Genomic DNA, 54,610 nt, shown 5'->3' with positions numbered 1-54,610 from the left:
GCCCATCACGAAGACGTGGCCCGCGGGCACCGTGACCTCGCGGCCGTCGTGGAAGTAGGCCCCGGGGTTGCTCGGATCGGGCATCAGGTAGTCGGGGGCCTCCTTGATGTAGGCCTCGGTGAGCTCGATCCCGTTGCGGAACACCTTGCCGTCGTGGACCGAGAGGCGATCCCCCGGCACCCCGATCACCCGCTTGATGAAGGCGTTGTTCTCGCTGAAGCCCGCGCTCGCCGGCGGGTTGAAGACGACGATGTCGCCGTGAGCGGGGGATTCGAAGCGGTAGGAGACCTTCTCGACGATCAGGCGATCGCCCACCTCGAGGGTCGGCAGCATGGACTCGGACGGGATGAAGCGGGCCTCAGCCACGGTCGCGCGCACCGTCAGGGCAAGGACCAGGGCGACCACGAAGGTCTCGATCGTCTCGCGGGTCCGCGACTTGGGGGGCTTGCCAGAGGGGCGCTTGGCACCGAAGGGGAACAGGGTCATGCATGGGCCTCCGAGGACGGGTCGCAGGTTATTCTACCACAACGGGGCGCGACCTCACCCGCGCTCAGCACGGGGCCAGCAGGCGCATGGCGGCGAGCGACGCCCCCCCCAGCAGCAAGAGCAGCCATGGCCTGTACCCGAACCCGAAGCCGGCGCGGCGGCACCAGACCGCGTAGAGCACCGCAAGAAAGGTCGCAAGGCCCATGAGCCCGACCGGAAGGGGCGCGACCTGCCGCTCGTACAGCCCGATCAGGGCCGAGGCCAGGCTCGCGAGCTGAACGGGCAGGGCCCAGGCGATGGTCCGGTAGGCCGTCTCGGCGATCGTAGAGGGCCCCAGCGCGAAGAATCGGCTGGTCTTGCGCGCGGTGAGGGCACCGCCCGTGTGGTGCAACAGCGACGGCAACGCGGTCGTCGCCGCGAACGCGAGCAGCCCCGCGCTCGCGCTCGCACCGCTGGCCGTCAGGAAGAGCCAGGGCAGCGAACCGAAATAGAGAGGCAGGCAGGTCGCCATGAAGATGGCACCCAGGGCGAGCACCAGCGCCGCGCAAAGGCCCAGCAGGCGCGTGCCGAACTCCAGCTCGAGCACCCAGAAGACGAGCAGCGCGCTCAGAGAGAAGGCGGCCCACGGCACCACGGCCCGCAGGACGACGAGGCCCAGAACCAGGCCCGCCACGGTCCCCGTGGTGGCGACCGCAAGGGCCAAAAAGCCGATGCGGTCGATCTCGTGGCTGGGGCGCAGCAGCTTATACAGGTAGACCAGGATGGTCGCGAGCGCCGAGACCCCCACCAGGTCCCTGACGAAGCCGATCCACTCGAGCGAGAGCAAGGCGGCGTGCGGCGTCACCGAGCCCCCTTTTCGTCCCATGCGACCAGAGCGAAGGCCCGGACCGGCTCGCGACGCCCCTTGATCGTCACCATCCCGAGGTCGCGCGCCCTCAGGCGATCCCCGGCCAGCTCGCGGGTCGCGCCCGACAGGATGGAGTCGGTGTGAAAGTCCTTGTTGAGGGCCTCGAGCCGCGAGGCGGTGTTGACCGCGTCCCCGATCACGGTCGTCTCGCGGCGCTGGGGCGCCCCGATCTCGCCGATGACCGCCCGGCCCGACGAGATCCCGATGCGGACCTTGACCGGGCGGCGCCCCTCGCCGAGCGCTCGGGCCTGGAGCAGGGCCGCCTCGGCCTGCATGGCGATCGCGGCCTGGACCGCGAGCGCGGCCGAGCGGCACGGATCGGCCTCGGACCAGACGACCAGCATGGCGTCGCCCATGAACTTGTCCACCCGCCCCCCGAAGCGGTCCACCGCATCCGTCAGAGCCGAGAAGGTCTCGTTGAGGCGCACGACCACCTCGGGCGCGGGAAGCTGCTCGGTCATGGCGGTGAAGCCCTCGAGGTCGGCAAAGAGCACCGTGACGTCGCAGAACGCGCCGACCGGGATCGCGCCGAAGCCCCCCGCCGCTTGCGCGCGGGGGGCCGGTTCAGAAGCGGGGGTTCGACGAAAGAGCCGCATCGAAAACTGAAGGGGCGAGGGGCAGGTAGTGCCCCTCGCCGCCGAGCTAGAAGCCGAAGCCGGTCGAGACGGCGATGGTGCCGGACTTGAAGTCCTGGCTCACGCCGCCCGAGAGGTCCAGCTTGGTGACGAACAGGTTGAGGCCGAGCCCCGCGCCGTACAGCGGGTTCTTGCCGCCGAAGCGCGCGCCGGTGCGGGCGTAGAGGAGGTTGAAGATGTTCCACTCCAGGCCGCCCTGCAGGCTCGGCCCGTACAGCAGCTGATCGGAGAAGAGATCCCGCTCGAACGACTGGCGCAGGTCGGCCATGGCGGTGAAGCCGAGGGGCAGGCGGTAGGCGGCGCCGAAGCTCAGGGACATGGGCTCGGTGTCGGTGAAGTTGATGCTCTTGTCCGAAGCCGTCGAGGTGAGGCTGAACTTGGAGCCGTCGAACTTGCCGTTGAACTGGCTCTCGGTGCCGGGCCAGAAGACCACGGGGTTGACGAGGGTGGCACCGACCGAGAGGCGATCGTCAAGGTTCACCACCGCGCCCAGGTCGACGCCCGAGCCGATGCTGTTGGCGGTACGGCTCTTGAGCTCGGTGCTGACGGCCTTGGCGTAGTCGATCTTGGCGAAGTTGGCGAGCTCCTGGCTCAGGCCCTGCATCTTGGAGAAGTCGGTGGAGATGGTCCCGAGGGCCGCGTCGAGGCCGGCGAGCGGCTCCGACAGGTTGACGGTCGTCTTGGCCCCGACGGAGCCGACCGGGCCGATGGAGAAGTTGCCTGCGCCGTTCTCGGTCTGGATGGGGGTCGCGAGGGACTGACCCGTCACGAACAGCTTGAAGGAGCCGCCCACCGAGGCCTTCGCATTGGGGAAGAAGGGCAGACCCGGGAAGGGGATGGGCTGCGAGAGCGAGACCGCGGTGGTGGCGTAGGCGCGGTTGGTCTCGGTGATGGTGAGGGCGCGGTCGCCGGTGTCGCTGGCGTCCTTCTTCATGAAGGGCTTGAAGCCGGTCTCGCTCGCAAGCTCCGCGCGGACCTTGGCCACGTCGCCGAGCACCGCCTGCGGGTCGGCCTCGTTGGAGTTGAGGCGGGCCACCAGGCCCGCGACGGCCCCCTTGAGGTTCTGGTCGAGGGTCGGGTAGTTGGTGACGAAGCCCAGAAGCTCGGGCGACGAGATGGCCAGATCGAGGCCGCCGTCGAGCCAGGTGCGGGCGCCGAGCGCGCCCCAGGCAAGCTGGCTCTTGCCGTTCGCGCCCTGGGTCTTGACGCCCAGAAGCGAGGGAACGGGCAGCTTGAAGCCGAGCAGGCCCGAGCGCAGGCCCAGGTCGATGGTCAGCTTGTCGCTGACGACCGCCTTGAGGCTCGCCGGCATCGCGACCGCGTCGGGCACGGGCTGGGGCTCGTTGCCCGCGAGCGACGGCGAGTAGCCGAAGAAGTAGTTGCCCAGGTACCCGGCGTAGTTCGCGGTCTCCTGGAAGTCCGAGACCCCGATCAGGTTGGTGCCCATCCCGAAGCCCAGGTTGGGACCGAGGTACAACCAGCCGCGCTGCTCGTGGAGGAGGGCCGGGTTGCTCAGGGTGCCGTTCACGTCGCTGTTGGCGAAGGCCGAGTAGTGGCCGCCCAGCGAGAGCGCCCGGGGGTCGAGGGGTTCTGCGGCGAAGGCGGGCAGGGTCATGAGGGGAAGGGTCGCCGCCGTCAGGGCGATCGCCCAAAGCTTTTTCTTCACGGGATGAGATCCTCTCTTGATGCGCTCGGGCTAGGGGGCGACTTGGAAGGCGGCCGCGGACTGATCACCGATGGCAAAGCTGGCCTTCTCCTTGTCCACCGCGATGGGCGCGACCAGCCAGACGTACTTGGCACCCTTCTCGAGGTCGGGGACGTCGCCGTCCTTCTTGGCGTACTTGGAGTCGGCCGAAGCCAGCGCGTCGAGCAGCTCCTTGGTGATGGCGCTCATGTCCGAAGGGGTGCCGTAGGCCACGCCGGCCGAGTGCGACGCCGCGTCGAGGAAGGCGGTGTAGACCGGAGCCAGGCCCGCGGTGCTGTTCACGTTGTCGGCCTTGACCACCGAGACCAGGAAGCCGCTGGCCTTCCCGTCTGACTGGTCCAGCGTCCAGCTGAAGGTGGGCCGCGCCGCGGCCGCTACGCCCGCCTGGGGGTCACGGAGGACATCGGGAGCCGTGGCGGTGACCTTGCCGGCGTCCTCCTTGGCGAGGACCTTGATCGAGCGGGTGAGGGTCTTCTCGCCGAAGGTGGCCGCGTAGACGTAGGTGCCGCCCGGGGTGATCCCCTGGTCGTCGTGGAAGGAGGTGTTGGTGTCGATGTTGACCGTGTCGGCCGGCGTGGCGCCCACCCCGGAGCCGCGCTTCATGGCGGTGATCTTGTCGCCGGTGCTCGCCCAGATGAGGAAGGCGTGCTTGTCCTCGCCGCCGCCCGCGGGCTTCGCGACGACCAGCGAGCGCACGAAGAAGGTCTGGAGGCCGGACTGGAGGGGCTGGAACTCCTTGATCGCCGCGCAGCCCGCCAGGAGGCCGCAGAGGGCGAGGGGAAGGATTTTCTTGATCACGCTTGTCGCTCCTAAATCGGTGAGGAAGACCCCCGGGGGAAGCACCGGTCGCTTCGGCCCGAGGGATTATACACCAAACAAGCGGTTTCTACCCCTGACGCTATAAGGTTTCGCGGGTTTCTGGAATCGCGGGGTCAGCCGGTGGACATGGCCTGGCCGCTTTGCTAGGATCGGACCGACCGTCCCGCCTCGAGCCAAGGAGCAGACCCCGCGTGAGCACCTACCTCCCCAACCTTCTCGAATCGATCGACCACACCCTCATCTCGACCGAAGAGCTGCAGGCGCGCATCAACGAACTCGGCAAGACCATCTCCGAGGACTACGCCGGCAAGGACCTGGTGGTCATCGGCGTGCTCAAGGGCGTCGCCATGTTCCTGGGCGACCTCTACAAGCAGATCACCATCCCCTGCGAGCTCGACTTCATGGCCGTCTCCAGCTACGGGGCCTCGACCCGCTCGAGCGGCGTCGTGCGCATCCTCAAGGACCTGGACGAGAGCATCACCGGCCGCCACGTCCTGATCCTCGAGGACATCATCGACACGGGGCTGACGCTCAGCTACCTGGTGCGAACCCTCATGGAGCGCCGCCCCGCCTCGCTCGAGATCTGCACCCTTCTCGACAAGCCCGCGCGCCGCATCGAGACGGTCCCGGTCCGCTACACCGGCTTCACCATCCCCGACAAGTTCGTGGTCGGCTACGGCCTCGACTACCGGCAGAAGTTCCGCAACGTTCCCTTCATCGGGGTACTCAAGCCCGAGGTCTACACGAAGTAGGGGGGCCATCGGGGCGCCAACAACCGTTCTTGAAGTATGGTATACTGAATCTCAGCCACGGCCTTCGGGCCGATAAATCCAGTGCGCACGCCGACCCCGACGGGTTCGCATGGAGCGCATGCTTTGGAGAGTGGGCCTCGGCCCGCTCTCTTGTGTCTAGGGGGATCCCGTGTCACGCATCGCCGAGCAGGTCACCGAACTGGCCCGCCCCATCGCCGAGAGCGCCGGCGTCGAGCTTTTCGACGTCGAGTACCTCAAGGAGGGCGGCAACTGGATCCTGCGCATCACCATCGACTCCGAGGCGGGCATCTCGCACGCCGAGTGCGAGACCGTCAGCCGGGCGCTGGACGAGGCGCTCGACGCGCAGCCGGACCTGGTCCCCAGCGCCTACATGCTCGAGGTCTCGAGCCCGGGCGCCGAGCGCCCGCTGCGCTCGCAGCGCGACTTCGACCGCTTCAAGGGGCGCAAGGTCCTCATCAAGACCTACGCCCCCGTCGGCGGCAAGAAGGAGTGGACGGGCGAGCTCCTCGGCGCCACCGAGGCGATGATCCGGATCAAGAGCCCAGAGGGCGAACAGGAATTTTCCAAGGAGCAGGTCTCCTTGGTGCGGTTGACGATCGATTGAGGTAGACGACCATGAAGATTGACAAGGAACTCTTCAAAGAGATGCAGCGCGAGCGCGGCGTGAGCACCGAGGTGCTCCAGGAGGCGCTCGAGGCCGGCATGCTTTCGGCCTACAAGAAGACGGCCCACCCGCACCCCAACACCATCGCGCGCCTCGACCTCGAGACCGGCGAGTTCCACGTCCTGGACCTGCGCGAGGTGGTCGAGGAGATCGAGGATCCCGACAGCCAGATGCTGCTGTCCGAGGCCAAGGAGCTCCTCGACGAGGCCGAGGTCGGCCAGGTCCTCGAGATCGACGTCACCCCCGACCCGAGCGAGCTGGGCCGCCTGGCCGCCCAGATGATGAAGCAGGTGCTCAACCAGCGCCTGCGCGAGGCCGAGCGCAAGCAGGTCCTCGACCAGTTCAAGGGCAAGGAGGGCGAGACGATCATCGGCACCGTCCAGCGCTTCGAGGGCCGCAACATCATCGTCAACTTCGGCAAGGTCGAGGGCATCGTCCCCGGCTCCGAGCAGGTGCCCGGCGAGAGCTACCGCCCCGGCGACCGCATCAAGATCTTCCTGTGCGAGGTCCGCGAGACCACCCGCGGCATGCAGCTGCTGGTCAGCCGCGGCCACGCCGGGCTCGTCCGCGAGCTGTTCGAGCTCGAGATCCCCGAGATCATGGACGGCACCGTGACCATCGAGGCCATCGCCCGCGAGGCCGGCTTCCGCACCAAGCTCGCCGTGCGGTCCAAGGACCAGTCGGTCGACCCCGTCGGCGCCTGCGTCGGCGCCCGCGGCGGCCGCATCCAGGGCATCGTCAACGAGCTGCGCAACGAGAAGATCGACATCATCCGCTGGTCGGAGGATCCCACCACCTTCATCGCGAACGCCCTCTCGCCCGCCAAGGTCGTCTCGGTCTCGGTCAACTCGCTGGAGCGCACCGCCAAGGTGGTCGTGCCGGACGCGATGCTGTCCCTGGCCATCGGCCGCGAGGGGCAGAACGTCCGCCTGGCCGCTCGCCTGACCGGCTACAAGATCGACATCAAGAGCGAGTCGCAGCAGCGCGAGCTCAACGCCGCGGCGCTCGAGAGCGCCATGGGCGAGATCGAGAACTACCCGGTCGACGAGGAGTTCGTCGAGGAGGCCGCGACCGAGGTCTCCGAGACGCAGAGCGTCGAGACGGCGGCCGAAGAGGCCGTCGCGGCCGAAGAGGCCATCGCGACCGAAGAGGCCGTCGCAGAGGCCTCCGAGGAGACTCCGGCAGTCGCCGAAGAGGGCGAAGGCGTCTAGGTAAGCCATGGGTGCCGAGCCGCTTCGTCGCTGCGTGAGTTGTCGCCAATTGGGATCAAAGTTAGAATTGATCCGGTTGGTTCGGACACCCGAGGGAGACATCCTCCTGGACCTCAGCGGCAAGGCGCAAGGGCGCGGAGCCTACGTCCACCGCCGCGGGCGGTGCGTCGAGGACGCGCTCAAGCGACGGCAACTCGATCGGGCATTGCGGTGCCATGTTCCAGCTGAGCTGGCTAAGAACATCGCCGCCCTCGGCCAAGAGCACGAAGGCGGGGGGCGGTCCGACGGATCATCCGTCGGCTAGGAGGAAGGAAACACATGCGGGTACATGAACTGGCCAAGAAGCTCAACGTCCCAAGCAAGGACATGATCACGGTGCTGCACGACCTGGGCTTCATGGAAATCAAGAACAACTTCAACGTCCTGACGACGGCCATGGAGAAGGCGGCGCTGGAGAAGGTCCTGGGCCCCACTCAGCCCTCGACGCCCTCCAAGCCCAAGGTCGCGATCCACCGCCCTGCCCAGCCGGTGCAGCCGCCGCAGCCCAAGCCCGCCGAGGTCGCGGCCCCCGTCGAGGCCCCCGAGCCCGTCGAGGCCGCCGAGCCGAGCGTCGCCGCCGAGGCCAAGCCCGTCGAGGCCGCTGCCCCCGGCGCGCCTCTGCAGGCCCCGGCCCGCCCCGCTGCCCCCAGCGCACCCGGCGCACCCCAGCCCCCTCAGGCCCCCGCCCCCCAGGCGCCGGCCCCGCTGCGCCCGGCTCAGGCGGCCGCTCAGGCGCACCGCTCGGTGACCCCCACCTCGCGCCCGACGCCGCCCTCGCGGCCGGCCGTCACCCCGCCCCTGCCCCCCGCGGCCCACGAGCGCGGGCCGGTGCCGCAGTTCCGCTCGACGCGGCCTGCCCAGCAAGCGCAGGCTCAGCCCGCTCCCCAGGCCCCTCACGCGCCCCAGGCGCCGGCGGCCCACGGCGCTCCGGGCGCTGCGGCGCCCATGCGCCCCGGCGTGCCAGGGGCCCCTCAGCCCCCGCGTCCCTCGGCGCCCCAGGCGCGCCCCACCGCTCCCGGCCGGCCCGGCCCGGGCGGCCCCGGCCGGCCGGCAAGCGCCGGCGGCCCCGCCCGCCCCGCGGGCGGCGCCCCTGCCCCCGCGGCCCCCGGCACCGGCGGTCCTCGGCCCGGCCATGGCGGCCCCGGCCGGCGTGACGCCTGGAAGGACAAGGACCGGGAGAACACCCAGAAGGTCATGGAGTCCGGCGGCAAGCGCGGCAAGCGCGGCCGTGGACGCGATCGCCACGAGGCAGAAACGGCAGGCAACTTGGCCACGTTGACCAAGCACATCAAGCTCTCGGGCTCCATCACGGTCAAGGAGCTCGCCGACAAGATGGGCGTCAAGGAGACCGAGATCATCAAGCGCCTCTTCATGAAGGGGATCATGGCGACCATCAACCAGACGCTCGAGCTCGAGACCGCCGAGATGATCGTCACCGAGCTGGAGTACACCTTCGAGCTGGTCAACCCCAACGAGGAAGAGGCCGTCGTCGAGGTCGAGGTCGAGGACGAGGCCGATCTGGTCCACCGTCCGCCGGTCGTCACCATCATGGGCCACGTCGACCACGGCAAGACCTCCCTGCTTGACGCCATCCGCAAGACCAACGTCACGGCGGGCGAGGCGGGCGGCATCACCCAGCACATCGGCGCCTACCAGGTCAAGATCAACGACCAGATCATCACCTTCCTCGACACCCCGGGCCACGAGGCGTTCACCGCCATGCGCGCCCGCGGCGCCAAGGCGACCGACATCGCGGTCCTGGTGGTGGCGGCCGACGACGGCGTCAAGCCCCAGACCATCGAGGCCATCAGCCACGCCAAGGAAGCCGGCGTCCAGCTCCTGGTCGCCATCAACAAGATCGACAAGCCCGGCGCCAACCCCGACCAGGTCAAGCAGCAGCTGACCGAGTACGAGCTGGTCGCCGAGGAGTGGGGCGGTCAGACCGTCATGGTCCCGGTCTCGGCCAAGCAGAAGATCGGCCTCGAGAACCTGCTCGAGATGATCCTGCTGGTGTCCGAGGTGCTCGAGCTCAAGGCCAACCCCAAGAAGATGGCCAAGGGCATCATCATCGAGGCGCAGCTCGACAAGGGCATGGGCCCCGTGGCCACCGTGCTCGTCCAGAACGGCACCCTCAAGGTCGGCGACAACTTCGTGGTCGGCTCGATCGCGGGCAAGGTCCGCGCCATGATCAACGACAAGGGCCGCCGGGTGAAGGAGGCGGGCCCCGCGATGCCCGTCGAGGTGCTCGGCATGCCCGCCGTGCCCGCCGCCGGCGACGTGTTCCAGGTGGTCGAGGACGAGAAGACCGCCAAGAACATCGCCTCCCAGCGCGCCGAGTACGATCGCCACCAGCGCCTGAACGCCACCCGCCACATCTCGCTGACCGACGTCTACAGCCGCATCCAGGAAGGCAAGATCAAGGACCTCAAGGTCATCCTGAAGTCCGACGTGAAGGGCTCGGCCGAGGCGCTCGAGAGCAGCCTCTCCAAGATCACCGCCAAGGACGGCGACGTCCAGGTCCGGGTCATCCACTCGGGCACCGGCGACATCTCGGAAGCCGACGTCATGCTCGCCGCGGCCTCGGACGCCATCGTCATCGGCTTCAACGTCAAGGCCAACGACGCGGCCCGCGCCAAGGCCAGCGCCGACGGCGTCGACATCCGCGAGTACAACATCATCTACAAGGCCATCGAGGACATGGAGGCCGCGATCAAGGGCATGCTCGAGCCCGAGTACGAGGAGGTCTTCCTCGGCCGCTCCGAGGTCCGGGCCATCTTCAAGGTGGGCAAGCAGGACGTCATCGCGGGCTGCATGGTCAAGGAAGGCAAGATGCAGCGCGGGGCGATCGCCAAGGTCATGCGCGGCACCGAGGAGCTCTACAAGGGCAAGCTCGACAACCTCAAGCGCTTCAAGGACGACGTCAAGGAAGTCGCGACGGGCTACGAGTGCGGCATCTCCTTCGATGGCTTCAACAACCTGCAGGAGGGCGACGTGATCGAAGCCTACCTGATGCAGGTCAAGCAGTAGCCAGGCTCCCTGGCCCCGGGCGGCGCCAAGGCCCGCCCGGGGCTCACTTTCCGAAAGCAGGCCATCATGGGCAACCAGCGAGCCGAACGAGTTTCCGAGGTCATCAAGGATGTGGTCGCGGATGCCATCCGGCGCCTCAAGGACTCCCGCATCACCGGCATGGTCTCGATCACCGACGTCGAGGTCTCGGGCGATCTTCGCCACGCCAAGATCTTCGTCTCCATCTACGGCGACGAGCCCACCCAGGCCCTGACCATGGAGGGCCTCAGCTCGGCGGTCGGCTTCATCCGCTCCGAGGTCGGCAAGGCCGTCAAGCTGCGGGTGGTGCCCGAGCTCCACTTCAAGCAGGACCGCTCCATCGAGCACGGCGCCCACATCCACGACCTCCTGGCGCGCATCAAGCGCGAAGGCGGCGAGCCGGAAGGCCATGGCGAGTAGCCTTCCTTCCGAGATCGCGGTCCTGCGAGAGGGGGGGCCCACCGCCTGGGTGGTGGCCTCCCACATGAACCCGGACTGCGACACCCTGGGCTCGGCGATCGCCATGAAGCGCCTGCTGCGCGCCTTCGGCCACCGGGTGATCCACGTGTGCCCGGACCCGGTGCCCGATGCCTACCGCTTCCTGCCGGGGACCGACGAGGTCGTCACCGAGCTGCCCGCCGACCTGCCTTCGGACGCCGGCCTGGTCACCCTGGACGCGGCGGACATGGGCCGGTTCGGCAGCCTGCGGGCGCGCCTCGAGGCCTTCGGCCTCATCGTCGACGTGGACCACCACGTCTCGAACCCCCGCTTCGGCCACGTCAACGTGGTGCTCGAGGACGCGGCGGCCACGGGGGAGGTGGTCTATCGCCTCTACGGTCACTTCGGCGTCCCCATCGACTCCGAGGCCGCCATCGGCATGTACGTGGCGCTGGTGACCGACACCGGCAGCTTCGCCTACGAGGCGACCAACGCCACCTCCCACGAGATGGCGGCAAGCCTGATCCGCGCGGGCGTCCAGCCCGGTGCCATCTCGCGCGCCCTCTTCGAGCAGGTGCCCCTGGCCGAGCTCAAGATCAAGGCCATGGGCCTCGCGAGCGCGACCATCACGAGCGGCGGCCGCGTCGCCTACACCACCATCACCCGCGCCATGCTCGACGAGGCGGGCGCCAAGGAAGAGCACACCGAGGGCCTCGCCGAGCGGCTGCGCGCCGTCAAGGGGGTCGAGGTCTCCTTCTTCCTGCGCGAGACCGCCAGCGGCGATCTCAAGGCCAGCATGCGCTCCAAGGAGACCGTGGACGTCTCGCGCCTCGCCGCCAAGTTCGGCGGCGGCGGTCACCGCCGGGCCGCCGGCTGCACCCTCGCCCTGCCCATGGACCGGGCGGTCCAGACCCTGCTGGAAGCGATCGACCTTGAACTCAAAGCCCGCCGTTAAGTCCGGCCTCCTCAACGTCCTCAAGCCCCCGGGCATGACCGCGCACGACGTGGTCGCGGCCCTCAGGCGCCGCCTGGGCACCAAGAAGGTCGGCCACGCCGGCACCCTGGATCCCGTCGCGACCGGCGTGCTGCCCGTGGCGGTGGGCACGGCCACCCGTCTCTTGCCCTACCTGCGCTCCGGCAAGGAGTACCTGGCCGAGATCCAGTTCGGGGTCTCGACCTCCACGGGGGACTGCGAGGGGGAGATCCTGGCCGAGGAGGACTGCGCCTTCGATCGCGCGGCCCTTACGGCGGTCCTGCCGCGCTTCAGGGGTCCCATCCAGCAGCGCCCCCCTATGGTCTCGGCCGTTCACTACCAGGGAAGGCGCCTGTACGAGCTCGCCCGCGAGGGAATCGTCATCGAGGACCTGCCCCTGCGCGACGTGACGATCGAGGCGCTGGAGCTGGTGGAGTTCACCCCCGGCGCGCGCCCGAAGGCGCTCTTGCGGGTCGCGTGCTCGGCGGGCACCTACATCCGCTCGCTGGCCATCGACCTGGGCGCGGCGCTCAGCTGTCCGGCCTCCTTGGCCTTCCTGCTGAGGACCCGGGCGGGCGACTTCGACCTCGACGGCGCCTTCGCCCTGGACGAGGACATCCGCTACGCCGCCGAGGACGACTACCTCGCGCACCTGACTCGTCGGGACGCCTCGAGCGAGGACGCGCAGGCCATCGGCTACGGCCGGACCCTGCCGGTGCAGGGCGAGCCCGAGGGCGCCCTGGTGCGGGTGCACGCCCCCGATCGGTTGCTTGCCGTCTACGAGCGCCGGGGCGAGCTGCTGCACCCCCGCACGGTCTTCCCGGCCACTTAATCCCGCTTCGAGAAGACCGACTTGCGCCACAGGTCGCCGACCAGCTTGCCTATCTTCGTGACGGGCTCGGCGGGGGCCGGCTCGGGCTGCGCGGCAGGCGGGACGCTCGGCAGGGGCACGGTCCGGGAGAGCGGCTGGGTCTGAGCCGGCAGCCTCATGTGAGGGAAGAGGCTCTCCAGGATCGGAATGCCCGGGAAGACCGTGGCGAAGAAGTAGAGGGGGTAGAGACAGCCCTTGAACTTGGTGAGGCTGAAGCCCTCCACCCGGCCGACCGCGAGGTTTGCGGCCGCGAACTGGGCCTCGGCGGCCTTGGCCTCGACGAGCGCCTGCTCGGCGAGCCGGAACTGGGTGACGAGCACCTGGGCCTGCCGCAGCCGCTCGGGGGTTGCGGCGACCTGGTTGGCGAGGCGCATGGTGTACTCTCGCTCGCTCTCGACCACCCCGATGAATACCTCGTCGAGAGCCTCACTCGGCGCGATGTGGGCGGCGATCGCCCGGTCCAGGGCCTTGATCCGGGGCCGCATGGTCGAGACCACCTTTTCGCCCTGGGCGATCTCGCGCGCAAGGTCCTCGCGCCGGAGGACCTGGTCCAGGGCCCCGGTGCCCTGCGCGGAGGGCTGGGAAGGCACGTAGCCGTCGAGCGGCGCGGTGCCCCGCGCGCGCGGCGGGCCGTTCTGAGGGAACTGCGACATGGGCGCCTCCTTGCGGTCCCTCATGTACCCCGCCGGACGAGCAATCGAACGTTATTCCGCGAAGACCGCCAGCGCCAGCGGGATCTTGCCCAAGGGCGCGCTGACCTGGACGCCCTGCACCAGACCCCGGACCTCTTCGAGCATCTCGCGGGCGATCGCCACCCCCTCCTGGGCCGCCTGCCCCCGCGCCTCGGCCGCGTGCATGCGCTCCAGGACCGAGGGGGGGATCACCACCCCCGGCACCTCGTTGCTCATGAACTCGGCGTTGCGGAAGCTCGCCAGCGGCCAGATGCCCGCGACGACGGGCACCTTGAAGCCCTCGACCCTCTCAAGGAAGCGCCTGAGCTGGTCCACGTCGAAGACCGGCTGGGTGATGGCGTACTGGGCGCCGGCCTCGATCTTCCAGGCGAAGCGCTGGATCTCGTGATCGAGGTCGAGCGCCGCGGGGTTGACCCCCACGCCGAAGCAGAAGGCCGTGGGCAGGCCGATGGGGTTGCCGCCCAGGTCCAGCCCGTGGTTGAGGCGGTTGACCATGTTCGAGAGGCCGATCGAGTCGATGTCGAAGACCGCCGTCGCCTGGGGATAGGGGCCCATCTTGGGGGGATCGCCCGTGACCAGGAGCAGGTTGCGGATCCCGAGGGCCGCAGCCCCGAGCAGGTCGCTCTGCATGCCGAGCAGGTTGCGATCGCGGCAGGTGTAGTGGACCACCGCCTCGATCCCCTCCTTCTCGATGAGCAGCGAGGCCGCCATGGCCCCCATCCGGCTCTGGGCGCGCGGGCCGTCCGGCACGTTGATGGCGTCCACCCCCGCGTCCCGGATCAGGCGCACCCCTTCGAGCATGAGCTGCGGGTCGCAGCCCTTGGGCGGGACGATCTCGACCGAGGTGACGAAGGCGCCACGGGCGAGCTTGGCCCCGAAGCGCGATCGCTCGGAAAGAGGAACCGGCTCGACCAAGGGCCGGGTGCCGCGCTCCTGCACGGTCATGGCGCTAGGCTGGCGCCTGGGCGACAGGGCGCGGGCGGCGTCCGCGATCTGCTTGATGTGGTCGGGGGTCGTCCCGCAGCAGCCGCCGACGAACTTCACCCCCGCCTGGATGAGCCGCTTGGCGTACCTGGCCATGTAGTCGGGGCTCGACATGTACATCTTGCGGCCGTGGATCTCGCGGGGCATGCCGGCGTTGGGAAGGGCCGAGAGCTTCTTGTCGGTCGCCTCGGCCACCCTCTCGATGGCCTCCAGGATGATGGCGGGGCCGACCGAGCAGTTGAGGCCGATCACGTCCGCGCCCCAGCGATCGAGCATGCGCGCGGCATCCGCCGGGTCCGTGCCGTAGCTGGTCTTGCCGTCGTCCTGGATCGTCATCTGGGCGAAGACGGGCAGGTCCGTGCGGCTGCGCACCGCCTTGAGGGCCTGCTGGATCTCGCGCAGGTCCGAGAAGGTCTCCAGCACGACGCAGTCCACCCCGCCCTCGAGGAGGCCCTCGACGGCCTCGACGAAGAAGGCCTCGGCCTCGGCCTCGGAGGTGGGGCCGTAGGGCTCCAGCCGGATCCCCAGCGGCCCGACTGCGCCGGCCACGTAGCGATCCTCGCCCGCCGCCTCACGGGCGATCTCGGCCGCGCGCCGGTTGATGAGCCGTACCTGGTCGCCCAGGCCGTAGCCCTCCAGGTGCGGGCGGGTGGCGCCGAAGGTGTTGGTCTCGATCACCTCGGCCCCGGCCCGGAGGTAGGCCTCGTGGACCTCGCGGACCAGGGCCGGCTCCTTGAGGTTCAGCTCGTCGTAGCAGCGGTTGATGAAGACGCCCATGGAGTAGAGCATCGTGCCCATGGCCCCGTCGAAGACGACGACCCGGTCCTCCAAGAGGAGTGAACGGAAGTCCCGCATGGCCCTACACCCCTTCCTTGAGAAGGCGCGGGTGCGGGCTGACGCGCTCGCCCGCCTGGGGCCGGACGGCGTAGTACTTGGCCTCCGGGTGGTGCAGGACCACCGCGACGGTGGATTGCTCGGGCACCAGCTGGAACGACTCGGTCAGGGTCATGCCGATGGTCTCGGTGATGGGCATCAGGTCGAAGAGCTTGCCGTGGTCCTCCAGGTCGGGGATGGCCGGATAGCCCCAGCTGTAACGCTTGCCCAGGCCCTCCGAGAGGGCCCACTCCTTGCGGATGTGACGGTGCGCGACCTCGGCGAGGGCCTCGGCGGCCTCCACCGAGAGGCCGTGCAGGTAGTAGCCCTCCGAGTAGTCGCCCTTGGCCTGGAGGGCCTCGTTCAGCGCGGTCGAGCCCGGCCCCATGGTCACGGCCTGGAAGGCCACCACGTCCATCCGGCCCGAGCCGACCGGGGCGAAGTAGTCGGAAAGGCAGAGGTGCTCGCCGTCCGGCTGGCGGGGGAAGGAGAAGGTCGTGCGGACCTTGCCGCCCTCGGGCGAGTCGTAGATGAGCAGGGAGTCGCCGTCCGCCTGGCACGGGTAGTAGCCGTAGACCACCCTGGGCGTCAGGAAGCCCTCCTTCTTGGCCTGCAGCTTGAGCGCCTCCAGGCGCGGGTGGAACTCCTCGCGCAAGAGGCGCACCCACTCCTCGCCGTTGGTGGCGCGGCCGCCCCACGAGAGCCGGAAGAGGCTCTTGAGGTCCAGGCAGTCGTAGACCCGATCGAGCGGGATGCCCTCGATCACCTTGTGGCCCCAGAAGGGGGCCTTGGGGATCGAGACCTGCGTGCTCACCGCCGAGCGGACAACGGGCGCGACCACCGTCGAGGCCGACACCTTGGGCTTGGAAGCGGCGAGCAGAGCCTCCTCTCGGATCCTGGAAACGAAGACGTCGCGCCGGTCGGGATCGGTCAGGGCGTCCACGATGGCGAGCCCCTCGAAGACGTCGTTGGCGTAGAAGGTGCCCGGCGCGTAGAACGCGCCGTCGTCGGCGATCGCGATCCGACGGCCGAAGCTGCGGTTGATGGCCGCCCCGCCCACCATCACGGGGAAGGAGAGGCCCCGCTTGTGGAGCTCGTTGACGCAGAGGGGCATCTGCTTGGAGGTCGAGACCAGAAGGGCCGAGAGGCCGATGGCGTCCGCCCCCACCTCGATCGCCTTGTCGATGATGGTGTTGATGGGCACCTGCTTGCCCAGGTCGTAGACCGTGTAGCCGTTGTTGGTCAGGATGGTGTTGGAGAGGTTCTTGCCGATGTCGTGGACGTCGCCGTAGACCGTGGCGAGCACGATCTTGCCCTTGGTGTAGCCTTCCTTCTTCTCCAGGAACTGCTCGAGGTGCGCGACCGCCTTCTTCATGACCTCGGCGGACTGCAGGACGAACGGCAGGATCAGCTCCCCCTTGCCGAACTTGTCGCCCACGTCCTTCATGGCGGGCAAGAGCACCTGGTTGAGGACCTCGACGGGGCTCCGGGAAGCCATGGCCTCGTCCAAGAGGGCCTCGATGCCGTCCTTCTTGCGGTGCAGGATCTGGTAGTGGAGCTTCTCCTCGCAGGTCATGCCCGCGGTGGGGTCCTCGGTCGGCGCGCCGGGCGCGGTACTCGCCTTGTTGGCCTCGAAGTACGCGATGAACGCCTGCAGGGCGTCGGGGTCGCGGTTGAAGACCAGGGCCTCGGTCAGCTCGCGCTGCTCGGCGGGGATCTCGGCCAGGGGCGTGATGTGGGCGGGGTTCACGATGGCCAGGTCCAGCCCAGCCTGCACGCAGTGGTGCAGGAAGACCGAGTTGAGCACGGCGCGGGCGTGGGGGGCCAGGCCGAAGCTGACGTTGCTGACCCCGAGCACGGTCAGGACGCCCGGCATGGCCTCCTTGATGAGGCGGATGCCCTCGATGGTCGCCACGGCCGAGTCGCGGAACTCCGCGTCGCCGGTGGCGAGCGTGAAGGTCAAATCGTCGAAGATCAGCGCCGTGCTCGGCAGGCCGTACTCGCCGCAGACGATGTCGTGGATGCGCCTGGCGACCGCGAGCTTGCGCTCGGCGGTCTTGGCCATGCCGACCTCGTCGATGGTCAGCGCCACGACGGCCGCCCCGTGCTCGAGGACGTGGGGCAGGAGCGAATCGATGCGCGTCCGGCCGTTCTCGAGGTGGATCGAGTTGACGATGGCGCGGCCCGGGTTGGTCCTGAGCGCCTCGACGATGACCGAGGGCTCGGTCGAGTCGATCATCAGGGGGGCCTCGATGCCCATGGCGAGCTTCTTGACGACACGCCGCATCTGCTCGGCCTCGTCGCCGCGCTCGGTCAGCGCCACGCAGACGTCGAGGACGTGCGCGCCGGTCTCCACCTGCTCGCGGGCGACCGCGAGCACGCCGTCGTAGTCGTCGTCCAAAAGGAACTGCTTGAGCTTGCGGCTGCCCTGGGCGTTGACCCGCTCGCCGACGATCAGGGGCCTGGGGACCTGGTGCAGGCTGGTCGCGCGGATGGCGCTCGCCACGTGCGGGGTGGCATCCGGGTTCTTGGGCCCGGGCTCGACGCCCGAGACCGCCTGGACGATGGCCGCCAGGTGCGCGGGGGTGGTGCCGCAGCAGCCGCCGACCACGTTGACGCCGTACTCGGCGACGAAGGTCGCCAGGGCCTCGGCCATGGGCGCGGGCTCCAGGGGGTAGACGGCCTTGCCGTCCACGTTGAGGGGCAGGCCCGCGTTGGGGATGACGGAGACGGGCTTGGTGGCGCGCTCCGCGAAGATGGCCAGGGGTCCGCGCATGTGCTCGGGGCCGGTGGAGCAGTTGAGGCCGATCACGTCGATGGGCAGGGCCTCGAGGATGGCGATCGCTGCCGCGATGTCGGTGCCGAGCAGCATCCGGCCGCTGGTGTCGAGGGTGACCTGGACCTGCAAAGGGACGCGCTTGCCGGACTTCTTGAAGTAGCGCTGGATGCCCGCGATCGCAGCCTTCACCTCCAGGATGTCCTGGGAGGTCTCGATCAGGAGCACGTCGCACCCGCCCTCGACCAGGGGCTGGGCCTGCTCCTCGAAGATGGCGGCGAGCTGCTCGTAGGTGATGTTGCCGAGGGCCGGGTCGTCGCTGCTGGGCAGCATGCCGGTGGGGCCGATGGAGCCCGCGACGAAGCGGGGCCGCTCGGGGGTGCTGTAGCGATCGGCCACCCGGCGCGCCAGCTGAGCGGCCGCAAAGTTCTGCTCGTAGGTGCGATCGCCGAGGCCGTACTCCTCGAGCTTGGGGCGGTTGCCGCCGAAGGTGTCGGTCTCGAGCACGTCGCAGCCGACCGCCATGAAGCTGTCGTGGACCGCCTCGACCACCTCGGGCTTGCAGAGCACCAGGTACTCGTTGCAACCTTCCTTGCCGCCGTAGTCGTCCGCCTTCAGGTTGAAGTTCTGGAGGGAGGTCCCCATGGCCCCGTCATAGACGAGGACGCGGCGCTGCAGCTCTTCGAGATATCGGCTCATGAAACTCCTCGATCGCACAAAAAAAGACCCGCTCCTGCAACATCAAGAGAGGGTCGACTTCGTCTTATCTCCCAGGGTTTCCCCTGCAGGATTTGGCACCTTCTTGGTCTCCCAAGGGTTGCCGGGCATCATCGGGCCAGTCCCTCCGCCGTCTCTTGATAAGGATGTATTCAGTTGTCGGCTTCCTAACGGCAGGATACCAGGCCCCCAGGTCGACGTCAAACCCCAAACCCCGCACGGGCGGACTTTGGGGCGACGCCATGGATCGGATCAATTACTAATGATATTTTGCGTACTCATTGTACTTTTCTCAAAGATCGCATGGTAAAACGTTACATACACCGACAAGCGAAGGACTTCTCGGTAGGGTCCGTTCCATCTCGGACGCTGACGCCCCCCATTCATGCCATTCCTGCCACCCGACTCGAAGGAGCTGAAATGACCCCTCTACGCCAACTCTGGTTGCCCTGGGTTGCGGTTTGCGTCTCGTCGATGGCTGCAGGCACGCTCGCCGGGGGGTGGCTCTGGCACCACGGCGCTTGGGCGATCGCCCTGCTGCTCTGCCTCCCGCTCGGCGCAGGCCTGGGCTGGGCTGGACACCTCGCCGCCGAGCGCCATGCCCTCAAGCGCCTGCGCACGACGCTGCAAGCGATGGAGCAGCCTTCTTCCACGGCGCTTGCGACGGCCGTCGGCGATGCCCAGCTGGCAAGAGGCTTCCAGGCGCTCGTCGCCCGCCACGCAGACCTTGGCTGTCAGATGGAGGAGCTCGTCGAGCGGCTCCACCGCGGGGTCGGGCGTCTCCAAGCGGAGGCGATCGCGCTCCGGCTCAGGGTCGGCGAAGGGCTCGACGAGTCCACCTTCCCGCTGGCTGCCCTGCGGGGCGAGTTCGCTCGGGTCGCAGGGGACAGCCAGCAGATGCTCTCCGGCATGGAGGAGATGAGCGGCGCGATCGAGGAGCTGGTGGGGGACATCACCGCGGTCGGCGGCAGCGCGAGCACCCTGACCATGACCATCGAGAGCACGTCGCAGGCCATCACCCAGATGGCCGCAACCACCCAGCAGGTGCTCGAAAGCGTGACCTCGGCCTATCGGATCGCCGAGCGCGCGAGCGGTGTCGCCCAGGATGGGCAGGAGACCGTCAGCCAGACCGTCACCGGCATGGCACAGGTCAACCAGGTCATGGGGGAGATCCTGGCGGTCATCGGCCACCTCGACACCGGCTCCACGCAGGTCGGCTCCATCATCGAGGTCATCGACGACATCGCCGACCAGACCAACCTTCTGGCCCTCAACGCTGCCATCGAGGCGGCACGGGTCGGCGAAGCGGGCCGGGGGTTCGCGGTGGTGGCGGACGAAGTCCGGAAGCTCGCCGAGCGCTCGGCGACGGCCACCAAGCAGATCGGCGACATCATCCGGAGCATCCAGGGCCACATCCAACAGGCAACCGGCCTGGCCTGGCAGGGGGATCAGGCCATGCGCACGGGGCTCGAGCTCGCCGGCCGCGCCGGGGAGTCCCTGCAGGGCATCGTCAGCGAGGTCGCTCAGATGCGGGCGGTGATCGCCACCATCGCCGAGGCCACCCATGAGCAAGCCGAGGTCTCGGAGCGGATCAACGCCACTGTCAGCTCGGACGCCACCCTCTGTCTGAGCACCCTGACCCGGCAAGTGGCGGAGGCGGCCAGCAGGCAGACCCAGAAGGCCGACCACGTGACCAGCAGCCTGGACTCCCTCTACACGCTGGGACTCCAGATCAATTCCGCGAGCCAGGGAGGAGACGTCCCCGCCCCGGACTTCCCCCTCGATTCCACCTTCGCCCCCCTGGCCAGGACCCTCGAAACCTTGGCAGAGGTCCTCGCCTCCCCCGGCGACGCGAGCGTCCCGGTGGCGGCCATCGTTCCAAAGGCGCCTGACCTCCAGGCCTCGATCAGAAAGGAAGCCCCATGAGTCTCCAGATCACGACCCTCATCACCCAGCACAAGCACATGCTGGAGCTCGTCACCGCCATCAGCGGGATGAGCCCCGAGAAGGACGCGGCCGCCATCGCCACGAAGCTCGGCAGCCTGGGACAGGCGCTCACGGCCCACCTCGCGACCGAGGACCGGGACCTCTACCCAGCGCTGCGCGCTGCGGCCGAGAAGCCTGGCGCTCCCTTGAGCCTCAAGACCAGTGTCAAGACCTTCTTCGAGGAGATGGAGGGGATCAAGCCCAAGGTCGTCAGCTTCCTGGGCAAGTGGAACGCCGGCACGATCGCCGCCCAGCCGGCCGCGTTCCGCAGCGAGTTCGGCGCGCTCACCCACGTGCTCGGCACCCGCATCTCCAACGAGGAGGCCCGGCTCTACAACCTCTACTCCTCATACGTCAACTAAGCCGGATCACGAAGCGAGCGGGGCGCCCCTGTGGGGCGCCCCGCTCGCTTCGTCGTTACTTGATCACCAGGTTGACCAACCTCCCGGGAACCACGATCTCCTTGACGATCGCCTTGCCCGCGAGCTGCTCGGGGATGCCGTCGACCTGCTTGGCCAGACCCAGGATCGACGCCTGGTCGGCATCGGCCGGGACCACGACCTTGCCCTTGATCTTGCCGTTGATCTGGATGGCCAGCTCCACCTCCGCCTCGACCGTCATGGCCTCGTCGTAGGCGGGGAAGGGAACGTAGGCGAGGGTCTCGGAATGGCCCAGGAGGCTCCACAGCTCCTCGGCCAGGTGGGGCGCGAAGGGCGCGACCATCAGGACCATGGCCTCGACGATGCCCTTGGGAAGGACAGCCGCCTTGTAGGCCTCGTTGACCAGGATCATCAGGGCGCTGATCGCCGTGTTGAAGCGCAGGCCCTCGATGTCGGCGCCGACCTTCTTGATGGTCTTGTGCAGCGTGCGGTTGAGCTCGCTGGCCTCGGTCGCGCTCACGTCCTTGATGGCGGGGTTGAGGCCGTTCTCGGCGACGACCAGGCGGTAGAGACGCGCCAGGAAGCGGAACGAGCCCTCCACGTTCTGGGTGTTCCAGGGCTTTGCGGCCTCGAGGGGCCCCATGAACATCTCGTAGAGGCGCAGGGTGTCGGCGCCGTACTCGTTGACCACGTCGTCCGGGTTGACGACGTTGCCGCGCGACTTGGACATCTTCTCGTTGTTCTCGCCCAGGATCATGCCCTGGTTGAAGAGCTTCTTGAAGGGCTCCTTGGTCGACACGACCCCCAGGTCGTACAGGACCTTGTGCCAGAAGCGTGCGTACAGGAGGTGCAGGACCGCGTGCTCGGCGCCGCCGATGTAGAGATCGACCGGGCCCCAGTACTGCTCGGCCTCCTTGGAGACCGCCGCGTCCGGGTTCTTGGGGTCCATGAAGCGCAGGTAGTACCAGCACGAGCCGGCCCACTGAGGCATGGTATTGGTCTCGCGGCGGACCTCGGCGCCCGAGGGCACGGTGATGTTCACCCAGTCGTGGATGTTCGCCAAGGGGCTCTCGCCGGTGCCGCTCGGCTTGATCTCGTCGGTCTCGGGCAGCACCAAGGGCAGCATGGCCTCGTCGAGGGGCTGGATGGAGCCGTCGGCGTGGTGGACGACCGGGATGGGCTCGCCCCAGTAGCGCTGGCGGCTGAAGAGCCAGTCGCGCAGGCGGTAGTTGACCTTCTTCTTGCCGACCCCCTCGGCCTCGAGCCAGGCGATCATCTTCGCCTTGGCCTCCTCGAGGCCGAGGCCGTCGAGGAAGCCCGAGTTGACGTGGGGGCCGTCGCCCGAGTAGGCGGCCTCGTCGAGGTTCCCGCCCTGGATCACCTCGCGGATGGAAAGCCCCATGGCCTTGGCGAACTCGTAGTCGCGCTGGTCGTGGCCGGGTACCGCCATGATGGCGCCGGTGCCGTAGGTCGCAAGCACGTAGTCCGCGATCCAGACCGGGACCTCCTCGCCGTTGACCGGGTTGACGGCGAAGGCGCCGGTGAAGACGCCGGTCTTCTCCTTGGCCAGGTCCGTGCGATCCAGGTCGCTCTTGCGCGAGGCCTGCTCCTTGTAGGCCTGCACCGCGTCGAACTGCTCGGCCGTCGCGATGCGATCGACCAAGGGATGCTCGGGGGCGAGCACGCAGTAGGTCGCGCCGAAGAGGGTGTCGGGGCGGCTGGTGAAGACGGTGAAGGAGAACTTGGTGCCGGCCACCTTGAAGTCGATCTCGGCGCCCTCGGAGCGACCGATCCAGTGACGCTGCATCTCGAGGACGCTCTCGGGCCAGTCGAGCTCGGCGAGGTCCTCGATCAGGCGATCGGCGTAGGCCGTGATCTTGAGCATCCACTGGCGCATGGGCTTGCGGACGACCGGATGACCGCCGCGCTCGCTCTTGCCGTCGATGACCTCCTCGTTGGCCAGCACCGTTCCGAGGGCCGGGCACCAGTTGACGGGGACCTCGGCCACGTAGGCGAGGCCCTTGTTGTAGAGCTGGAGGAAGATCCACTGGGTCCAGCGGTAGTAGTCCGGGTCGGTGGTGCTGAACTCGCGGTCCCAGTCGTAGGAGAAGCCGAGGCTCTTGATCTGGCGCTTGAAGTTCGCGATGTTGCGCTTGGTGATCTCGCGCGGATGCTCGCCGGTATCAAGGGCGTGCTGCTCGGCGGGCAGGCCGAAGGCGTCCCAGCCCATGGGGTGCAGGACGTTGAAGCCCTTCATGCGCTTGTAGCGCGAGACGATGTCGGTCGCCGTGTAGCCCTCGGGGTGGCCCACGTGGAGGCCCGCCCCCGAGGGGTAGGGGAACATGTCGAGGACGTAGTACTTGGGCTTGGACGCATCCAGGGTGGCCTTGAAGGTCTTGTGGGCATCCCAGTAGGCCTGCCACTTGGGTTCGATGACGGACGGATCGTACTTCGACATGGGCTCCTCAACTCGTGATAGGGACTGGCACAAGCGGCCAGGCGATTGGATCATGATACCAAAGCCCCGCCCATTGCGGAAAACACCAATTGCTTGCTAAAATGACCTGACAGCACCCCGCTCATACACGGAGGATGAACGATGGATCGTTTCAACCGCTGGCAGAACGTCTCCCCGGCGCTTTTGCGCACCCTCGACGACCTGCGTACCGAGTTCCAGCAGGCGCTGGGGCCCGCCGCGATCCCCGCCGGCAACTGGTCGCCCGCCGTTGACGCGTTCGAGACCGAGGCCGAGTGGGTGTTCCTGGTCGAGCTCGCGGGCCTCAAGCAGGAGGACATCCGGCTTCTCCTCGACGGCGACGAGCTGACGCTCGCGGGAGAGCGCCCCTACGCGGAGCCCGAGGGCGCCAAGGCCCATCGCGTCGAGCGGACCTACGGCTCCTTCCAGCGCACCTTCCGGCTGCCGAGCGGCACCAACCACGAGCGCCTCAAGGCGAGCCTCAAGGAGGGCGTCCTGACCCTGCGGCTGCCCAAGGTCGAGGCGGGCCGCTCCCGTTCGATCCCGATCAGCATGGAAGAGTAGCCGGGCGCCTAGGCCGGGCGCAACCTCAGGATCGCCCGGGTCCCCTCGCCGAGGGTGCTTGCGATTGCAAGCTCGCCTTCCATGCCCTCGGCGAGTTGCTTGGCGAGCGTCAGGCCGATCCCGGTCCCGCCGTAGGCGCGCGTGCTGCTCGAGTCCCCCTGGTAGAAGCGATCGAAGATCCGCGGCAGCACGTCGGGCGCGATGCCGATGCCGGTGTCGCTCACCTCGATCTCCACGGCGCCCTGCGCGCGCCTCGCCCGGACCCTCACGCTCCCGCCGCTTCCCGTGAACTTGGCGGCGTTGTCGAGCAGCTCGCTCAGCACCTGGTGGACGCGCGCCGGATCCCCCCAGACGGGGGGCAGGTCGGGCGAAAGAAGGAGCGAGAGCGCGAGCTCCTTGCGCTCGAACTGAGGCGCGAGCTCGGCGATCTGGCCCTCCAGGAGCTCGGCCACGTCGACGGGCTGGGCGTGGATGCGCAGTTCGCCCGCTTCCAGCCGGGTGTAGTCGAGCAGGTTGCGCACGATCCGCGTCAGCCGCGCGGCCCCCTCGAGCATCTTGTCCACGGCCGCGCGCTGCTCGGCGCTCAAGTCGCCGAGCAGGCCTTCGCTCAGGGTCGAGCCGTAGCCGGTCACAAAGTTGATGGGGGTCAGCAGCTCGTGGCTGACCACCGAGAGGAAGTCGCTCTTGAGCTTGTCGAGCGATCGCAGCTCCGCGACGGTGGCCTCGAGCTCGCGCTTGGCCTCCTCCAGCGCGGCGGTTCGCTCGGCCACCTTGCGCTCGAGGCCCGCGTTGGCCTCGCGCAAATCGCGGGTGAGGCCCTCGAGCGAGCGGGCCATCCAGGCCAGGGCGTCGTACAGCTTCCGGACCTCGGTGATGCCCCGGACCTCGCGGCTCGGCGGCATGAGCGCGAAGTCCCCCCCCGCGAGCCGGTCGGCGGCCTGGCCGAGCTCGGCCAGGGGCCGCGAGAGGTCGCGCGCGAGCCGCGCGCCGACCCAGAGCCCGAGCATCAGGGCCAGGACGCCTCCTGCGCCGAGCAGGGCGAGCGCGGTGTTCCGGCGCTGCGCGATGGCGGCGCGCGCCTCGACGAGGTGCCGACGGTTGTAGACGACCAGGGCGCTCGCGGCCTGCGAGAAGCGGTCGTAAGCCAGCAGGGACTCGGTGACGTTGAGGTGCTGGGCCTCGGCGACCCGCCCCTCGGCCAGGCGCACGCGGATCTGGTGATCGATCGCGATGAAGGCCTTGTAGGCCCGGTCGATTTCGGCGAGGTGGCGCCGCTCGACGGGCGTGTCCGCGACGGCCAGGATGCCCCGATAGTAGCCGTCGAACTCCTGGCTCGTCCGATCGAACTCGGCCATGGCGCTCCTGGCCCGGCCCGGCATCGACGCCTCGAGGAAGTAGACGTACTCGAGCGCCTCCAGGTTGCGCGCCAAGGAGAGGAGCTCCTCGCCCCCCACGATGGCGGGCAGGGTCCTGTCGAAGGCCCGATCGGAGGCGAGGGCCGCGAGGTAGCTCGCCGTGATCGCCAGCGCCAGGAGCGCCGCGAGGATGGCGAGCACCGGGCTGTAGCCGAGGAGGATGCGGGACTGAACGCGCATGGGGCCTCCGAATCACCAGGCCCCCATTGTTCACGATCGCCGCGGGCGTTGAAAGCGCCGCTAGCTCGGTGGGCGCCCGCGGCTAGCTCGGGGATAGATCCTCGGCCTCGCTCAGGCTCAGGTCGTCGGCGCGCTCGAGGACCTCCGGCTGCGTCTCCTGGCCGATCTCGCGCATGTGCTTGTTCTGGACGACCTTCTCGACCCGATCGATGCCGTCCTTGTTGAGGATCACCCGCAGGCGGTGGTAGACCGGGTCCGCGAGCCTGCCGTCCGGACCTATGGCGGCGACCCTGAAGACCACGTTGACGTGGTAGACCTTGGGGGCCATGACGACCTCGAAGCGGCCGGTGCGCGGGTTGAAGCGCGACACCTTGACGTGGGGGTCCGACAGGCGGCGCAGGAGGTTGGCCACCGAGTAGCGAAGGATGTGCTTGACGTGCATCCGGCGCGAGTGGGTCGCGTGGATCCGCCGGGCCTCGAGGGTCATGTCGTGCCGGTAGGAGAGGACCTCCTCCTCGCGGGCCTCGTCCAGGTCGATGGTGTGGGTGAACTCGCGCACCCGGCGGATGTCGGCGGCCAGGCGGCGCTTGCGCTCGTAGCGGACCGTCTGGCGGCACGAGCCGATGCGCTGGCGCGTCATGGGGTCGGTGATCGTCATGCGCTGGTCCGGCAAGAGGCGCTGCACCTGGGTGGCCACGTAGTCCTTGAAGAACTCCTTGATGCGGTCCTTGAGGATGTAGACCAGGACCACGATCAGGATGAGCGCCGCGGTCGAGACGCCGTGCAGCTGCACGTTGACGTTGCGATCGCCCAGCGTGCTCCAGAAGGCCGCGAGCCCCGCCCCCAGGGCCGCCACCAGGCCCCGGTAGCGGCGCACCTCGCGCACGGTCTGCACGTCCAGGAAGAGGACCTCGGCCAGGTGCTTCTTGAGGGCGCCCGTCCGGTAGGTGTACCGCTCGAACGACTGGAGATCCGAGCTGGACAGGCAGACGAAGCCCTCCTCCTGCCGGTAGAGGGCCTCGTAGGAACCGAGCCAGCGCAGGCGCTCCTCGAGCTCGGCGGCCGCGTCGCCCAGGGGCGAAAAGGCCTCGTGGATCTTGCCGAGGTTCTCGTCGAAGCGATAGGTGAGGTACTCGTCCACCACCCGCAGGGCGTCGAGCACGGCCCCGGGGAGGCTCGCCTGGTTGTCGGTGTAGGCGCGGCGCAGCCCCCGATAGCGCATCAGAAGGGCGTGCTCGGCCTCGAGGCGCAAACGCAGATCGGCGATCGCCTCGGCGAAGCCCGGGGTCGGGCGCGCGAAGCGGGAGAGGGCCTTGACGAGAGTCCTGGCCTGCTTGCGCAGGTCGCGCCAGTTGGCGATCAGGATGCACCCCAGGAGCTTGGCCTCGTGGACGGTCGAGGTCTCGAGCGCGGGGTCGGGGACCGGCAGCTCCACCAGCTGCTTGAGGTTGAAGCTGAGGACGTTGAGAGGCGAGAGGGGGTTGAGCGGATCCGCCAGGGCCTGGCTGTCGAGGTCGGGGGTCTTGAAGCGCAGGTAGCTCAGGACGTCCTTGAAGAAGTCGTCCTTGCCGTAGGAGAGGGCCGAGACCCCCAGGCTGGAGGGCAGGAAGAAGAAGGCGTCCACGCGGAAGCGCACCCGGCCGTCCGGGCGGACCAGGGCGGGCGAGGCGTCGTAGTTGAAGGCGATCTCGAAGTGCTGCCGGTCGTGAAGGTCGATGTGACTTTCGCTCAAACGATCCGGCTGCAGCGCGTCCTGTCCCATGGCGGCCGCCCCCTCGCGGCAGGTACCCGACGGCGGGTTCCTCCCTCTATACCCGATTCTCGCCGCTTCCCTCCCTTCGGCCCTGGTCAATTCTGGGGAGGGTTTTTGGCGCCACGGGAGAACGGGGAAGGTTTGCTTGAATGCTACGATTCCGGGGCCCCAATCGAGGAGGTGTCGCATGCTCGAGATCCTCATCCAACTCGCCCTCACCTTCGTCATGATCGTGCTGTACGCCGTGGTCTTCTGCCTGGTGTACGCGCGGGTGATGGGGGGGATGTTCAACCGCGCCAAGTTCGACCCCAGCCGCGAGACCAACCACGACGTGCGCTTCACGGACGTGCTCGGCGTCGACGAGGCCAAGCGCGAGGCCCAGGAGGTCGTCGACTTCCTCAAGAACGCCAAGGACTTCGAGCGGATCGGCGCCAAGATCCCCAAGGGGATCCTGCTGGTCGGGCCGCCCGGCACCGGCAAGACCCTCCTGGCCAAGGCGATCGCCAACGAGGCCGGAGTGCCATTCTACTCTCTTTCCGGCGCCGACTTCGTCGAGGTCTTCGTGGGAGTGGGCGCCAGCCGGATCCGCTCCCTCTACAAGAAGGCCCGCAAGCACCCCGCCGCCATCGTCTTCATCGACGAGATCGACGCCCTGGGGCGCTCGCGCAGCAGCAACCAGTTCGGCGGCCAGGAGGGAAACAACACCCTCAACCAGTTCCTGGTCGAGCTGGACGGCTTCGGGCGCGACGCCAACGTGATCACCATCGGGGCGACCAACTTCGAGGAGTCGCTCGACGCGGCCCTCCTGCGGCCGGGCCGCTTCGACCGCAAGATCCACGTGGGGCTGCCCGACCTCAAGGGGCGCGAGGCGCTGCTTGCGCACTACGCCCGCAAGGTGAAGCTCGACCGCGGCGTGGACCTGCGCGCCCTGGCGCGGGCCGCCGCCAACATGAGCGGGGCGGATCTGGCCTCGGTGGTCAACGAGGCCTCGATCCTCGCCGTGCGGGGCCATCGCTCGCAGGTGCGGCACGAGGACTTCTCGAAGGCCATGGAGCGCCTGGGGATCGGGCTGGAGAACGCCGGGCAGCTCCTGAGCCCCGACGAGCGCCGGGTGGTCGCCTTCCACGAGGCGGGGCACGCGGTGGTCGGCCTGCGCACCCAGCCCCACAAGCGCCTGCACAAGGCCTCGATCATCCCCACCGGCCGCCACGCCCTGGGCTACACCTGGTCGGTAGAGCGCGAGGACCGGCACCTGGTCACCCGCGAGGAGTACGCCTCGGAGCTCGCCGTGCTGATGGGGGGGCGCGTCGCCGAGGAGATGGTCTTCGGCGAGGTGACCAGCGGCGCCCACTCGGACCTCAAGCGCGCCACCAAGATCGCGGAGCTGCTGGTCTGGGAGCTCGGGATGCTCGGGGGCTTTCCGGTCAACTACAAGGAGCTGAGCTGCTCCGAGGCCACCCGCGAGCGGCTGGACCGGGCCGTCGAGCAGCTCCTGCGCGAGGCCTACGAGCAGGCCCGCGAGGTGCTCGTCGAGCGCCGATCGGACCTGGATCGCCTCGCCCAGGGCCTCCTGGACCACGAGGTCCTCTACGAGAACGACATCCAGGCCGTCCTGCGCGGGCTGAGGCCCGAGCGCAACGCCCCGGACGGCGATCGCAACGAGTGGGTGGCCTGAACGCCTCGAAGCGCGCGTCCCCCGACAAGGCTGTCGAGGGACGCGCGCTTCGAGGACCAAGCTAACCGGGCGGATTTTCCGAAGGGGGCGGGACTTCCGGTTGTTCCTCGGGCGGCCAAGGTTCCGGGGGGTGCGGCGGCAGCGGGCTCAGCGGAATGAAGTCCGTACGACCCCGGCTGTCCATCCAGAGCTGGATGTAGGCGTTGCTCCGCTGCCCGAGAATCAACGGGACGAGCGCCTCGCCCGTTCCGATGAAGTCCTGCCCACGGTAGAGGTCGATGCGCACCGTCGCATCCCCTTCCGGCAGGTCGTCGATCGCCCCGTCGAACTCCTCGGCCATCACGTCCACCGCGATCGGCACCGTGATCGAGGGCTTCCCCGGAATCGTGATGCTGACGGTCGCCCCCGTCGCCTCGAAGATTTGCGCTTGGATCCGACGCGGCGCGGCGAAGCGCAGGGCGAGCGAGGCCTTCGGGGTCACGGCCGGGACATTCGAGGAGCCGGTGGGCGTCGCGGCGCACCCTGCGGCGAGAAGGGCGATCGCCGCCGCGCATCCCACGCCCCGGGACGAGAACCGTTGCTTGTGTGCCATGGCTACCACCCCTTCAGCGTCATGCGCGAAACGAAGACGAGCTCCCCGCCGCGGGCTTCATAGATATCCTCGCGCAGCAGGCCGTGCGTCGGGGAGTACCAGCGCTTGAAGCGATACGTGCGCACTTGCTCGGAATCCCAGGGATCTGGGTAATCGTTTTCCCAGGTCCAGGTGCGAACATTCGCCGGCCAGGCAGGAACCTCGGAGGGCGCGACGGCGGCATGATCCGGCACGGTGGTAAGGGGATCCTCCTCTTCGCCCGCCTCGCTGCCGGGCTGTTGCCAGTAGCCTTCATCGAGCTTGTAGCGCAGGATGCCACTGTCGTTCCAGTAGGTGACCGACCGCGTCGCATCGTTCGCGAGGGTCTGTTCGAACACCCACCTCTCCTCGATCCCAAGCGAGGGCATGGCCTCGAACCCCGGCTCGGAACGAACGTCCTTGAGGCGAACCCTGGCGTTACCCAGGTCGAGATCAAGGGCGCTCGTCCCGTCCTGCAAGACGAAGGAGAACGCGTTGTCACCGGGTTGGATGTTGAAAGCCTTGATTTGCTGATCGAGGGTGCGTCCCCCTCTCGCAAGCGAGACCGTCAACCGCGCCTGGCCGGGCTTCAGCCCGGTGAAACGCGCCTCACCCGCCGCCGACAGGGTTTGCTCCTGGGTGCGCGGTGCCGCCCCATTGCCCTCGAAGGCTTCGAGCAGCACGCGGATGGTGGCCGCATCGAGCGTCTGTGCGCGATACGTGCCCTGGACGCGGACCTTGAGACTCCCGAGCTGGACGCCTTGCTCCTGACGCAGGGGTTCACCCGCCGGCCAGGGCATCCCGCCCATGCCCGAGCAACCGGCGAGCGACAGCGATAGCGCCACCAGTGCGAATAATCGATTCCACATGATGAACCTCTTCATTTCGACGGATCCTCGGCGGCGCTAGGCGTTCGAAGCGCTGCCGGGCACCGCGGAGAGCACGGGCAGAGACGCAGACAAGAGTTCCATCTCGCGCGTCTCGCGTGCCGGCCCGTTGGGGGTCGCTCTGAGGCGGACATCCCGGACCTTGATCACGCCGACGCCGGGCTTGAACCAGACCTCACGCCGAGCCCCCGCCCAGGGATCCTGCTCACCAAGGGGGTAATACGGGCGACGAGTGGTACAGCCGTAGCGGATCACCTCCGGCAGGGCGGGGTCGGGCGCGAGCTGGTAAACCGGCCCCTCCAGGGCGATCATGAAGGCGTAGAGGGAATCCCCCCAGCGGAGGTTCGTCTCATCCAGGACCTCGCCCCCTTCCAGGATCTCCGCGCCCCCGTACCAGCTCTCGGCGAAATTCTCCCAGATCAGGCGAATGGTCTGGATCTTGTCCGGCTGCCCGGATTCGCGCACGCGATAGACCCACTGGCTGCCCGAGGCCTCGTTGCCGCCCGTGAGGTAGCGATCCTCGAGCTCCACGTAATAATCCCCCGCCTCGCGCGAAGGCGCGAAGGGGCCCGGATTCACCCCGACGTCGATCATCAGTTCGGCGGCGTTCAAATCCGTCAGCGTGATCGACACGCTGAAAGCCACGCTGTCCAGCAGGCGGATATCCGTCTTCCGGCCCTCCGCCAGTCGTTCGTTCGTCTTGCTGTAGGCGACCGCCTCGAGGGTGAGCGTTCCGAGCGAGGGGTTCAGATCGAAGGTGAGGGCGCTCGGGGTGTTCGGCTGACCGGCGGCCGGTCGATTCGCCGTTTTCTCGCCTACCTTGGCGCCGTTCGCATCCCGGATGGTCACCACGATCTTCTCGGTGGCCTCCGGGATGGCCTGGGTCGCGAGACCCTTCCGCTCGGGCCAGCGAATGGTGAGCATCAAGCCGCTGGTGTGAGGGGCGGGTGCGATCGCCGAAGTATCGGACGCCTCGCTCGTGGCAGCCGGGGGCAAGCCGAGGCGATTCGGCGCGACCGTCGTGCAACCGGCCAAGCTCATGGCGAGCAGAAGTTCCCAGCGAAGGATTCGCTTCATTCTCACGTCTGACATCCTCCGCTACTGAATCTCGGCGCCAAGCCGGCTCTTGCGCACGACCTGGACTTGGACCTTGGCCGACACCGTGGCGCTGTCCGTGGCCGCGAGCGCGTAGATGTCGTAGGGGCCGACCGGCGCCCCCGGCAAGACGCGCAGCTGGCGATTAGGCGCATCGACCCGCACGTGCGCCGAGGGCGAGGCATACCACGCCACCAGGCCGAAGTCGGTGGAGGTCGTCTTGTTGTTCATCTCGAGGTTGAGCCCGATCGAGGCGGTCGAGGCGCCGATGAGCGTTGCCCCCGGCGGCAGGTCCCCTTCGGGCGGCACGACCAGCTCCAGTTGCGACACCGAGAGCGAGACCTTCTTGACCCGCACCGGGGTGCTCAGGACCTCGAGGGGCCCGACCTGGAAGGAGCGGTCCCCGTGCGAGGCCCGCAGCGTGATCGAGCCGGGCGTCGCGTTCGAGGAGACGACGAGCAGGCTGCCCACGACCTTGACGCCCGCCTTCTCGGTCACAGGCGACCAGGCCGGCTCGAAGACGGTGTCGTCCGTGAGCTTGGCGTTCGCCTTGAGGAGCAGGGCCGTCGGGAAGGCGGCGGGGTCGCTGACGTCCTCGCCATCGACCCTGAAGGGGATGTAGACCTTGGTCGGGAACATCGAGGCCGCCTCGAAGACCTTGAGCGCCGTCGGGGCCTTGACCGGGATCGGGGTGATGCCCGAAGGCGGCGTCGGGGTGGGGGTCGCCGTCGGCTCGGCGGGCTCCTGCTCGCCGCCCTTGCGGGTGTTGACCGAGGGATCGAAGCTGGTCTGCGCCGCCGCCAGCGCATCCGCCGCATCGCGCAAGGCCTTGAGCGCGTCGGTCGTCTGCTGCACGAACGAGATCCGCTTGAGGGCCTGCTGCACCTCGTCGAGCTTGGTGGTGTCGGTGTTGAGGAGGACCTCGACGAGGGCCTCGGGCTTCGCCTCGAGCACGGTCTTGGTCGCGGCGACAGCCTCGGCGACCTTGGCCACGTCGACGGTCTTCAGGTTGCCGCCCTGGGCGTGCGCGACCGTCTCGGCGACCAGAGTGGTGGCCAGGTCCAGCTTGAGCTGGGCCTTCTCTTGCTCGGGCTTGTCCACCTGGTCCTTGCCGACCTTGGTGATGGCCTTGAACTGTCGGTCCTGGCCCGTGGCGTCCTTGAACCTGGCGACGATGGTGTAGACCTTGTTGACGTCCAGCTTGAGCCGGACGGAGCCCTGGTCGTCGGTTCGGCCGACGACCGGCTCGCCGCCGGCGGCGGGATAGGCGATGACCTCGGCCCCCGGCACCGGCACCTCGGCGTAGAAGTTCTCACCCTCCTGGATGCGGTAGCCGGCCTGCGCGAAGTAGCCCGCCGCCTGCTGCAACCCTGCCGCCTGCTGCAAGCCCGCTGCCTGCTGCAAGCCCGCCGCCTGCTGGAGGCCCGCCGCTTGCTGCAGCGAGGGCGCGGTCACCCGGATGGGAGCGACGGTTGCGAGGGAGGCGACGGTCACCAGGTTGCTGGCCGGGGGCTGAGTGGTGCCCGTCTTCTGCCAGTCCATCCCGGACTGGGGGCAGCCGGCAAGCGAGAGGGCAAGGGCGAGGGGCACGGCGGCGCGACGGGCGAGCGCGAGGCGCGAGGACTTCGGTTCCGGCATGTCGGTTCTCCAGGGCATGGGACAGCATCTCGCTCGGCTCGATGGCAGCAAGCGAGGGACCATTATCCTATTACCCGAAGTAAGCCGCCCTTATTACGGGTGGGGCGACGAGCCCCCTACCCAGGCTGAAAGGCGCCCCCATCAGGGGGCGCCTTTCAGCCTGGAGGACGAGCCGCTTACGGAGCCGGCTCGGGGGAGGGGACCCAGCCGGGGGACGGCTGCGGCCCCAGCGGCGTGAGGGGCATGTAGTCCGAACGCCCCGTGCTGTCCAGCTTCACGTGGACCTGAACGTAGCTCCGGCGCCCGACCAGCAGCGGCACCACGGCGTCGCCGACGCCGATCACCCGTCCATCCTTGTCGTAAGCCTCGACGCGGACCCTCGCGTCACCCGGGACCAGCTCCGAACCCGTCTGCCTGGAGAAGTCGACCGCATCCAGGATGGGGGGTTCGCTCGGCGGCGGCGGGGGCCCATCGAAGGAAGGCGTGGGCGACGCGACCGGCGCAGGGGCGATCGAGGGGGTCGCCTGGGCCACGAAGGTCCGGTCCGCGACCGTGAGGCTGACGGTCGCGCCTGCCACGTCGCTCGCCACCGCCTGGACGCGACGCCCCCAGTCGATCTTGAGGGAAAGGGCCGGGGCCGTCTGCGGGGCGGTCGCGACCCCGGGGGCGTCGGGGGTCACCGGGATCACCGCGCAACCGGCGATCGCCAGCGAGAGGGCCGCAGCCGAGACGAAAAGCTTCGAAAGTTTCATGCGCTTCCTTCCCATCCTTTAAGGCTGCACGGGCGTGAGGCGGAACGGTTGCCACTGGCTCTGGCCGTAGTAGCCCGCGCCCCCGAAGGCCGTCCCCTGCTTGCGGAACTTGACCAGATAGGCGTACTCCCCGGGCGGCACGTCGGTTCCGACGCGATCGGGAGCCTCCTGGCCCGCTTGCCCGTTCCAGTCGACACCCCCGGCGGGCCCCCAGGCGGAGCTCCAGACCGGCTGGAAGATCGGCGGGCCGTCCGGGGAGTAGGAAGCCGAGGCGACCATCACCTGGTACTCGGCGTTGGGCGCGCCGGCCTTCGGAGCGAAGCCGAAGGCGTCCACCCCGGGGGTGAAGTCGTGCTTCGCGCTCGGACCGCCGATGGTAGGGAAGAGGTCCCAGCCCAGGTCGAGGCTCAGGGGCACCGGGCCGGCCTCGCCGACCTGCACCGGCTCGGACACGACGAGGGCGGCGAGCGAGGGGTCCTGGTAGCCCATCGAGGCGTCGTAGACCATCTGGTAGCTGCCGGGCATGAGGCCAAAGAACAGGCTGGTGCCCTGAGGGTCCCGCGTGGTGCCGGCGGGCACCGGCACGGAGGCCGAGCCGTCCCAGCGCCTGAGGCCGACCGGGAAGGGCATGGTCAGCGGGGCCCCGTTCCTGAGCAGCATCCCGGCGATCTGGATGGGAGCCCGCGAGAGGGTCGAGATGACCGCGCCGTTCTCGGTGAGCGTCTCCTTGATCGTCCCGTCGAAGGGGGTCACCCATCGATCGAAGGTGTAGAAGTGGCTCTGGCCGGCGATCTCGAGAGTGTTCGACCAGCGGAAGTGCCGAACCTTGTCGTGCCCCATGAAGGGCTCGGAGTCGATCCGCTCGGCATGGGCCGGCAGCTGATACCAGCTGCTGGACGGGTAGCTCACCGAAGGCTGGTTCCCGATCTGACGCTCGAGGTGATCCCGGTCGGCGGTGAAGACCAGCGGGGTCGTGCCCTCGGGGGTCACCAGCAGGAACGGCATCACCCGGCGCTCGCCGCTGGGCTGGCCGTTCCCGGCCCCGGCCCGGAACTCCGGATCGAGGCCGTCGTTCTGGTCGAAGGTGCGGTAGTCCCGGGTGTCCGGGCCGAAGGTGAAGCCGACGTCGGCCGCGGTGGAGCCGCCCACGGTCAGGGCGAACTGGGCCGCCGCCTGGACGCCGGGCAGCAGGTCGATCCACCGCGACTGGGTGTCGACGACCTGGTTGGTCACCACGTTCAGGGCCGAGACGGTGATCCGGGCGTGACCGGGCGCCAGGTCCTTGAACACCGCGGGCACCCCGCTCTGGACGTCGAGGGTCAGGGGGGCCGAGTCGGACTGGTACGGGAACTCCAGGCTGACGTGGATGGCGATCGCCGACAGGTCCACCCCCTGGGTCTGGTAGGCGCCCGAGTCGACGAGCACCTTCAGGCTGCTCGTCTCGCGGGCCGTCGCGCCGGCCTCGGGCCGCCCGGCGAAGAGGCTTCCGGGAAGCGCGGCGCAACCGCTCAGGGTTGCAAGGGAGAGGGCGAGCGTCGCCACGACGAGGGAACGATTCTGCATGCGCATGGGTCTCACTCTCCCTATTGACGTGCCGGCGAGGGGCTCGTGGGCGGCTCGAAGGCGACCAGGCGGTACTCGCGCGTCTGGCGCGCCATGCCCTTGCCCGCGTTCGCGGGATCCTGGTTCATGTAGAGGCTGACCTCGCGGATGCGGACGGGACCGATCCCCGGCACGATCCAGACGTCGCGCACCGTGGTGCCGTCCGGGCCGCCCTGCATGGTGTAGAAAAGGTGCTTGGCGTTCATCTGATTCCCACCGGGGGCGGCCACCACCTGATCGGGCAGGACCTGGATCCCCTGGGCCGCGGGTGCCGCGAGCTGCCGCAGGACACCCCACTGCCAATCCCAACGCACGTTGGTGGTCCAGCCCTGGCCCTGGTAACCCTGCTCGCCGGACGAGACGAGGGCATCGCCGTTGTCACCCGTGAGCTGCACGGTCATCGAGTGAGGCGGGCTGCTACCCTGGTCCCCGTAGGAGTCGACGATCTCGTAGACCCACTTCGACCCGCTCGCCGTGGGGATCCCGTAGGGGGCCACGCTCAGGTCGACCGAGGCCGTCGCCGCCGCACGGGTCGGCGCCTCGCCACCCTGCTCCACGGTCACACCGACCGCCGCCGAGGTCCCCCTGGGGATGGAGACGGGCACCCGGTTCGAGTTGACGCCGTCCACCGTGACCCCGAGGTACAGCTGCTGGGGGCCGCTCCCGTGGAAGTAGTTCCAGAGGGAATCGACGAAGTGCCAGCCGTTGTCCATGGTGGCGGGGATGGTGACCACGATCTGGGAGTCGGAGGCAACCGTCACGCTGGAGGGGGGCAGGTAGACCATGTTGCGGTACTGGTTGGAGTTGGGCCCGAAGGCCGAGCCCCACGCGTAGGTGCCCTCGCTCTCCAGGTAGACCCTGGCGGGCGACCAGTCAGGGTGGGACAACCCGAAGTTCTGGCCGTCCAGGACGATCCGGTCTCCGATCTTGAAGGCCGTCGGGTTCACCGTCGTGAGCCTCGGGGCCCCCTCGACCAGGATGTCCATCGCGACGACGGAGTGATAGCCCGCGATGACGTCCACCGTCTTGGTGACCTGGCCGACCGGCTGGCCCGCGCGGTCGAACAGCTCGGCCTTGAGGGTGACGTTCTCCTGCTCGGCGAGGCTCCAGCTGGAGCCTCCCAGCACGGGCGAGCCGCCCTGCTCATCCTTCGGGGGGTTCGGCGCCGGGCTCGGCGAGGAGTCGGGCCCAGGGGTGGGGCCAGGCGAGGAGCCGGGCTCGGGGGTGCCCGCGGCCGAGCGCTCGAGGGTGACGGTGTGGACCGACCCCGAGGCCTCGGTGAGGGTCACCACCGCGTAGGCCGCCCGGTCGGGGATGGCCTGGGCCGCGTAACCCGCGCGCCGGCCGGGCCAGTGGAGGTGGAGCTCCACGGTGCCGGTCCCGGTCGCGGGCCGGACCGCGTCGACCCGGGAGGGGGTCCCGAGGCCGCCCAGGGAGCTCGGGAGCGCGCACCCCGCGATCGCCACCGAAAGGGCCAGGAGGGCCAACTTGTGGAAATGCGTTTGCTTCATGGCTTTCACCTATCGCACCTCGACCTTGATCATGCCGTTCGTGTCGCCGGAGAAGAAGCCCGGCGTCAGGCGGTAGGACGTCTTCGTGGCATCCGGCTTCGTCGGGTCGGCGACCGTCAGCACAGGCCAGGAGGCCAGGCGGCTGAAGTCCACGCGGCCGAGACCGTCGATGGGCAAGTCGTAGTTGAGGGTCCCCAGGACCAGGTTGGAGGTGATGTCGACGAAGCTGGCCTGGACGTTCACCTTCGGCGGGGAGGTCTCCACGTGGGCGATGCCCTTCAGGCGCAGGCCGAGCGCCACGTCGTCCAGGGCGAAAGCCACGTCCGCCCCGGCGATCTCCGGCTTGCCGTTCACGGTGCCCAGGCGCTCCTGGACGCTCAGCGCCAGGTCGTAGTAGCCCGGCTGGCCGTCCTTGTCCCGCAGGCGCCAGTTCGACTTCAGCTGGCCACCCAGGAAGTCGTCAGCGGCCTTGATGTCGGCCGTGGCCGCGATCGTCGGCGTATGGGCGACGATCGCCGCGTGCGACGGCCAGTTGCTGGTCGGAAGGGGCGACTGGACCTTGGACTGGAGGAACTGGAAGAAGGCCGTGCTCGAGACGTCCCGGACCTGGTCCAGCTCGAGGTCCAGCGCGCCGCCCTTGGAGGCGAGGCCCTGGGGCGCGACGTCCGCGTGCAGCTTGGCCCGCCTCACGGTCCGGTAGTCGGGGCGCATGCCCCCCAGCAACACGATCGAGCGCGTGCTCAGTTCCGAGGCGCCGGCCTCGTAGCCCTTGGCGATCTGGGTGAGACCAGGCTCGGGGACCCAGGCATCGGCCTCGAGCTCGCCGGCAAGGTTCGCCGTCGTCAGGTCCTGCCCGGTCGGGGTCACCTTGAAGTCCAGGGCGTGCAGGCCCGTCTGGCCGCCACTGAAGGCGTAGGCCCCCTGGAAGCCCGGCCAGTACATGGCGCTCGGGGCGCCGTCCACGAGGTCGACGGCCTGGAACGGCGCGTCGACGAGCCGGAACGTCGGGTTCTCGAGGCTCTGGACCCGGTACGACAAAGGCTTGAACGTCGCGTCGGGCGCCGGCGAGGCGGACCTGTCGTCCCGGTGGTCCGGGAACACCCGGGCGATCGTCGCCTCGATGGCCGCCTTCAGCTCCTGCATCTCGGCCGACTGCTCGTACCCCGCGAGGTTGGAATAGCGCGCGGCCAGCTGGGGGAGGCTGTACAGCATCTCCAGCTCGCGAGCCAGCCGCAAGTCGAGACCCGACGGGCCGCCGCCCTGATCGACCAGGTCGAGGGCGATCGCCACGGGGGTCGAGGTGTTGTCGCGGATCGGGACCGCCAGGTGCTTGCCCTTGGCCAGCAGCTTGTCCGCCCCGTAGGCCTCGGCGAAGACGTCGACCTGTTTCAGGGCCGGATCGAGGGTGAATTTCGCGGTCCGCTCGAAGGTCCCGTCGGTGGGCCGGATCAGGACCTGGGACTGGATCTCGGTGCCGTCGGCCTTCTTGATGAGGACCTTGACGGCGTCGGGGTCGAACTGGGCCGCCTGCGTGCTCAGAGGCGCGCGGGCGGGCCAGCGGATCTGGAAGTAGAGGTTGCCGCCCCGCGCGACCGGCGCGCCAGGGAGCGCGGTCTCGGCCCCGGGGGCTTCGGGCTGGCTCCCGAGGCGGTTGGGGATCGCGGCGGTACAGCCCACCAAGCTCAGCGCCAGCACGAGCTCCCAGCGAAGGTATTTCTTCAATCTCACCTGCGGACTCCTTGCCACTACAACGAGGGGAAGATGATCTCGATCGGCGTCTCGGACTTGCGGAAAATCGGGATCTGGACGGTCGCGGAGGGCGTGGCGACCAGCCGGTTGGTCGGAGCAACGGGGAAGGTGGCCGTGACCTTCACCACGGCCGTGCCGCCCCCGCTGTTGGGCAGGGCGCGGACCGTCCCGTCCGCGTCGACCGACACCAGGTTCGGGGTCGTGGTGGTCCACTTCAGGTGGCTCGAGGCGCCCGACAGCGTCGACTCGTGGCGGTCGTTCCACACCATGCGGGTGTTCAGCTTGACGGAGGTCGTGCCGTTCAGGTTGTTGTCGCCGGGCACGGTGAAGTCGGCGGGCACCGTGAGGCTCGGGACCCCCGCCGGCAGGGCGGTCTGAACCGAGGTCACGCGCTCGGGAGTCGCCAGGAGCTGGATCGGCATGACCAAGGAGAAGGCGGAGGGCAGGATGGGCTCCGCCTTGACGTTGACGTAGCCGGGGCCGGCCGCCGGATCGATGCGCAGGATGCCGGCGCCGACCGAGATCTTGCCTCCCTGGTCACCCGCGGCGATGGACCACTTTGCCGCCGCGATCGCCGTCTGGTCGGACAGGACGGTCCGGGTCTTCATGATCGCGGCCCCGGGATAGGCGGGGTCGGCGACGGGCGTCCCGTTCACCACGAGCGGCAGGAAGACCTGGGTGGGGATGCCCGGCTCGAACTCGAAGCTCGAGACGGTCGGCATGGTGGGGGTCGGGGTGGCGACCGGGGTCGGGGTCGCCTTCGGGGTCGGGGTCGGAGCCGGGGTGGCGGCCACGAGCTGCTCCTGAGCCACCTTGGCCGCGTCCTCGCCGTCCTTCAGGGTCACCGTGACCGTCTCCTCCTCGCCGGAGGCCTTGAGGCTCACGGTGTCGTCGTGGCTCTGGTGGGCCTCCTCGACCGCATCCATCGGGCTGGGGACGTTGGCGAGGGCCGGATCGCTCTGCCGGGCCATGGCGATCGTCTTGAGGGCCAGGTCGACCGACACCGCGCTCCCCGCGTTGGTGTCCAGCAGGATGGAGGCCAGGATCTCGGCCTTGGCCCTGATGATCGTCTGGGTGGCGTCGACCGCCTTCTGGACCTCTTTGACGTCGATCGACTTGAGGTTCCGGAAATCCCCGCCGCTCTTCGCCGTGATGGCGGCCGTGACCACGGTCGAGGCGAAGTTGACCTGCTGGACGGGGGGGTTGTCCTTCTGCTCCTTGCCGACCTTGATGATCGTGCGGAACTCGCGGTAGGCCCCGAGCGAATCCACGAAGGGGGCGGTGATGTAGTAGACCTTGTTGAGGTCGAGCTTGAGGCGCACCCGGCCCTGCGCGTCGGTGGTGCCGACGATCTGCTGGCCGCCCGTGGTGCAGAGCGCGATCACCACCGAGTTGGGCACCGGCGCCTCGCTGTAGGCCGAATCCTCGGCCTGGACCCGGTACCCCGCGGCCTGCTGCAGGCCCGCGGCCTGCTGGAGGCCCGCGGCTTGCTGGAGGCCCGCGGCCTGCTGGAGCGCGGGGGCCGCGAGCGTGAGGGGAACCTCGGCCTGCAGCGGGGAAACCTTGACCGTGACCGGACCCGTTTTCTGGTCGGTGGTCGATCCGGGCGTTCCCGTCAGGCCGGACAGGGAGCCCATGGCCTGGGGGCAGCCGGTCAGGGCGAGGGTCAAGGCGAGGCCCACAAAGGCCGGGCCGCCCATCCTACCCACGTTCCGTCCCGCCTCTCGGCGGCTCTTAGGTTCTGACATGCAAGCTCTCCACTCGTGAAAAAGCGACGCGGCGGCTCGTTCGAATCGGGCGGCCTCGAGCGGCCCTCCGCATTGATACCCTCTCTTGCTCGATATTAGTTGGGACTTTCGTCCTATTTTGAAAAAAAAACGCAACATCGTCACAATCTAATCTCAATAGAAAAAAGGCACCCCCGATCGGGGGTGCCTCGGGCTAAAGAGCCTTCGCCTTCGATTAGGGCTGCTCGTCGTCGACCTGCTGGGCGATCGTCTTGGCCGCCGCGATCCAGGCGGTGATGCGCGTCTCGGTGGGGGTGCCGCCCTTGACGAAGGGCTGGGCGACGTTGTTGGCCGCCCAGACGCGCTCGGTCAGGTTCTTGGCGTTGCGCTGCGCCAGCTCCTTGACCGAGGCCACGCCGCAGGCCTCGAGCAGATCGGCCTGCTTGACGCCGACGCCGGAGATCCGCATCAGGTCGGCCTTGCGCGTCCAGCGCAGGACCAGCTTGTACGAGATGCCGGTCTTCTCGGAAAGCACCTGGCGGTCCTTGCGGGTCTTGGTCGCATCGAGGAACTTGGAGGTGGTGGAGAGGCCGGCCTCCTTGAGCTTGGCGGCGTACACCGGGCCGATGCCCTGCATGTCGATGATCGAGTAGGCGCGATCCGCTTCCGCATCGACGCTCTCGGCCACCGAGAGAGGCGAGCCCGAGGGAATGCCGCAGCCGGCCAGAGCGCCGAACGCCAGCATCGCGATAAGGGCCAAGCGAACCTGCTTCATCTCGATAACCTCTCTTTTCATCGTCCCATGACAAAGATTTAATCCTTACTTAATAGGTCTATCGCCCCTCTCGGGATCGATCTTGCGCGAAAAGCCGCACCTTGACCTATTAATGTTGAATCGTTATCACTTGAAGACGAGACGAGAGACGTCCTCGGCCCGAAAAGGCAGGCTCAAGGCCAGGCGCGGCCGCTCAACGAGCTCGCGCCAGTCGCCGCCGTGGCTGAAGTGTTCGGGCGCAAGCGCCGTGAGGGGCGGGATGAAGTTGGTCGCAAGCAGCGGATCCTCGGCGAAGGCCGCGAGCAGGTCGCGCTTGGCGATCCCGTCGTAGGGCAGGGCAAGATCCAGCTCGGAGCCGAAGTCGTAAGGGCGCGGATCCGTCGCTTCCTCCCAAAAGCCCGGCGACCCCTCGCCGGGAAAGGGATCGGCGGGCACCCCGTCGACGAAGAGCGCGAAGTGCAGGTGGGGCGGCACCAGGGGGAAGAAGCTCTCGATGGCGAGGCCGGAAGCGCCCGAGCGCGCGACGAGCTCCCCGCGCGCCACCTTCTGCCCCTCACGGACGAGCGCCTCGCTCAGGTGCTGGTAGACGGTGGAGTAGCCGCCCCCGTGGTCGATCCACAGGTAGCGCCCCCCCACGCTCTCGCTCCTCGCGCAGCGCACCACCCCCGCGGCGGCGGCGGTGACGGGGGTGCCCACGGGCACCACGAAGTCGGTGCCCAGGTGCTTGTCGTAGGTGAGCTGCCCCCCGCGCCAGTCGCGGCAGGTGGTGACGGCGAAGCGCATCGGGTAGGCGATCGCGCGGCAGGTGTGATCGAAGAAGGCGTAGACCGGCACGTCGCGCCCGGCCACGCGCAGGCCCAGGTAGGTGAGGGGCGCGCTAAGGGGCCTCAGCAGGCCAAGGGTGCGGGGGCTGAAGTCGATCGCCCGGAGCTTGGCCCCGGGCGCGTCGAAGGATTCGCTCATTCCCCCAGCAGGCGGCGGCTGTAGCCGGTGCGCCGCACGCCGCGGCTGGCCACGTAGATGGGGCCGTGCAGGTAGGCGGAGAGGCCCTTGTGCTTGTCGCCCTTGAACTCGCGGGTGTACTCGGCGAGGATCCGGCACCCGAACTCGAGGTTGGTCGTCGGGTCGTAGAGGTCCTCGCCGTGGCGGGCGTGTCCCCTGCGGATCTGCATCAGGCCCATGGCGTCGCCGGTGCGCTCGCGGGGGTCGAAGTCGCTCTCCAGCTTGATCAGGCGGGCGATGAGCAGCGGGTCGTGGCCGTACTTGGTCGCCTTGGCGTGGATGATCGGCGCGAAGCGCTCGGCCTTGGCGCGACCGTACTGCGAGGAGATGAAGCGCACGACCGGATCGTTCTTGGCGAGCGCGGGGGCCTGGCTCGCGGCGGTGGCGGGCAGGGCGATCCCGATGAGCAGCACGCTCAGGACGGCGAGTTTACGCAAGAACACCTCCTTGAAGCGTCTAACAAAGCTGTTCCATCAAGCCGCTCACAGCGGCCAAGCATGACACATGCCTGGCGTTGTTAGATGCTGTTTCAGAGGCTCCATTATACCATGCAGGCATGGGTTCTCTCTTGCCGCAGGGTTACGCCTTCGTTGCGGCGCCCACCGACGCCCGCTCTTCGGCCGCCCGGTAGAGGCAGGCGGGGTAGCTCGCGTGCAGGCGCGGGTCGCGCGGCGAGTCGAGCACGGTGACGGCGGCGCCCTCGACCGTGGCCCGGCCCTCCTCGCGGGCCGCCCCGTCGCGGGGGGTGCCGTGGGGGTCGGTGAAGCGGTAGCGGTAGCGCGAGACGAGGGTCCACTCGCTGCTGCCCACCCGGCGCAGGTGGGTCGCCTGCAGGGCGATCGCCCCCTCGCACACGTGACCCGAGGCCGCCAGGTGCCGATCGCGCAGCAACGCCAGCCCCAGGACGAGGATCGAACCGATCAAGGGCAGGATGCAGAGCGCGAGCACCACGAGGGCGACGACCTGCACGCGGGGGCCCACCAGGCGAGCAAGCGGCGTCAGGGCCAAGAGCCCCGAGACGAACAGCGCCGACCACAAGACGCGAAGCAGGATCAAGAGCCCCTTGATCGGCTCGGTGGTGCCCCTGAGGCCCGCCGGGCGCGGGGGCTCCGCCGCGAGCTCCGGCTCGGGGCGCCAGCCGGCGGCGCGCGGCGAAAAAGGCCGCTTTTCGGCCATGGCCTCGAAGGTCCGCGCCAGGTTCAGGTTGCCCTGGCTGCGGATCAGGGCCGGGGCGAAGACCCCGATCACGAGCAGCAGATCGAGGCCGTAGGCGAGAAAGGGGTCCAGGCGGTGGAAGAGGAGGGCCACCGGCACCGCCAGGGGCAGCAACCAGGCGGCACGGCCGAACTCGCCAAGGTTCGAGGAGCGCAGGAACTTGGCGCTGCCCGTGAGGTTCCAGCCGCAGGCGGCGCACCAGACGAGGGCCTTTTCGCGGGTGTAGGGCTGGGTGCGCATCGCGGCGCCGCAGGCGGGGCAGGGAAGGTCGGTGGGGCGGCCGAGAGAGGATGTGCTTGTCATGGGACCAATCATAGCAGAGCCCGCGCGTTGACAGGGCTGGACGGGGACGCTATCTTGTCGGGGTCCCTTCCCTGTTAATTGATAGGAGCCCCCCGACCGCCATGAAGCTCAAGCTGCCGGGCCTCGCCGTCCAGATCCTGCTGGGATTGATCCTCGGTGCCCTCTTCGGTCACTTCCTGCCCCAGGCCGGGATGAGCGTCCAGCCTCTGGGCGACGCCTTCATCCGCATGATCAAGATGATCGTCGTGCCCATCGTCTTCTCGACGGTGATCCTGGGCGTGGCAGGGGTCGGCGACCTCAAGCGGGTCGGCAAGCTCGGTGGCCTCTCGCTGCTCTACTTCGAGGTCGTCACCACGGTGGCCATCGTCCTCGGGGTGGGGTCGGCCTACCTGTTCAGGCCCGGCCACGGGGTCTCGATCGAGGGGCTCGCCAGGACCGACGTCTCGCAGTACACGGCCCAGCACCACGACTCGATCCAGATGCTGCTTCACATCATCCCGACCAACATCCTGCAGTCGGCAGCGCAGGGCGAGCTGTTGCCCATCATCTTCTTCTCGGTGCTCTTCGGGGTGGCCCTCGCGGGCGCGGGGGCCGTCGGGCGGCCGGTGGTGGACTTCCTTCACGGGGTCTCCGACGCCATGTTCAGGCTCACCAACATGGTCATGAAGGTCGCCCCTATCGGCGTCTTCGGCCTGGTCGCGGCCACCATCGGCAAGTACGGGATCGGGGTCCTCGTCCCCCTGGGCAAGCTGGTCGGCACCCTCTACGTCACCATGGCCTTCTTCGTGCTGGTGGTGCTCGGCGCGATCGCATGGTCGGCCAGGATCCCCTTCTTCCGCCTGCTTCGCATGCTCGGGCCCGAGATGCTGCTCGCCTTCTCGACGGCCTCCTCGGAGACGGTGCTGCCCCGCATCATGCAGAAGCTGGAGCGCTTCGGCTGCCCCAAGGGGATCGTCTCCTTCGTGATCCCGACCGGCTACACCTTCAACCTGGACGGCTCGAGCCTCTACCAGGGCCTCGCGGTCGCCTTCATCGCCCAGGTCTACGGCCTGCACCTGAGCTTCGGCCACCTCGTGTCGATCGTGCTGGTGCTGATGCTGACCTCGAAGGGGATCGCGGGGGTGCCGGGGGTGTCGTTCGTCGTGCTGGCCGCGACCCTGTCGAGCACCGGCCTGCCGGTCGAGGGCCTCGCCCTGATCGCGGGCGTCGATCGCTTCATGGACATGGGCCGCACGGTGGTCAACGTCATCGGCAACAGCCTCGCGGCCTGCGTGATCAGCCGGGTGGACGGCGGCTTCGACGACGCCAAGCCCGCCCTGGTCTCGGCCGATCTCCCGGAGCCCGCCGCGGTCTGAGCCACCCCGGCGGGCCGGACCTTGCTGCGATCGCCTGAGGGTGGGACAATCGTAGGCAGCCCCCGAGTACGAACCCACCGGAAGAAGCGCCATGATCGATCCGACCGCTCCGCAAGTGCCCGGCCTCTACATGCGCGAGCAGCAGGAGGCCTTCGAGGCCGCCTACCTCTCGCCCAAAGCCGCCCAGGCCGCAAGGACCCGCGGCCGCCAGAAGCCCGAGACGCCGTGCCCCTACCGGACGGACTTCCAGCGCGATCGCGATCGCATCGTCCACTGCAAGGCCTTCCGCCGCCTCAAGCACAAGACCCAGGTCTTCATCTCGCCGGACGGCGACCACTACCGCACCCGGCTGACCCACACCCTCGAGGTGTCGCAGGTGTCGCGCTCCATCGGGCGGGCCCTTCGCCTCAACGAGGACCTGATCGAGGCCATCTGCATGGGCCACGACCTGGGGCACCCGGCCTTCGGCCACACCGGCGAGCACGCCCTGGCGCGCTGCGTGCCGGGCGGCTTCCAGCACAACGCCCAGAGCCTGCGGGTCGCGGACGTGCTGATGAACCTCAACCTCACCGATGAGGTGCGCAACGGCATCCGCTGGCACACCGGCGTCGAGACCCCCTACACCCTCGAGGGCCAGATCGTGAAGATCGCCGACCGGGTGGCCTACCTCAACCACGACGTGGACGACGCGATCCGCGCCGGGATCCTGCGCTTCGAGGACCTTCCCGCGCGCTACCGGGCGCTGGGCACCAGCCACGCCCAGCGCATCGGCGCCATGATCCACGACCTGGTGGTCTCGAGCTTCGGCCAGGACACGATCCGGATGAGCCCCGAGATGTGGGACATCCAGACCGAGCTGCGCATCTTCATGTTCCAGAAGGTCTACCTGGGCTCCGAGGCCAAGGCCGAGGAGGGCAAGGCCCGGCGGCTGGTCACCGACCTGTTCACGCACTTCATGGAGCAGCCCGCCAGGATGAGCGCCGTGTGGGGCGAGGCCTACGACCCCCAGAACCACACCCAGCACGTGGTCGACTACGTGGCCGGCATGACCGATCGCTACGCCCTGCGCATCTACGAGGAGATCTTCATCCCCAGGCCCTGGACCATCTTCGGCAAGAACGGATCGCAGTAGCGCCCCATGAGCAAGGACTTTCCCGGAGGGCTCGATCCGGTCGAGCTCGTGCGCGATCGCGCCGACATCCTCGAGATCATCGGCGAGAGCGTCGTGCTCAAGCGATCGGGCCGCAACTACACGGGCCTGTGCCCCTTCCACGGCGAGAAGACCCCCTCCTTCAACGTCAACCCGGAGAAGCGCATCTTCCGCTGCTTCGGGTGCGGCGAGGGCGGCGACGTCTTCGCCTTCGTGATGAAGCAGCAGAACCTCGGCTTCCGCGACGCCCTCAAGGTGCTCGCCGAGCGCTACGGCATCGCCGTGGCCGAGTCGGACCCCATGGCCGACGAGCGCAAGCTGCTGAGACACGCCAACGAGCTGGCAGCAGCCTTCTACCGGCGCACCCTCGCCGAGGATCCGGCGGGAGAGGACGCCCGGGCCTACCTGGCCCAGCGCGGGGTAAACGCCGAGTTGCAGGAGAGGTTCGGCCTGGGCTACGCCCCGCGCGAGTGGGACGCCCTGCACCGCCACCTCACCCACCAGGGCGTCAGCGCCAAGGTCCAGGAGGACGCGGGGCTGGTCCGGGCGCGTCGAGAAGGGAACGGCTTCTACGACTACTTCCGGGGGCGGGTCATCTTCCCGATCACCGGGGATCTGGGGCAGGTGATCGCCTTCGGCGCCCGCGCCATCCACCCGGGCGACGAGCCCAAGTACCTCAACAGCCCCGACACGCCCCTCTACCACAAGGGCCGCCACCTCTATGCCCTGCCCATCGCCAAGGAGGGGATCAAGCGCAAGGACCGCGCCCTCCTCATGGAGGGGTACATGGACGTGATCGCGGCGCACCGCGCGGGCTTCACCGAGGCGGTGGGCGTGCTGGGCACGGCCCTGACGCCGCCCCAGGCCAAGAGCCTCCTGCGCTACTCCAAGCGGGTGGTGGTCTCCTACGACGCGGACAAGGCCGGCCAGGCCGCGACCGACCGCGGGATCGCGACCCTCGAGGAGGTGGCGGGCTCGGCGATGCTGGACGTGCGCGTGCTGCGCATCCCCCAGGGCAAGGATCCCGACGAGTTCCTCAGGAGCCACGGCGCCGAGGCCTTCGAGGAGCTGGTCGAGGGCGCCACCACCCTCATCCAGTACCAGCTCGACCGCGCCATCGAGGGGGCCGAGGGGAGCCTCGACACCCCCGAGGGCAAGGAGGCCGCCGTCCAGGCGTGCAAGAAGATCCTCGGCCGGGTCTCGAGCGCCGTCTTGCGCGACGAGTTCTACGCCCAGCTCGCCAAGCGCCTCGACGTCAGCCGGGATGCCCTCTCACTGGAAATCGGGAAAGAGTTCCGGCATAATAGAGCACCCCGCAGGTCGACCGGCACCCCCCTGGCAAAACGGAACGGTTTCCGTCAGGCCGAAGCGGATCTCTTGACCCTGATGGTCGAACATAACACCGTCCGACAGGACGTCTCCGAGCACTTGGCGGGCATCCCCTTCACCGACGAGGACTGCCAATGGCTCAGAGAGACGATCGAAGCCTGGCCGGCCGACAAGGAATTGAGCTGGGAGGCGTTACTTACCGAATACACTGGGGAACAAGAACAGGGGTTCATTTCCCGCCTCGCCTTCGGCGCGGACTCGGAGAAATGGCACGACGTGGAGCAGGCTGCGACCTCGATCATCCACACCATCGCGATCAGCTTCTGGACCCAGGAGCACGACACCTGCAAGGAGCTCCTGGAAGCGGCGATCCGCGAAAGCGCTCCCCCGGACGAAATCAACGAAGTTTTGCGGCAGTACAAGCATGCGCTCACGCGCAAGGAAGACTTAAAATCGCGCAGTGGTAGCGTGTTGCCGACCCACAAGATGGGGTAACCAGAAATGGGCGCACCATCCGGGAACCAGCCGCTGCCTTGTGACCATCCCTATCCTTTGTCGACGGTGAGGGTGGACCTACGGAGATGAATAACTTGGCCAACAAGACGGAAAGCCTCAAGGACAAGAGCCACGCGACCGTGGACGACATCCTGGAGGTCTTCCCCGAACCGGAAGAACCCCACGACGAAGCCGAAGATCTCATGGATCAAGGCCTCGAGCCCTCGGAGGAGCCGAGCGAGCAAGGCGACGAGCCGACGCTCGATCTCTCGATCCCCAAGGGGGTCTCGACCGACGATCCCGTCCGCATGTACCTGCGCGAGATCGGCTCGATCCCCCTTTTGAGCCCCGCCCAGGAGATCGAGCTCGCCCGCAAGATCGCCGCCGGCAACGAGCGCGCCAAGCGCAAGCTCGCCGAGGCCAACTTGCGCCTGGTGGTCTCGATCGCCAAGAAGTACGTCGGGCGCGGCATGCTCTTCCTGGACCTGATCCAGGAGGGGAACCTGGGTCTGATCCGCGCGGTCGAGAAGTTCGACCACGAGAAGGGCTTCAAGTTCTCGACCTACGCCACATGGTGGATCCGCCAGGCCATCACCCGCGCGATCGCCGACCAGGCCCGCACCATCCGCATCCCGGTGCACATGGTCGAGACGATCAATCGCCTCAAGAAGGTCTCGCGCAAGCTGGCGCAGGACCTGGGCCGCAAGCCCAGCGAGGAGGAGATCGCCAAGGAGATGGAGGTCACCGTCGAGAAGCTCCGCGAGATCATCAAGGTCGCCCAGGAGCCCATCTCCCTCGAGACCCCCATCGGCAAGGAAGAGGACTCCCGCCTCGGCGACTTCATCGAGGACCGCGAGACCGAGGCCCCGGTCAACGCCGTGACCCACGAGCTGTTGCGCGAGGACATCAACGACGTGCTGAGCACCCTCAGCTCGCGCGAGCGCGACGTCCTGCGCCTGCGCTTCGGCCTGGACGACGGCCGCAGCCGCACCCTCGAGGAGGTCGGCCAGCAGTTCGGCGTCACCCGCGAGCGCATCCGCCAGATCGAGGCCAAGGCCCTGCGCAAGCTGCGCCACCCCAACCGCAACAAGCGCCTGCGCGAGTACATCGAGTAGGCTACTTCCCGAAAAAGCAGGGGCGCCGTCATCGGCGCCCCTGCTTTTTGCTGCGATCGATCACGGGTCTTTACTTTTTCAATTTCATGCTTTAAATTCTCAAGCATGAAATTGAACCAGTTCCCTTCCCGCTGTCCCGTGTGCTCCGACGCCCTGCGCGTGACCGAGCTGGCCTGCCCCGGCTGCGACACCAGCATCCGCGGCACGTTCGGCCTGCCCCTCCTGGCCCAGCTCCCCTCGGACCTGCAGGAGTTCATCGTCACCTTCGTCACCTGCCGCGGCAACATCCGCGAGGTCGAGAAGGCCCTCGGGGTCAGCTACCCCACCGTCCGCAACCGCCTGGAGAGCGCCATCGAGGCCCTCGGGCGCACCACTCCGACCACCCCCCCGAGCGCTTCGCCGAATCGTTCCGAGATCCTCGCCTCCTTGGAGCGCGGGGAGCTCAGCGCGGCCGAGGCGATCGCGAAGCTAGAGGATTTGAATCCATGAACGACGAACGCATGAAGGTCCTGACCATGCTCGAGGAGGGCAAGATCAACGCCACCGAGGCGGCGACCTTGCTTGCCGCCCTCGGCCAGTCCGCGCCCGCCGCACAGCCTGCGAGCACTTCTTCCGCCGCGCCCGAGGCGCCCATGTCCATCGCCCACCAGCTGGCCCCGGCCTTCGAGCAGGTCAACAAGGTCCTCGATCGCCTTCCCGAGCAGATCGCCACCGAGCACCTGCCCAAGGTGGGCAAGGGCGTCAGCCGGGTGGTCGACGTCCTGTCGGGGCTGCTCAACCAGGGCCTCGGCATGATCGAGAGCCACCTGCAGCCCACCCACACCTTCGAAGAGACCCTCGAATTCAACGAGACGGCGGACCTTGCGGGCTTCGACGTGCAGAACACCCACGGCACCATCCGGCTGATCGGCGAGGACCGCGAGGACGTGGCCGTCAAGGTGGTGGCGCACATCCCGGGTGCCACCGTCGAGGCCGCCCAGGCCTTCTTCGCCGAGCACCCCGTCTCGCTGCGGCGCGAGGGCGCCCAGCTGAAGCTCACGCCCCCGGCCTCGCTCTCTCAGAGCCACCCCATCGGCGCCCTGATGATGCGCCACCGCTACGACTTCGAATGCCGCCTGCCCCGCCACCTGGTCCCCCAGGCCGCGAGCATCAGCGGCGACCTGTACGCCGACGGCCTGCGCTTCTCGGGCCACGGCAACCTCAAGACCGTCTCGGGGGACATCCAGACCCAGGGGATCGAGGGCAACCTCTCGCTCAACACCGTCAGCGGCGAGCTTACCGCCACCGACTGCGCCGGCCACATGGACGCCCGGGCCATCAGCGGCGACATCGTCCTGCGCAAGGCCTGGCTCTCGGGCAGCGCGAGCACCGTCAGCGGCGACATCGACCTGGACGGCAAGCTGTCGGGCGACATCAAGCTCAAGAGCATCAGCGGCGACATCGAGGCCGAGCTCGAGGCCGCCTTCGCCATGAGCGCGAGCACCACCTCGGGCGACATCGACGTGCGCCTCTTGCCCGGCTCGATGGGCTACGTGGACGCCTCGACCCGCTCGGGCGACCTGGAGATGAAGCTGGACCTGAGCGAGACCATCTTCGCCAAGCGCCACATCAAGGGCAAGCTCCACAGCGGCACCGCCGCGCTCACCTGCTCGACCATCAGCGGCGACGTCACCCTTCGATAAGGCGCCACTTCCGCAGCCCGCTGGCTTATAATGGAGCAGGGAAGCTGTCGTCTTGAAGCTCCCTTGCCCCCCATTCTTCTCAACAAGGAGATTCACCCTTGGCACGTACCATCGCCATCATCGCCGCGGCGATCGCCCTGACGGCGACCGTCGCCCCCAGCGCCCACGCCGCCGGCAAGGGCCTCGACCTGATCAAGAAGGGCGACTGCATCGCCTGCCACACCTTCAAGAACTCTGAGCCCAAGAAGCTCGGCCCCAGCTACGAGGCGGTCGCCAAGAAGTACAAGGGCAACAAGAAGGCCCCCGCCATGCTCGCCGACAAGATCAAGAAGGGCGGATCGGGCAACTGGGGCACCATGGCCATGACCCCCCACCCCGCGCTCTCGGCCGGCGACCTCAACGCCATGGTCGACTGGATCCTCAAGGAAGGCGGCAAGTAAGCCTCTCCCCCAGGAAAAAGCCCCCGGATCGCGCGCGATCCGGGGGCTTTTTCAGCGGGCGCTGCCGCTCAGCTCGGCGCGCGGCGGCTCGGCGGCGAAGGGCTCGGGGGCCGGCTCCTCGCGGCGGGCTGGCTTGGCCTTGCCCTCGGCCAGGCTCGCTCCCCACAGGCCCGCGAGCAGCGCCGCCATGCCGGCCCACTGCAACGGCCCGAGGCGCTCGTGCAACAGGCCCACGGCCCCGAGCAGGATCCAGACCGGGACCAGGTTCATGAAGTGGGCGGCCTTCGCCGCTCCCACCCGCTGGAGACCCTCGCTCCACAGCAGGAAGGCCACCACCGTCCCCAGCAGGGACAGGTAGCCCACGACCCCCCAGCCCACGGGCGGCAGGGTGGCGAACTTCGTGAAGCCCCCCTCCCACGCAGCGAACGGTAGGCTCGAGACCGCACCGGCCAGCGCCGTCACCGCGGTGAGCATGCGCGGCGAGTAGCGGCCCGCGAAGCGGGCGGAGAAGAGCAAGTAGCAACTCCAGAAGGCGGCGGCCAGCAGGATCATCCCGTCGCCGACGAGGCGCGACGCGCCGGATCGGTCACCCGCCGAGGCGAGGAAGAGCATGACCAGGCCCGCCCCCGAGACCCCCAGGGCCGCGAGCTTGGCGCGACCGTGCCGCACCCCCATGAAGACGGTCGCGATCAAGGCGAGCAGGATCGGGGTGGCCGCGGGCGCCAGGACCGCGTCCCCCGCCGGGGCGAAGCGCAGGCCGGCGAACAGGCAAGCGTTGAAGAGGGTGCTGCTGAAGAGGCCGACCAGGATCAGCATCGGGAGGTCCTGGCGCCTGAGCGTCCGGAACTCGCCGGCGGCGAGCGGCAAGAGGAGCAGGGCCGCCCCGCCGTAACGGGCGAAGGTGACGGTGAAGGGGGGCAGGTGAGGCGCCAGCAACTTGCCGGTGCTGAAGACGCCGCCCCAGCAGAGGGTCGCCAGGATCAGTTGCGCGAGCGGAACGGCTCGCCTGAGGGCTTGTGACAAGGTGACGGGGCGCTCCTCTCGCGATTCAGGACGCCTCCAGTTTAGGCCTCATCCGCGAGCGCTGTCTCATCTCCAGGGCAAGTCGCAATCAATCTTCACCGTCAAGCGAGAGCAGGCGCGGCATCGAGCCGGCCGTCCGCGATCCGGACCACCCGCCGCGCCTGCTCCATGATCCCCGGGTCGTGGGTCGCGAAGACGAAGGTGATGCCTTGCTCCTCGTTGAGGCGGCGCATCAGGGAGACGAGCTCGGCGCCCGTGCGCGAGTCCAGGTTGGCCGTGGGCTCGTCGGCGAGCACCAGGCTCGGCCTGGCCACCAGGGCCCGCGCGATCGCCACGCGCTGCTGCTGGCCGCCCGAAAGCTCGTCCGGGCGATGCCCTGCATGATCCGACAGGCCGACCTTGGCGAGCATCTCGAGGGCGCGTTGCCTGGCCTCGGCGGCGGGGACGTCGCGCAGCTCGAGGGGGAAGGCGACATTCTCCCAGGCGTTGAGCATCGGGATCAGGTTGAAGGTCTGGAAGACGAAGCCCAGGTGGCGGCGCCGGAACTCGGTCAGCTCCGGCTCGCTCTTCTTGCCGATCTCCCTGCCTGCCAGGCGCAGCTTGCCTGAGGTCGGGTGGTCCAGGCCTCCGATCAGGTTCAGCAGCGTGCTCTTGCCGCTGCCTGAACTGCCGACGAGCGCCACGAACTCGCCCTTCTCGATGCTCAGGCAGACGGAGTCCAGCGCCGTGACGACGTTGGCGCCCATCCGATAGGTCTTGGTGACGCGATCCAGTTCAACGACGGGGGGCATGCGGATCCTCCTCAGTTGGAACGAAGGGCCTTGATGGGATCGAGCCCCGCTGCCATGCGGGCGGGGAAGTAGTACGCCACGACCGAGCCGATGACGCCCGCCGCGACGAACAGCGCGAGCAGCCCCGGGCTGAAGGTCGGATACAGGGTGGGGAGGTTGCCGACGGGGCCGCCCATCCCGAAACCGGGGTTGGGAATCCCCTTGATCGAGAGATAGTAGGTGAGTCCGCCGCCGATGAGGGCCCCCAGGGTGCTGCCGATGAGCCCGAGGAAAAGGCCCTCGACCAGGAACAGCCCGATCACTTCGCCCGGGCGCATCCCCATGGCCCGCATGGCCCCGATCTCACGGAAGCGCTCGGAGACGCTCATGATCAAGGTGTTCATGATCGACGGGACGAGGCTCAAGAGCATCACCAGGGCCACCAACTTGGGAAGATGCTGCATCCGCCGGATGGGCTCGAGCAGCTCCCGGTTGAGGTCCTCCCAGGTGAGGACCTCGTAGCCGCGCTTGGGCGGAAGCTCCGCTCCCAGGGCCCCGGCGAGCGCCGCGACCTGCTCCTTGCGGTGCAGCAGGACCCCGATCTCGCTCACGCGCTCGGGCATCGCGAGCAGGCCCTGCGCGTCCGCGAGGCCGAAGTAAGCGACACTCGCGTCCAGGCTCGGAAGCCCGGTGCGGAAGATGCCGACCACGCGGTAGTCCCGCAGCTTCATCTGGCCGTCAGCGTCGCTCGCGGCGACGGTGACGCTGCGTCCCAGGCGGGTCTTGAGGTCCTCGGCCAGCTTCTGCCCCAGCAGGACCTCGGCGGGTCCGACCGGCATCCGTCCCATCACGTCCTGGCGCTTCAGGACGCCCATGGTCTCTTCCCGGGCGGGGTCGATCCCCTGCCCGAGAACCCCGAAGGAGCGAGCGCCGCTGCGGATCATGCAGGCGAAGCGCAGGCGTGGCGCGCTGGCCGAAACTTCCGGATGCTTGCGCAGCACGGCCGTCACGGCGGCCTCGTCCGTCAATGCGAGGGCCAGGGGCATCGCCCGGGCCTCGTCCTGGTAGCCCCTGGCCTGGATCTTGAGGTGGCCCGACTGGGTCCGGACCATGTGATCGAGGCTGCCGCCCAGCAGGCCGTCCATGTAGCCCATCATCAGGAAGGACACGGCAAGCCCGATCACCAGGCCGAAGGCGTTCTGAAAGGTTTGACGGCGCTTGCGCGAGAGGTTTCGCCAGGCCAGCTTCAGGAACTTCATGGCATCTCCTTGCGTGTCGGATCCGTGCGGTGAAAGAAGTAAGACGCCAGGACGGCCACGAGCCGGTCCAGCAGGAGGTAGCCCACCCC

The 54,610-nt window shown here is 68.5% G+C and carries 45 protein-coding genes and 1 riboswitch; of the genes, 18 read left to right on the top strand and 27 right to left on the bottom strand.

What is annotated here, in order from left to right; translation table 11 throughout:
* The 5 genes from lepB to V6D00_13990 all read right to left on the bottom strand — a co-directional run.
* Positions 1–486, bottom strand: a 486-nt coding sequence (gene lepB / locus V6D00_14010; GenBank protein HEY9900284.1) for a signal peptidase I, incomplete at its 3' end; no start/stop codon positions are given.
* A gap of 64 nt (positions 487–550) precedes the next feature.
* On the bottom strand, positions 551–1,330 hold the full coding sequence (locus tag V6D00_14005; protein ID HEY9900283.1) for a hypothetical protein: 780 nt from the start codon (positions 1,328–1,330) through the stop codon (positions 551–553).
* The gene (locus V6D00_14000; GenBank protein HEY9900282.1) at positions 1,327–1,989 is read right to left on the bottom strand and encodes an adenylate/guanylate cyclase domain-containing protein; all 663 of its coding nucleotides are present in this window, start codon (positions 1,987–1,989) and stop codon (positions 1,327–1,329) included. The genes V6D00_14005 and V6D00_14000 overlap by 4 nt, the downstream gene beginning before the upstream one ends.
* Positions 1,990–2,035: 46 nt before the next feature.
* Positions 2,036–3,694 (bottom strand): hypothetical protein, encoded by a 1,659-nt coding sequence (locus V6D00_13995; protein ID HEY9900281.1) that lies wholly within the window; start codon positions 3,692–3,694, stop codon positions 2,036–2,038.
* Between the two features lie 30 nt (positions 3,695–3,724).
* Complete coding sequence (locus V6D00_13990; protein HEY9900280.1) at positions 3,725–4,531, bottom strand: hypothetical protein; 807 nt, start codon at positions 4,529–4,531, stop codon at positions 3,725–3,727.
* Positions 4,532–4,743: 212 nt separating this feature from the next.
* Between V6D00_13990 and hpt the strand changes: the two genes are divergently transcribed.
* The 7 genes from hpt (at position 4,744) to truB (ending at position 12,527) form a co-directional block, all read left to right on the top strand.
* Positions 4,744–5,304, top strand: coding sequence for a hypoxanthine phosphoribosyltransferase (gene hpt / locus V6D00_13985; GenBank protein HEY9900279.1), 561 nt, complete (start codon positions 4,744–4,746; stop codon positions 5,302–5,304).
* Positions 5,305–5,473: 169 nt separating this feature from the next.
* Positions 5,474–5,929, top strand: a complete 456-nt coding sequence (rimP, locus tag V6D00_13980) for a ribosome maturation factor RimP (GenBank protein HEY9900278.1) — start codon at positions 5,474–5,476, stop codon at positions 5,927–5,929.
* A gap of 11 nt (positions 5,930–5,940) precedes the next feature.
* A complete protein-coding gene (nusA, locus tag V6D00_13975; protein ID HEY9900277.1) occupies positions 5,941–7,200 on the top strand; it encodes a transcription termination factor NusA in 1,260 nt (419 codons plus the stop codon).
* Between the two features lie 318 nt (positions 7,201–7,518).
* Positions 7,519–10,266 carry a translation initiation factor IF-2 gene (infB, locus tag V6D00_13970; GenBank protein ID HEY9900276.1) on the top strand — a complete coding sequence of 916 codons (2,748 nt, stop codon included), beginning with the start codon at positions 7,519–7,521 and terminating at the stop codon, positions 10,264–10,266.
* A 66-nt stretch (positions 10,267–10,332) separates the two neighbouring features.
* On the top strand, positions 10,333–10,704 hold the full coding sequence (gene rbfA / locus V6D00_13965; protein HEY9900275.1) for a 30S ribosome-binding factor RbfA: 372 nt from the start codon (positions 10,333–10,335) through the stop codon (positions 10,702–10,704).
* Entirely contained in the window at positions 10,694–11,677 is a 984-nt protein-coding gene (locus V6D00_13960; GenBank protein ID HEY9900274.1) for a bifunctional oligoribonuclease/PAP phosphatase NrnA, read from the top strand. Before rbfA ends, V6D00_13960 begins: the two co-directional genes overlap by 11 nt.
* Complete coding sequence (gene truB / locus V6D00_13955; GenBank protein ID HEY9900273.1) at positions 11,655–12,527, top strand: tRNA pseudouridine(55) synthase TruB; 873 nt, start codon at positions 11,655–11,657, stop codon at positions 12,525–12,527. The genes V6D00_13960 and truB overlap by 23 nt, the downstream gene beginning before the upstream one ends.
* On the opposite strand, the gene V6D00_13950 is transcribed toward truB, so the two are convergent.
* Genes V6D00_13950 through metH form a run of 3 tightly spaced genes read right to left on the bottom strand, consistent with a single transcriptional unit; the run spans position 12,524 to position 18,590 of the window.
* Positions 12,524–13,219, bottom strand: coding sequence for a hypothetical protein (locus V6D00_13950; GenBank protein ID HEY9900272.1), 696 nt, complete (start codon positions 13,217–13,219; stop codon positions 12,524–12,526). The two genes, truB and V6D00_13950, sit on opposite strands and share 4 nt — an antisense overlap.
* Positions 13,220–13,270: 51 nt before the next feature.
* Positions 13,271–15,097 carry a bifunctional homocysteine S-methyltransferase/methylenetetrahydrofolate reductase gene (locus V6D00_13945; protein HEY9900271.1) on the bottom strand — a complete coding sequence of 609 codons (1,827 nt, stop codon included), beginning with the start codon at positions 15,095–15,097 and terminating at the stop codon, positions 13,271–13,273.
* Positions 15,098–15,101: 4 nt separating this feature from the next.
* Positions 15,102–18,590, bottom strand: a complete 3,489-nt coding sequence (gene metH / locus V6D00_13940; protein ID HEY9900270.1) for a methionine synthase — start codon at positions 18,588–18,590, stop codon at positions 15,102–15,104.
* A 61-nt stretch (positions 18,591–18,651) separates the two neighbouring features.
* Positions 18,652–18,755, bottom strand: a riboswitch (SAM riboswitch).
* Positions 18,756–19,082: 327 nt separating this feature from the next.
* Here metH and V6D00_13935 point away from each other — a divergent pair.
* Together V6D00_13935 and V6D00_13930 are read left to right on the top strand one after the other, a co-directional pair.
* Positions 19,083–20,534, top strand: a complete 1,452-nt coding sequence (locus V6D00_13935) for a methyl-accepting chemotaxis protein (GenBank protein ID HEY9900269.1) — start codon at positions 19,083–19,085, stop codon at positions 20,532–20,534.
* Complete coding sequence (locus tag V6D00_13930; GenBank protein HEY9900268.1) at positions 20,531–20,956, top strand: hemerythrin domain-containing protein; 426 nt, start codon at positions 20,531–20,533, stop codon at positions 20,954–20,956. Before V6D00_13935 ends, V6D00_13930 begins: the two co-directional genes overlap by 4 nt.
* 55 nt (positions 20,957–21,011) lie before the next feature.
* On the opposite strand, the gene leuS is transcribed toward V6D00_13930, so the two are convergent.
* Positions 21,012–23,432 (bottom strand): leucine--tRNA ligase, encoded by a 2,421-nt coding sequence (gene leuS / locus V6D00_13925; GenBank protein HEY9900267.1) that lies wholly within the window; start codon positions 23,430–23,432, stop codon positions 21,012–21,014.
* 141 nt (positions 23,433–23,573) lie between these two features.
* Between leuS and V6D00_13920 the strand changes: the two genes are divergently transcribed.
* Positions 23,574–24,014, top strand: coding sequence for an Hsp20/alpha crystallin family protein (locus V6D00_13920; GenBank protein HEY9900266.1), 441 nt, complete (start codon positions 23,574–23,576; stop codon positions 24,012–24,014).
* 8 nt (positions 24,015–24,022) lie between these two features.
* Here the strand turns inward: V6D00_13920 and V6D00_13915 are convergent, their stop codons facing one another.
* Positions 24,023–25,609, bottom strand: a complete 1,587-nt coding sequence (locus V6D00_13915; GenBank protein ID HEY9900265.1) for an ATP-binding protein — start codon at positions 25,607–25,609, stop codon at positions 24,023–24,025.
* Positions 25,610–25,691: 82 nt separating this feature from the next.
* Entirely contained in the window at positions 25,692–27,371 is a 1,680-nt protein-coding gene (locus V6D00_13910; protein ID HEY9900264.1) for a hypothetical protein, read from the bottom strand.
* 178 nt (positions 27,372–27,549) lie between these two features.
* On the opposite strand from V6D00_13910, the gene V6D00_13905 reads away from it, so the two are divergent.
* Positions 27,550–29,037, top strand: a complete 1,488-nt coding sequence (locus V6D00_13905; protein ID HEY9900263.1) for an AAA family ATPase — start codon at positions 27,550–27,552, stop codon at positions 29,035–29,037.
* Positions 29,038–29,098: 61 nt separating this feature from the next.
* Here the strand turns inward: V6D00_13905 and V6D00_13900 are convergent, their stop codons facing one another.
* The 13 genes from V6D00_13900 to V6D00_13840 all read right to left on the bottom strand — a co-directional run bounded on the left by V6D00_13900 (position 29,099) and on the right by V6D00_13840 (position 43,903).
* Positions 29,099–29,629 (bottom strand): hypothetical protein, encoded by a 531-nt coding sequence (locus tag V6D00_13900; protein ID HEY9900262.1) that lies wholly within the window; start codon positions 29,627–29,629, stop codon positions 29,099–29,101.
* A 2-nt stretch (positions 29,630–29,631) separates the two neighbouring features.
* Positions 29,632–30,531 (bottom strand): hypothetical protein, encoded by a 900-nt coding sequence (locus V6D00_13895; protein HEY9900261.1) that lies wholly within the window; start codon positions 30,529–30,531, stop codon positions 29,632–29,634.
* A 21-nt stretch (positions 30,532–30,552) separates the two neighbouring features.
* Positions 30,553–31,611 (bottom strand): hypothetical protein, encoded by a 1,059-nt coding sequence (locus tag V6D00_13890; protein HEY9900260.1) that lies wholly within the window; start codon positions 31,609–31,611, stop codon positions 30,553–30,555.
* 21 nt (positions 31,612–31,632) lie between these two features.
* Positions 31,633–33,267: a hypothetical protein gene (locus V6D00_13885; protein HEY9900259.1), complete on the bottom strand. Its 1,635-nt coding sequence runs from the start codon at positions 33,265–33,267 to the stop codon at positions 31,633–31,635.
* A 176-nt stretch (positions 33,268–33,443) separates the two neighbouring features.
* Entirely contained in the window at positions 33,444–34,019 is a 576-nt protein-coding gene (locus V6D00_13880) for a hypothetical protein (GenBank protein HEY9900258.1), read from the bottom strand.
* Between the two features lie 18 nt (positions 34,020–34,037).
* The gene (locus V6D00_13875; protein ID HEY9900257.1) at positions 34,038–35,582 is read right to left on the bottom strand and encodes a hypothetical protein; all 1,545 of its coding nucleotides are present in this window, start codon (positions 35,580–35,582) and stop codon (positions 34,038–34,040) included.
* A gap of 20 nt (positions 35,583–35,602) precedes the next feature.
* Positions 35,603–37,132, bottom strand: coding sequence for a hypothetical protein (locus tag V6D00_13870; GenBank protein HEY9900256.1), 1,530 nt, complete (start codon positions 37,130–37,132; stop codon positions 35,603–35,605).
* Between the two features lie 9 nt (positions 37,133–37,141).
* A complete protein-coding gene (locus V6D00_13865) occupies positions 37,142–38,860 on the bottom strand; it encodes a hypothetical protein (protein ID HEY9900255.1) in 1,719 nt (572 codons plus the stop codon).
* Positions 38,861–38,877: 17 nt separating this feature from the next.
* The gene (locus V6D00_13860) at positions 38,878–40,629 is read right to left on the bottom strand and encodes a hypothetical protein (GenBank protein HEY9900254.1); all 1,752 of its coding nucleotides are present in this window, start codon (positions 40,627–40,629) and stop codon (positions 38,878–38,880) included.
* Between the two features lie 214 nt (positions 40,630–40,843).
* Positions 40,844–41,383 carry a DUF4332 domain-containing protein gene (locus V6D00_13855; GenBank protein ID HEY9900253.1) on the bottom strand — a complete coding sequence of 180 codons (540 nt, stop codon included), beginning with the start codon at positions 41,381–41,383 and terminating at the stop codon, positions 40,844–40,846.
* A gap of 126 nt (positions 41,384–41,509) precedes the next feature.
* Complete coding sequence (locus V6D00_13850; protein ID HEY9900252.1) at positions 41,510–42,346, bottom strand: M23 family metallopeptidase; 837 nt, start codon at positions 42,344–42,346, stop codon at positions 41,510–41,512.
* Positions 42,343–42,822: a transglycosylase SLT domain-containing protein gene (locus tag V6D00_13845; protein ID HEY9900251.1), complete on the bottom strand. Its 480-nt coding sequence runs from the start codon at positions 42,820–42,822 to the stop codon at positions 42,343–42,345. Before V6D00_13845 ends, V6D00_13850 begins: the two co-directional genes overlap by 4 nt.
* Before the next feature lie 142 nt (positions 42,823–42,964).
* Positions 42,965–43,903, bottom strand: coding sequence for a hypothetical protein (locus V6D00_13840; GenBank protein HEY9900250.1), 939 nt, complete (start codon positions 43,901–43,903; stop codon positions 42,965–42,967).
* Positions 43,904–44,004: 101 nt separating this feature from the next.
* Between V6D00_13840 and V6D00_13835 the strand changes: the two genes are divergently transcribed.
* The 7 genes from V6D00_13835 to V6D00_13805 all read left to right on the top strand — a co-directional run bounded on the left by V6D00_13835 (position 44,005) and on the right by V6D00_13805 (position 51,469).
* Positions 44,005–45,258 carry a cation:dicarboxylase symporter family transporter gene (locus V6D00_13835; GenBank protein ID HEY9900249.1) on the top strand — a complete coding sequence of 418 codons (1,254 nt, stop codon included), beginning with the start codon at positions 44,005–44,007 and terminating at the stop codon, positions 45,256–45,258.
* A gap of 91 nt (positions 45,259–45,349) precedes the next feature.
* A complete protein-coding gene (locus tag V6D00_13830) occupies positions 45,350–46,390 on the top strand; it encodes a deoxyguanosinetriphosphate triphosphohydrolase (protein ID HEY9900248.1) in 1,041 nt (346 codons plus the stop codon).
* 6 nt (positions 46,391–46,396) lie between these two features.
* Complete coding sequence (gene dnaG / locus V6D00_13825) at positions 46,397–48,232, top strand: DNA primase (protein ID HEY9900247.1); 1,836 nt, start codon at positions 46,397–46,399, stop codon at positions 48,230–48,232.
* 95 nt (positions 48,233–48,327) lie between these two features.
* Entirely contained in the window at positions 48,328–49,347 is a 1,020-nt protein-coding gene (rpoD, locus tag V6D00_13820) for an RNA polymerase sigma factor RpoD (protein ID HEY9900246.1), read from the top strand.
* A 105-nt stretch (positions 49,348–49,452) separates the two neighbouring features.
* Positions 49,453–49,836 (top strand): DUF2089 domain-containing protein, encoded by a 384-nt coding sequence (locus tag V6D00_13815; protein HEY9900245.1) that lies wholly within the window; start codon positions 49,453–49,455, stop codon positions 49,834–49,836.
* Entirely contained in the window at positions 49,833–51,029 is a 1,197-nt protein-coding gene (locus V6D00_13810) for a DUF4097 family beta strand repeat-containing protein (protein HEY9900244.1), read from the top strand. Before V6D00_13815 ends, V6D00_13810 begins: the two co-directional genes overlap by 4 nt.
* A 98-nt stretch (positions 51,030–51,127) precedes the next feature.
* Entirely contained in the window at positions 51,128–51,469 is a 342-nt protein-coding gene (locus tag V6D00_13805; GenBank protein HEY9900243.1) for a c-type cytochrome, read from the top strand.
* A gap of 51 nt (positions 51,470–51,520) precedes the next feature.
* On the opposite strand, the gene V6D00_13800 is transcribed toward V6D00_13805, so the two are convergent.
* From V6D00_13800 to V6D00_13790, 3 genes are all read right to left on the bottom strand, one after another.
* Entirely contained in the window at positions 51,521–52,492 is a 972-nt protein-coding gene (locus V6D00_13800; protein ID HEY9900242.1) for an EamA family transporter, read from the bottom strand.
* 101 nt (positions 52,493–52,593) lie between these two features.
* Positions 52,594–53,283 (bottom strand): ABC transporter ATP-binding protein, encoded by a 690-nt coding sequence (locus tag V6D00_13795; protein HEY9900241.1) that lies wholly within the window; start codon positions 53,281–53,283, stop codon positions 52,594–52,596.
* Between the two features lie 11 nt (positions 53,284–53,294).
* Positions 53,295–54,521, bottom strand: a complete 1,227-nt coding sequence (locus V6D00_13790) for an FtsX-like permease family protein (protein ID HEY9900240.1) — start codon at positions 54,519–54,521, stop codon at positions 53,295–53,297.
* Positions 54,522–54,610: the final 89 nt, after the last annotated feature.

It is taken from the genome of Pantanalinema sp. (assembly GCA_036704125.1).
GTDB lineage: Bacteria > Cyanobacteriota > Sericytochromatia > S15B-MN24 > UBA4093 > JAGIBK01.
The sequence above is the reverse complement of the archived record's forward strand: the minus strand, read 5'-3'. Positions and strand labels throughout refer to the sequence as shown.

Bases quoted from the DNA above. Each gene is read 5' to 3' on its own strand.
- V6D00_13900 (HEY9900262.1), bottom strand. From the start codon at position 29,629: ATGGCACACAAGCAACGGTTCTCGTCCCGGGGCGTGGGATGCGCGGCG.
- V6D00_13835 (HEY9900249.1), top strand. From the start codon at position 44,005: ATGAAGCTCAAGCTGCCGGGCCTCGCCGTCCAGATCCTGCTGGGATTG.
- V6D00_13950 (HEY9900272.1), bottom strand. From the start codon at position 13,219: ATGTCGCAGTTCCCTCAGAACGGCCCGCCGCGCGCGCGGGGCACCGCG.
- V6D00_13810 (HEY9900244.1), top strand. From the start codon at position 49,833: ATGAACGACGAACGCATGAAGGTCCTGACCATGCTCGAGGAGGGCAAG.
- leuS (HEY9900267.1), bottom strand. From the start codon at position 23,432: ATGTCGAAGTACGATCCGTCCGTCATCGAACCCAAGTGGCAGGCCTAC.
- metH (HEY9900270.1), bottom strand. From the start codon at position 18,590: ATGAGCCGATATCTCGAAGAGCTGCAGCGCCGCGTCCTCGTCTATGAC.
- V6D00_13830 (HEY9900248.1), top strand. From the start codon at position 45,350: ATGATCGATCCGACCGCTCCGCAAGTGCCCGGCCTCTACATGCGCGAG.
- nusA (HEY9900277.1), top strand. From the start codon at position 5,941: ATGAAGATTGACAAGGAACTCTTCAAAGAGATGCAGCGCGAGCGCGGC.
- rbfA (HEY9900275.1), top strand. From the start codon at position 10,333: ATGGGCAACCAGCGAGCCGAACGAGTTTCCGAGGTCATCAAGGATGTG.
- V6D00_13890 (HEY9900260.1), bottom strand. From the start codon at position 31,611: ATGAAGCGAATCCTTCGCTGGGAACTTCTGCTCGCCATGAGCTTGGCC.
- V6D00_13815 (HEY9900245.1), top strand. From the start codon at position 49,453: ATGAAATTGAACCAGTTCCCTTCCCGCTGTCCCGTGTGCTCCGACGCC.
- V6D00_13875 (HEY9900257.1), bottom strand. From the start codon at position 35,582: ATGCAGAATCGTTCCCTCGTCGTGGCGACGCTCGCCCTCTCCCTTGCA.
- V6D00_13860 (HEY9900254.1), bottom strand. From the start codon at position 40,629: ATGTCAGAACCTAAGAGCCGCCGAGAGGCGGGACGGAACGTGGGTAGG.
- V6D00_13930 (HEY9900268.1), top strand. From the start codon at position 20,531: ATGAGTCTCCAGATCACGACCCTCATCACCCAGCACAAGCACATGCTG.
- V6D00_13850 (HEY9900252.1), bottom strand. From the start codon at position 42,346: ATGAGCGAATCCTTCGACGCGCCCGGGGCCAAGCTCCGGGCGATCGAC.
- V6D00_13920 (HEY9900266.1), top strand. From the start codon at position 23,574: ATGGATCGTTTCAACCGCTGGCAGAACGTCTCCCCGGCGCTTTTGCGC.
- V6D00_14000 (HEY9900282.1), bottom strand. From the start codon at position 1,989: ATGCGGCTCTTTCGTCGAACCCCCGCTTCTGAACCGGCCCCCCGCGCG.
- V6D00_13905 (HEY9900263.1), top strand. From the start codon at position 27,550: ATGCTCGAGATCCTCATCCAACTCGCCCTCACCTTCGTCATGATCGTG.
- V6D00_13870 (HEY9900256.1), bottom strand. From the start codon at position 37,132: ATGAAGCAAACGCATTTCCACAAGTTGGCCCTCCTGGCCCTTTCGGTG.
- V6D00_13945 (HEY9900271.1), bottom strand. From the start codon at position 15,097: ATGCGGGACTTCCGTTCACTCCTCTTGGAGGACCGGGTCGTCGTCTTC.
- V6D00_13885 (HEY9900259.1), bottom strand. From the start codon at position 33,267: ATGCCGGAACCGAAGTCCTCGCGCCTCGCGCTCGCCCGTCGCGCCGCC.
- V6D00_13855 (HEY9900253.1), bottom strand. From the start codon at position 41,383: ATGAAGCAGGTTCGCTTGGCCCTTATCGCGATGCTGGCGTTCGGCGCT.
- V6D00_13790 (HEY9900240.1), bottom strand. From the start codon at position 54,521: ATGAAGTTCCTGAAGCTGGCCTGGCGAAACCTCTCGCGCAAGCGCCGT.
- V6D00_13840 (HEY9900250.1), bottom strand. From the start codon at position 43,903: ATGACAAGCACATCCTCTCTCGGCCGCCCCACCGACCTTCCCTGCCCC.
- dnaG (HEY9900247.1), top strand. From the start codon at position 46,397: ATGAGCAAGGACTTTCCCGGAGGGCTCGATCCGGTCGAGCTCGTGCGC.
- V6D00_13915 (HEY9900265.1), bottom strand. From the start codon at position 25,609: ATGCGCGTTCAGTCCCGCATCCTCCTCGGCTACAGCCCGGTGCTCGCC.
- V6D00_13935 (HEY9900269.1), top strand. From the start codon at position 19,083: ATGGCTGCAGGCACGCTCGCCGGGGGGTGGCTCTGGCACCACGGCGCT.
- V6D00_13895 (HEY9900261.1), bottom strand. From the start codon at position 30,531: ATGAAGAGGTTCATCATGTGGAATCGATTATTCGCACTGGTGGCGCTA.
- V6D00_13795 (HEY9900241.1), bottom strand. From the start codon at position 53,283: ATGCCCCCCGTCGTTGAACTGGATCGCGTCACCAAGACCTATCGGATG.
- V6D00_13910 (HEY9900264.1), bottom strand. From the start codon at position 27,371: ATGGGACAGGACGCGCTGCAGCCGGATCGTTTGAGCGAAAGTCACATC.
- infB (HEY9900276.1), top strand. From the start codon at position 7,519: ATGCGGGTACATGAACTGGCCAAGAAGCTCAACGTCCCAAGCAAGGAC.
- V6D00_13960 (HEY9900274.1), top strand. From the start codon at position 10,694: ATGGCGAGTAGCCTTCCTTCCGAGATCGCGGTCCTGCGAGAGGGGGGG.
- V6D00_13880 (HEY9900258.1), bottom strand. From the start codon at position 34,019: ATGAAACTTTCGAAGCTTTTCGTCTCGGCTGCGGCCCTCTCGCTGGCG.